Source organism: Bradyrhizobium sp. KZN70725, from assembly GCF_055264925.1.
Genome location: NZ_JBUYWT010000010.1, coordinates 57452 through 111037 on the forward strand (window position 1 = coordinate 57452; position 53586 = coordinate 111037).

Sequence of the window (53586 nt, forward strand, 5' to 3'; positions counted from 1 at the left end):
TTAGCCGCCATTGCCGCCGATCACGGCACGCACGGTGTTGTCGGGGCCGAAATCCTCGGCGCTGTCGACATAGAGCAGCGCGGAGAGCTTCGATCGCGCGCGGTTGACGCGGCTCTTGATGGTGCCGACCGCGCAGCCGCAGATTGCCGCGGCATCCTCGTAGGAGAAGCCGGACGCGCCGACCAAAATCAGCGCCTCGCGCTGGTCCTGCGGCAGCTTTTCAAGCGCGGCGCGGAATTCCTCGAATTCCAGATGCGCCGCCTGCGAAGGCTGGCTCTTCAGCGTCTTGGCATAATTGCCCTCGGCATCCTCCACCTCGCGGCGCCGCTTCCGGTAGTCGGAGCGAAACAGGTTGCGCAGGATGGTGAACAGCCACGCGGGGAGGTTCGAGCCGGGCTGGAACGAGTCGATGTTGGCGATCGCGCGCAGCAGGGTCTCCTGCACCAGATCGTCGGCGCGGTCACCATTACCGGACAGCGAGATCGCGAACGCGCGCAGGCTCGGGACCGACGCAAGGATATCGTCGCGAAGTTCATTCGTGAGAGGCATTAGTCCCCTCCATTGTTCTTGTCGGTATCGCCCCCGGCGACGGCCGCCGCCGCAGCCTCCGGCCCGTCGAGTTTGCGGATCAGCTCCGCAAAGCGGTCGGGTACGCCCTGTCGCACCACGTCATCGTACATGGCGCGAAGCTGGTGGCCGATTCTCGATTGAATCTCGGCGTTGAGACCGCCCTGCTTCTTTACTTCCTTCATGATGTGATCCACGCTTCCCCGGGAGTTAAGTCTCTGATTTCCAAGTCGTTTCCTCGAAAAAAGAGGCTGGCCGCGTTGCCTCGTCGGTCTGGAGCTAATGCAAAGTTGCGCAGAAAGTTCCGGAATGCTGGAACTATTTCGTGGAACTTTTTCGGCTTTCGCGCGTAGTCGGCGATGCAGGGGAACCGGGGTCGTCCCAGAACTGGATTCTGCCGCCCCCAGACAACGGGTTTCAGGCCGCCAGGCCTCACGAACAAGGATGGAGTGGGAATGTCCCGATCGCAGATCGTTGCCGAACACCTTCCGCTGTTGCGCCGTTACGCTCGCGCACTGACCGGAAATCAGGCGTCGGGGGACGCCTATGTCGGGGCCATGCTCGAGGCCCTGTTGCAGGATGGATCGTTGCTGGATCAGACCCACGGGCCGCGCGCCGGCCTGTTTCGGCTGTTCACCCAGATCTGGAATTCGGTGTCGGTGAACAACAACGAAAATGCCGACGTGGCGACGCTGTCGCTGCCGCCGGAGCGTCGGCTGTCCAACATCACGCCGCTGCCTCGCCAGGCCTTCCTGCTGCTGTCGCTCGAGGGCTTCTCGGAGGAGGAGGTCGGCTACATTCTCGGCACCGATATCGCCGAGACGCGCAAGCTCACCGATGCCGCCGGCCGCGAGATGGCCGCCGAGATCGCCACCGACGTCCTGATCATTGAGGACGAGACCTTCATCGCCATGGACCTCGAGAGCCTGGTGAAGAATCTCGGTCACAACGTCATCGGCGTTGCCCGCACGCATTCCGACGCCGTGGCGCTTGCCAAGAACAAGAAGCCCGGCCTGATCCTCGCCGATATCCAGCTCGCCGACGGCTCGTCGGGCCTCGATGCCGTGAACGAGTTGCTGCGGACCTTCGAGGTGCCGGTGGTGTTCATCACCGCCTATCCCGAGCGCTTCCTGACCGGCGAGCGGCCGGAGCCGGCATTCCTGATCTCAAAGCCGTTCCAGCCGGCGATGGTGTCGGCGGTGGCGAGCCAGGCGCTGTTCTTCCAGCGCAACTCGCGCAACCGCACGCCGCGCGCGGCGTCGGCATGATCTGAATTTACGCAAGGGAGCAAAATCCAGACCGGCGTGCCGAAAGGTACGCCGGTCTTTTTCAAGCCTTCGATAGCGACGTTACTTCGGCGTCACGCGGACCGGCATCGTGCTGAGTGCCCGCAGGCCCGAGCTGTCGCGGAAGGCTGTGGGGCCTGCAATCTCGAGCCGTTTGACGCGGCTGGCGAGCGCGGTGATCACGGCCTCGGCTTCCAGCCGCGCCACCATCTGCCCGACGCAGCCGTGGATGCCGACGCCGAAGCCCATGTGTCCGGAGAGCCGCCGTCTGACGTCGAATTGGTCGGCATGCTCCCAGCGCGTCTCGTCGCGGTTGGCGGAGGCGAGCAGCAGCAGCACCTTCTCGTGCTTGCCGATCCTGACGCCGGCGATCTCGGTGTCATGCGGCGTGGTGCGGAACACGAATGGCGCCGGTGAATCGAAGCGCAGCGTCTCGTCGAATGCCGCGCGCGACAACGACGGATCGGCTGCAACCAGCGACCATTGCTCGGGATGGCGCGCAAGCGTATACAGCGCCATGCCGATCGCGCTGATCGTGGTGTCGAGCCCGGCCGAGAGCAGCGAACGCACCAGCAATGGTGCTTCCTCCGCGCTGATCTCGCCGGCGTCGGCCGCCTCATAGACCTGCGCGCCAAAGCTGCCCGGGCGCAGCGCCTCGCGCTGGCAGCGCGCCGCGACCCAGGGCAGCACGCGGGGCGCCTGCTGCATCAGATCGCGGAAATAGTCGTTCTCGGGCCCGAAGCCGGCGAACACCATTGCGCCATAGGTCAGGAAGTTCTCGCGCCCCTCCTGGTCGATGCCGAGCGCGTCGGGAAACACGCTGACCGGAAACACCTCCGCGATGTCCTTGATGGCGTCAAACGATCCGCGCTCGACCAGCCCGTCGATCAGCCGCGTCGCCGTTGACTTGAAATCATCCGCAAGCCGCCGCATCGCACCGGGCGAGAGGATCCGCGCCAGCACCGCGCGGGTTCGGGTGTGCAGCGGCGGATCGGCTTCCAGCACGATGCTCGGCGGCCGCCACGGCTTCTCCTTGAAGTGGTTCGCAAGTCCCGCGCCGCCGGCGTTGCTGAAATTGACATGGTCCCCAAAGATCGTCTTGACCTCGGCAAAGCGCGGCACCGCCCAGATGTCATAACTGGTCAGGCGGATGACCGGCGCCGCGGCACGCAGCTCCGCATAGGTGCCGTAGGGATCGGCCCGCGTCGCCGCGCTGAACGGATCGAAATCGCTGCGGGCCATTTCGCCTGCAAGGGAGCTCGCTTGGCTGCTCATCGGATCCTCCCGTCTTGTCATGAGTTAATTGACCGTAGTCAATTAACTTGCATATTGCAAGGGCGGGGTTGCCATCGGGGCGGGTGCGCGGCATGGAGGCGCGAGGCAGATGGGGATGTCGATCGTGGAGCGAGCCAAAGACGCACGGCGCTTTCAGCGCAGGGCGCGCCAGGAGGCCGACAAGGAGGCGCTGAAGGCGCTGATCCTTAAGACCGCGCGCAAGGAGTTCGCCGCCGGCACGCTCGAGACCGTATCGATCCAGAAGATCGCCGACGCGATCGGCTACTCGAAGGGCACCGTTCTCAAATATTACCCGACCAAGCTGCTGCTGCTGCTCGCGGTGAAGCAGCAGAATCTCGAGGCGGTCGCCGAACGCCTCGAGCGGGTCCGCGCGGAGACGGCCGACAGCGATCTGCGGCTGCGGCGCGTGATGGAAACCTATCTCGATTACTGGGCCGACAATCCCGATCACTTCCGCTCACTGTTCTCGATGTCCGGTACGACCGAGGACCGCCGTTTTCCCGACGGCGTCTATTTCGGCGAGACCGAGATCGCGCGCCGCAGCTACGAATTGTTCGTGATCTCGGTGCGGGAATTTCTGGCGGCGCATGGCGCCGAGCCGGCGCCTGGCCTGCCGCAGCGGCTCGCGACCGCGCTGCTGGCGGCGACCCACGGCGTGGTCGCGCTCACGCTCGGCACCCCGACCATGAAACTGCCCGACATGCGCGGCACCGGCCGCCTGCTCATCGCAAGCCTGATCGATGCCTGGACGGCCAGGCTTGCCGCCGCTCGGAAAAACGACGGCTGGCCGCGGATCACGATCGGCACCTTCGCCTGACGGAGCGTGCCGCGCGTCCCCGCATACGCTACACGCCCCTCATACGCGAAGCGATGTGGAATCCCGTGCGTTCGCCTGCTAAGCGCCGCCCATGGATACGACGCAGCGCGATCGAACGGTGGGCTTTCTCTGCCTAGTGGTGTGACGGCGTTCGGCTGAGACGCTGCGCCGCCTGCCGCCGACATCGGCGTCAACGGGCATGCTGCTGGTGCCGGTCATCGGCGTGGTGTCGGCCGCGATCATTCTTGGTGAGCCGCTGGGCCTGCGCGAGATCGGCGCCATGGCACTGACGCTCGGCGGCGTGACGCTGGCGCTGCAGCGAGCCTGATGCAGGCGAGGGAACGGACATCGGTGCATCGCGTTCTCCCGAAAAGGGAGCTTGGCCATGCGCAAGGCGATCGCGCGGCTTGATGCGGAGCAGAGGGCGCAACTGCTTTATCTCGCAGATCTCGGCACGGCGATGTTCACGTCGGCCCTCGTGGTGTGCATCCTGAAGGCGATTGTCGACCTGTTCGCCGCAGGCTGAACCGCCACGTCTGCGCCAACGCGCCGTCAATCCTCTTCCGCCTCTAGCGGGGCATCGCTCTGGATATGTCCATCCGGCCCCCGGTTGAATACCCCGTAATCGCTCGATTTCACTCCTGCCGCCCCATCGGTGCCACCGCCGGCCAGACCGAGCTTGAGCAACTCGCGGACCGCCGCGGCGCGGGTCGGCATGCGGTGCTTGAAGCGGAAATCGTCGAGGGCTGCCAACTCCTCTGGTGACAGCATGACCTGAAGCCGTTCGGCGCGAAGCTCATTCATCGCAAAACACCCAAACTTAGCTTGTTGAGTGATTTGCTAAACCGCCAAACTCGCGTGGGGTTCCATCGGTTGAGTTAAAAACGTTGATTGAGTAAATTTTCCAAATGAAATCAATAGTTTAGATAAAAATAAAGGAACGGTCCGACCACCCATCTCGTTATGCTGCTGGAGAGATGCCATGACCAACCACGTCAAGCTTCCCCGCAAGCTATCCGAGGAGCCGGAAGCCCCGAAACCGCGGCGTCCGAGCCACGCGAAAGTCATCGAGCAACTGGACCGCTGGGCCAACAGCCCCGGTCTTCAACCGCCAAAGGTCGATAATGCAGAGGACGATTCAAAAGCGGAAGCGATCTGAACCCCACACATTCGAGCAGCGCCTCGAGGAACACCGCGTGCGACTTGAAAGCCGGCTCGCGCAATTGCCGCGCGGTGCCGAACGCGAGCAGATCGTCGCGCGCATCGAGCAACTGCGGACAGCCGTCGAATTGAACGCGATGCTGTCGACGGCCGGCTGAGTCGAGAAGCGAAACGGCGGAACGGCCCACTTGCTCCCGCCGCTCCGCCCGCCTACCATTCCCATGTTGATGGGGATGGAGTTCCCCGATAACCGCCGCAAGGCTGATGACTCCTACCGGGCGCGACAGCGTCGGTAGGAGCATGCGCCACCGCCGACCCGCCGTGTCCCGCGAATGAGAAGGGACAGCGCATGACGGGTCTTCCTGGTTCACTCTCAATCGCATTGTCGCTGGTCGGGTCGATCTGGCTCGTCGGTGTCGTCGCCCTGCTGGTCGGCGCGCCGGGCGAGCTGGTCGCGGCGACCTTCGTGCTTGGGTTGGTGGCGGGCTTTGTCGAATGGCGAGCCGGAAAGGTGGAGCATTGAACGTTCAGTTGTTGGCGGCGGTCGCGATCGGCGGTTCGCTGGGATCGGTCGCGCGCTATCTGGTGGCGATCGGCGCGGGGCGCCTGGTCGGCGCGGAATTTCCCTGGGGCACGCTGGTGATCAACATCGTGGGTTCATTCCTGATCGGCGTCTTCGCGGAAGCGTTCGCGCTGAGCTGGAATGCCAGCCAGGCGATGCGGGTGTTTCTCACCGTCGGCATTTGCGGCGGCTTCACCACCTTCTCGACCTTCTCGCTCGATGTGATCGTGCTGATGCAGCGCGGCGAGCTATGGTTGGCCGGCGCCTACATGGCAGCCTCCGTCGCGCTTTCGATTCTCGCGCTGTTCGGCGGCCTGCTGCTGGTGCGGGCGTTCACAGCCTAGTCAGTCGCGCGGCGGCCGGTGCGTGGATTGAGCGGTGCGGTCGGCGGCCGTCGCAGCGCTTCGGGCAGGAACGGCTCGCCGCGCTTCGGCGTGGCGTCGGCGCGCACATCGGCGGCCCATTGCGCACGTTCGTGCGGCGTCTGGTTGTCGTTGAAGGTTCGCTTCACATCGACGCCGTCGACGGGATCGTTGACGCCGTTCCGGCTGGCGGGATGGTCGACGCCGCTGTGGATGTCACTGGAGTTGCCCATCGCGGCCTCCGTGCTCGGCGGATCCGGATCAAGATTTGATCCTGGATCCAGGACTTCTGCACCAACGTGGCCGGCGCAAGCGCCGTTCCAAACATGAAAGTGAAGGGCGGGAGGTACCGTCCGCCGCCCGGAATCCTTGGCGCGTCCGGGACCAGCCGGTAGGATGGAACCCGGATGGCAGCCAGGAACCAAGGGAAAGACCGGGGAATGAAGCATATCGACGTCGCGGTGATTGCTGCCACGCTGTGGCTGCTGGCGTCGATGGTGCTGGACATCCTGACGCCGAAGTCGCTCACCGCGCTGATGATCGCCGCCGCGCTTGCGCCGCCGTTCCTGATCGGGATCGGCATCCATTTCGCACGTGAATATTTCAAGGCGAGGCGGCGCAGCTACCCGCCGCCGCAGTTGGACGAACACTTCAAGAACTAAAGCATGATCCGGAAAAGTGCGAAGCGGTTTTCCGAGAAGATCATGCTCAAACAAGGAGCTAAAACGCGATGATGATTCAACCTAATCTCATCGCGCTTTAGCGTGTTTTCGAGCGACGTGGGCACCGGTTCGCGTGAAGAAAACGCGTGTCAAAACTGAAATCCAGGCCCCCGTTTCGATTCAATCGGAGCGGGGCAGGGCTGCACGTGCTGCATTGAACGGCCCACATGGCTTGCTAAGCTTGCGCCATGACCGAGCATCTCCCGGAAACGATCAGTCGCCTCTACACCGACCCTGGCGAATATGTCGACAGCGACCATCCCGCCGTCGAGGCGTTCGCCCGCGCCGCCGTTCCGTCCGACGCCAACGCGCGCGACAAGGCGCGCCGGCTCTACACCGCGGTGCGCGACGGCATCCGCTACAACCCCTATGTCAGCATGCGCTCGCCCGAGAGCTACCGGGCCTCGAGCGTGCTCGCCGCCGGCGACGGCTACTGCGTCGGCAAGGCTGCGCTCTATGCCGCGGCCTGCCGGGTCCACGGCATCCCGGCGCGTGTCGGCTTCGCCGATGTGCGCAACCATCTCACCACCGAGAAGCTGCGCCAGAGCATGGGCTCGGACCTGTTCACCTGGCACGGCTTCACCGAAGTGTTCGTCGATGGCGCCTGGCGCAAGGCGACGCCGACCTTCAACGACACGCTGTGCGCCAAGCTCGGCGTCAAGCCGCTCGATTTCGACGGCCACGCCGACGCGCTGCTGCATCCCTTCGACGGCGAAGGGCGCGCCTACATGCAGTATGTCAACGACCACGGCAGCTATCACGACGTCCCCGCCAAATTCCTGATGCGCGAGATGGCGCGCGAATACGCCGACATGCAGGGCGAGGATCTCGCCGGCCGCGACATGGAGCGCGAGGCGGCCGAGCAGTAGCGGACGTGTGAGCCGATCGCGCGCCGGTTGAGGGGGCGGTGTCATGGATGCGGAGCTGCCGAAAGCGCAGGTCAGCCGCCCCGCCAAAGGCTGGGAGGACGCGGTCGCGCTGACCGGCTTCATCCTGGTCGCGGTCGGGCAGGCCTCCAACCAGGTTCTGGCGCGCGGGCTTGCCGGCTCGGTGCCGCCGTTTTCGCTGGCCTTCTTCCGCTGGAGCATCATCGCCATCGGCCTCGCGCCGTTTGCGATCGCAGCGATCCGCGACGGCAAGATCCCGCTGGCGCAGAACCTCTGGCCGATCTTCGCCGCCGGCTTCCTCGGCATGTTCCTGTGCGGCGGCCCGGTCTACATCGCCGGCATCACGACCACGGCGATCCACATCGCGCTGATCTTCGCGCTGTCGCCGATCATGGTGCTGCTGATCTCGGCGGCGCTCGGCATCGAGCATATTGGTCCGCTGCAATGGCTCGGCACGGCGCTGGCGCTTGGCGGCGCGCTCCTGATCGTCTCGGGCGGTCATCTGGAAACGCTGACGCAATCGAGCGCGGCCTGGGGCGATCTCCTGGTGGTGTGCGCGATGCTCGGCTGGTCCGGCTACACGCTGCTGCAGTCGCGCGTCGCGCCGCGCGCCTCGCTGCTGGCTCGGGTCAGCCTGTTCTCGGCGGCCGGCGCGCTGTGCTCGCTGCCGCCGGCGCTCCAGGAGATGTGGGCGACGCCCGCGGAGGTGTTCAACACCCGGGCGTTCGAGGCCTATGTCTTCGCCGGCCTCGTGCCCGGCCTGATCGCCTATGCCGGCTTCGCCTGGCTCGGCGCGAGATTCGGCTCGGTGCGGAGCTCGCTGGTGCTCTACGTCGCACCGATCGCGAGCGCGCTGCTGTCCTGGATCATCCTCGGCGAGCCGCCGAAGCCGATCCATCTGGTCGGCGGCCTTTTGATCCTCGGCGGCGTCTGGGCGAGCCTGCGCAAATAGATCCAGTTCCTTCCCAAGGTGCAACCTTTTCCGGCCTCATGCGTTGAATCCAGCGTTGATTCAAGAGCTTAGTCGGAGGTCGCATGAATCTTACTCCCCAGCAGCGCAAGGACCGTGATGCGCAGCGTCAGCAAGATGCATCGCAGGCGATGAAGGAGCATCGCGCCAACGAGAAGGCGTTCTACGACAACTTCCAGCGCCTCAAGGCCGAACGGCAGGCGCGCGAAGCCGCGGAGTTACGGAAGACGAAATCCGCTTCGAAATAAGCGCTTGGAGTCACACCCACCAATCCGGATGGCCCGGATCTGATCGACCGAGAAGGAGCGGAAGCGAGGGGGCGAGCACGGCGCAAACAAGCTCGCCCCGAAGACGAGAAATCTCCAGGCTTATGGAGGACGTCAGATGTACTTTGCCGATCAGAAAACGGTCACCTGCAAATGCGGTGAGCCCTTGAGCGAATTGATGCTCGTCGACGACCAGACAACCGGAATCAAGTTTCACGTCGGTCGTTGCCCGTCCTGCCGTGAAGTGACGGTTGTTCGATCCCAGGACATGCCATCGAACGACAATGCCTGACGCGGACGGTCCCCTCGCGAGTGGGAGGACCGGGCCATTGGTTTCAGATTGTTCGATTGCGACCGGTGAGCGACAGGCCGGCTGACGCATCGTTTGCGGCACAGAAAAGAGCAGGGCGCGACCGGCATCACCACGGTCGCGCCCTACGTCGCCGGTCAATGGGGCAGGGGGAATAACCGGCTCTTCCAAAGACTCGCAGACCCCCTGAGTCGTTCCGCACAAGCGAAAATATTTTCGTACACGGTTAAGTGATGGCCGGACGCGAGAACCCCGCGGGTTTCGTTCGCGTTGTGTCCGGGATCGCCAAGGGATCGTCGAGCGAATTTCCATGGGGCGAGGGACATCACCATGTCAAAGATTCAGATGGGAATTTTCGCTGCGCTGGCGGCTGGGCTGACGCTTGGCGCCGTCCAGCTGGCATCTGGCCACGATCTCATCGGCCGCCAGCAGGTCACCACCGCACTGGCGCCGGAGAGCGCCGTCAATCGCGCCGCCAAGACCGACCGTTCCACGGTTCCGGTCATCGGCCTGCCGAGCCGGACCGTTGCGCTGAAGGTCGAGCGGCTTCCCGATACGTCGGTGCTGGTCCGCGTCCCCGTGGCCAAGGAAGAGGCGCGCCATCGCCCCGCGGTGCCGGCTCGGGCACGGCCCGGCGACACCCGCAAGGTGGCCTGCGAGCCCGTGGTCAGCGTGCTGACCGAAGTGGCCAAGCTGCTGCAGCCCGGCCGCTGCGTGACCTGAAAAGGGCGCACAGTCGTCTAATGTCGACGGAGTCATCGCCCGGCTTGATGTTCAGTTGCGGTTTGCACCTTACCGGGCAACGCAGGCTATTCCTCCTCGTCCGCCTCGCCGCCGCTGGCAGCGCTGCGGCCTGCCATCAGGCCAAGTGCGAGGCCACCGATCGCCAGGATCGGGATGAGCCGCTTCGCCCCGATGGCCCGCACGATCTGCAGGCCGGTGGCGACCACCACCGGATCGGCAAACACATTGGCCGCGGCGGCCTTTGCCGCCTTCTCGGCGCGGCGGCGCATCTCGCGCTTGCGCACGATGTAGACGCTGGCGGTGATCAGCGTGACGACAAGGAACAGCGCGGCGCCGGCGAGGCACGCTTCCACCGGCCCGTAGTGCTGCAGCACGTAGACGAAGGCGGCCGCGCACAGAAAGCCGATGGTGATGAACAGCGCGATCGCGGCGGCCGCGGCCAGCGACGTCAGCCGCAGCGCGTTGCCGGTGGTATCCTTGACGTCATTGATCAGCCGCTGAAGCATCGACCAGCCCTGCCCTGAATCTTGTCCTGAATCTTGCCTCGAACCTTGCCCTGAAGAGCGCGTCGACAAACGCGGCGGCGGCGCGCCAGCGCCGCCATCGCATCCAGAGGGGTGGTTTCCGCGTGACCGCCACCATGGGGCTCATCCCCCGGAGACCGCAGATTGCCTAGCGGCGCCAGGTGACGCCGATCAGGAAGCCGAGACCGAGCGCAAGGCCGACCGTCGCCAGCGGCCGCTGCGTGATCATATCTTCCAGCGATTCCTCGATCGAGGATGCGGCATCCTGCGCCGCGCCCATCATCGCGCTGCCGCGCTCCGACATGTCGTCGAGTGTATCTTCCGCACTGGCGCGCGCATCCTTGTAGCGGCGGCGGGCCTGCTTGCCCGCGTTGTTGGCAAACGAGTTCAGCGCGTCGGTGATCTGTTCGGTGAGGGCGGCGATATCGTTCTTCACGGCGGTGACATCCTTTTCAAGGCGTTCGTAGGTCGCTTTGTCCGTCATGTTCTTGATCCCAAATGCGCTGTCCGTGCTCGACATCGAAAAGCTCCCGGAGAACTTGCGTGCTGGAGCAAAAACGCGCCGCGCGGTGCATGGTTCCAGCCGTGAAACCGGGCTTTCAAACGGTGCCGGCTTCGCTCGAGAACGCCTTGCTAGTGTGCTGAATGCGAAGTTCGTGCGATTTCGCGCCAGCCACTTTCACGAACTTCGCATTCATAAAGCACACTAGAATCATAAGTTTGCTAGTGTCCTTATCGAATCCGAAGTTCGCTCCGAAGGTACGGCAAATGATGCGAACTTCGGATTCGGGACACTAGTCCTCCGGCAGCTGCGGCGAATTGACCGGCATCAAATGCTCCTTGACGATCAGTGCCACGATCAGGAGCGGCGACGACAGGAAGGCGCCCATCGGGCCCCATAGCCAGGTCCAGAACGCCAGCGCCAGGAAGACTGCGAGCGCGTTCAGCGACAGTCTGCGGCCGACGATCGTCGGCGTGACGAAATGTCCTTCCATGAAGGTCACGACGGTAAAGCAGGCCGGCGCGATCAGCCCGGCGCCGATGGTCGGCGAGGCGATGATGCCGACCGCGACCAGCACGACAAACATCGCGATCGGCCCGATGATCGGAACGAAGTTCAGCGTGGCGGCGAGCGCACCGAGCCCAGCCGGATTTGGCATGCCCGTTGCTGCGCAGATCGCGCCGGTGACGATGCCCACGCCGACATTGATCATGGTCACCATCAGAAGATAATTGCCGAGATGGGTCTCGACCTCGTTGAGGATGCGCAGCGTACGCAGCCGCGCCGTGCGTTCGCTGAATGCCATCACCAGTGCGCGGCGCAGATCCTTCCAGCTTGCGATGAACAGGATCAGGGTCGCGATGAACAGCAGGAATTCGGCGAAGGTCGGCGACAGGAATTCCAGCGTCGGCTGCACCCATTCGAATTTCGGCAGCTGGAGCGTGGCCAGCGTATCGGAGCCGCCGACCATGGTCTGCAATTCCTGCCACAGCGCGAGCGGCCGGTCGAACACGTGCAGCTTCTCCTTCAGGATCGCGCCGAGCTCGGGCAGCCGCGAGCTCCACTCCATCACCGGCGAGGCAATCAGCCCGACCATGAAGCTGACGGCGGCGCCGACCGCGATCACGATGACGACCGCGCCGAGCGCGCGCGGAATCCGATAGCGCTCGAGCATGCTCGCCGCCGGCGACAGCATGGTGCCGACGATGAAGGCCATGGTAATCGGGAGGAAGAAGGCGCGTGCGAAATAGAGCACCGCGACAATGACAATAACCAGCAGGGCCATCAATGCGAAAGCGACGGCCTCGGCGCGGCTGACAACCGGCGGCAGTTCGATCTTGCTGTCGGGGACTGGCGTGCCTTCGGGCGCTTTGCCAAGCAGGTCTTCACTTGGAAAGGCGCGCACCGAACTCCTCCCGCGTGAGGACGAACAAACCCGCCGCGTGGTCGCCCCGCGCGTCGAATGGCGCGATGACAACGGTCCGCTCCTCGGAAAGTTCCGTCGCGCGTTCGTGAGACGTGACGGGTTGACAATCGCGGCTTCGCGACGACTCGCGGCGGAACCGACTCGCGGCCATGCGCGTTGGCCCGGCATCGCATCACCACGATGCGCATCCCGTCCAGGGGCAGCACATGACACAGCAGTCTGTTTCCAGCCGCCGGCTTGCGTCGCGCGCCGCGCGCACCTTTGCCTTCGCCAGCGTCCTGTTTGCGACGCCGTTTGTTGTCGCCACGTCGGCCAGCGCCCAGGTCCGTTCTTCCGCGCTCGGCTATGCGTCGACGCAGTCGGGCGCATTTCCCGCCGACGAGGTGATGAACGACCCCTCGAGTGGGGCCGGCGAGGACGGCGCGCTGCCGGAGCGGCTGCGCCGGACCACCGTCGCGCTCAACACGACTGAGGCGCCCGGCACCATCATCATCGATACCGGCAACACCGCACTCTATTACGTGCTCGGCGGCGGCCGGGCGATCCGCTACGGCGTCGGCGTCGGCCGCGAGGGCTTCACCTGGGCCGGCACACAGACCGTCAGCCGCAAGGCCGAATGGCCGGACTGGCATCCGCCCGCCGAGATGATCAGGCGCCAGCCCTATCTGCCGCGCTTCATGGCCGGCGGCCCGGGCAACCCGCTCGGTGCGCGCGCGATGTATCTCGGCTCCAGCGAATACCGCATCCACGGCACCAACGATCCCTCGACGATCGGCAAGTTCGTCTCGTCCGGCTGTATCCGCCTGACCAATGAAGACGTTTCCGACCTGTTCAGCCGGGTCGATGTCGGCACCAGGGTCGTGGTGCTGCCGAAGAACGCGCCGCACCTCGCCGCGCGCGAGATCGGCCCGACCACGACGCAGATCTCGGTCCGGCCGGCCGCGGCGCGGCCGCGCCCCGCGGCGGCGACGCTGCCGTCCGGGCGTCAGGCGATGAACATCCCGACGGCTTCCTCGTTGTACTGACGATCGATGTTGTACTGAGGGCCGGTGATGGTGACGCGATACTCCAGGCGGTGGGCGTTCGGGACCGCGGCAGTGCTTGGCCTGTCCCTTGCGCCTGCGGCGCAAGCCCAAGATTTCTTCTCGCAACTGTTCGGCGGCTTCATGCATGGCCGCCCGCCGATGATTCGGATGCCGTTCGACGATGGGCCGCCTATGATGCCGCGGGTCGAGCGCCGTCCACGCTATGACGTCGGCCAGGCCTATTGCGTGCGGACCTGCGACGGCCGCTATTTCCCGCTTGCGTCGACCGGCAACCAGAGCAAGGCGGAAAGCTGCAACAGCTTCTGTCCGGCGAGCGCGACCGAAGTGGTCTATGGCGGCAATATCGACAACGCCGCGACGGAAGACGGCAAGCCGTATTCCGAGCTGCCGAACGCGTTCCGCTATCGCGACGAGCTGGTCTCGGGCTGCACCTGCAACGGCAAGGACTCTGTCGGCCTCGCCGCGGTGAAAATCGAGGACGATCCGACCTTGCGCAAGGGCGACATCGTCGCCGGCAAGGACGGGCTGATGTCGGTGAGCCGTCCGGACCGGCGCGGCGCGCAGCTCAACTTCACGCCGGCGCCGGATCGCATCCGCGCCAAATATGGCCGGCCGGCGGTGGTGGCGCGCGAGTAGCGTCGATCACACGCGGGCGGCCGCCTTCGGTTCCTGGCGCGGAACCGGCCTGCCTCCTGCACGTTAGCAAAGGGCGAACAGCACATTCACCGATGCCATCAGGGGGCTCCGCATGCTCGTCGGCGTACTCGTCACCTTCCTTGTCGTTATTCTCGTTCTTTATCTCATCAACATGCTGCCGCTCGACGGCCGCGCCAAGCAGATCGCGCGCGCCGTCGTCATCATCATCGGCATCATCTCGCTGCTGAAGTATCTGGCGGTGTTCTAGATCCGTCATTGCGAGGAGCGAAGCGCGACCATCCTCATCGTCGTCCCTGCCTGGTGCGCAATTGCGCACTAGGCAAGGACGACAATGGCGGCGGTCGTGATTCAAGTTGTCAAACAAGCTTCTCGGTGTCGTCACCCGCGCATGCATGAGCGGGGGGTGACACGGCGAGGGCGTCTGCACGATTTCGGGATAATGGAAATGTAGAGCTGATTTGCCCGACGAGTCAAGTCGCCGTATCCGCCAAGTCGCCGTATCCGCCGGCACCTTTGCATGGGGTTGTTTTCGATAATTTGGCAGTGCGCCCTGCGACGGCAGGTGATCGCGTCCGGCTCTTCCCGGCGTTACTTGCGGCGCCAACAAAAAAGCCCCGGCTTATCGCCGGGGCTTTTGCTTGTCGTTGCGATCGCTTGCAGATCAGCCCGCGGCCTTGGCCTCGCGGCGGCGCGCGGTGAGGATGTATTCGGTATAGCCGTTCGGCTGCGTGCGGCCCTCGAAGATCAGGTCGCAGGCGGCCTTGAAGGCGGTGCCATCGAACGCGGGCGCCATCGGCTTGTAGAGCGAATCGCCGGCGTTCTGCTTGTCGACGACGACGGCCATGCGCTTCAGCGACTCCATCACCTGGTCCTTGGTGATGACGCCCTGATGCAGCCAGTTCGCGAGGTGCTGGCTCGAGATGCGCAGCGTGGCGCGGTCCTCCATCAGGCCGACATCGTGGATGTCGGGCACCTTGGAGCAGCCGACGCCCTGGTCGATCCAGCGCACGACGTAGCCCAGGATGCCCTGGCAGTTGTTGTCGATCTCCTGCTTCACATCGTCGGGCGCCCAGTTCGACTGCGACACCGGAATGGTGAGGATGTCGGAGAGCTTGGCACGCGGCCCACCCTTGGCGAGCTCCTGCTGGCGGGCGATCACATTGACCTGGTGATAGTGCAGCGCGTGCAGCGTGGCCGCGGTCGGCGACGGCACCCAGGCGGTGGTGGCACCGGCCTGCGGATGGCCGATCTTCTGCACCAGCATGTCGGCCATCTTGTCGGGGGCGGCCCACATGCCCTTGCCGATCTGGGCATGGCCGGGCAGGCCGTCGATCAGGCCGTTGTCGACGTTCCAATCCTCATAGGCCTTGATCCACGGCTGGGCCTTCATGTCGTTCTTGCGGATCATCGGACCCGCTTCCATCGAGGTGTGGATCTCGTCGCCGGTACGGTCGAGGAAGCCGGTGTTGATGAACATGATGCGCTTGGAGGCGCGCTGGATGCAGGCCTTGAGGTTGACCGTGGTGCGGCGCTCCTCGTCCATGATGCCGACCTTCAGCGTGTTCTCCGGCAGGCCGAGCATCTTTTCCACCTCGGCGAACAGGTCGCAGGTCAGCGTCACCTCGTCGGGCCCGTGCATCTTCGGCTTGACGATATAGGCCGAGCCGGTGCGGCTGTTCCTGACCTTGGAATTGCCCTTGAGGTCGTGGATCGCGAGCAGGCCGGCGACCGCGGCATCCAGGATGCCTTCCGGGATTTCCTCGCCCTTGGCGTCGAGCACGGCGTCGGTGAACATGTGGTGGCCAACATTGCGCATCAACAGCAGGCTGCGGCCGTGCAGCTTCAGCTCGCTGCCGTCGGGCTTCTTGTAGACGCGGTCGGCATTGAGCGAGCGGGTCAGCGTCTTGCCGCCCTTCTCGAAATCGGCCGACAGCGTGCCGTTCATCAGGCCGAGCGTGTTGCGATAGACCAGCACCTTGTCCTCGGCGTCGACGGCAGCGACCGAGTCCTCCATGTCGAGAATGGTGGAGACCGCCGATTCCAGGATCATGTCGGCGACGCCGGCCGGGTCATCCTTGCCGATCACGTTGTTGCGGTCGATCTTGACCTCGACATGCATGCCGTTGTTGACGAGCAGGATCGCGGAAGGCTGAGCGGCGTCGCCCTGATAGCCGGCGAACTGGGCGGCGTTCTTCAGCGCGGTCGAGTTGCCGCTCTTCAGCTTGACCGAGAGCTTGCCCGCGATCACGGCGTAGGAGGTGACGTCGGTGTGGCTTCCGGTCGCAAGCGGCACGGCGGCGTCGAGGAACGCCTTCGCCTTCGCGATCACCTTGTCGCCGCGGGCCTTGTTGTAGCCACGGCCAGCCTCGCTCGGATCGTGCGGGATCGCGTCGGTGCCGTAGAACGCGTCGTACAGCGAACCCCAGCGCGCGTTGGCGGCGTTCAGCGCGTAGCGGGCGTTGGTGAGCGGCACCACCAGCTGCGGGCCGCAGATCTTGCCGATTTCCTCATCGACATTTGATGTCTCGACCTTGTGGGTCGCGGGCTCGGGCAGCAGGTAGCCGATGTCCTTGAGGAACGCGGTGTAGGCGTTGATGTCGAACGCCTTGCCCCTGTTGGCGCGATGCCAGTCGTCGATCTTGGCCTGCAGCGTGTCGCGGACCGCGAGCAACTCGCGGTTCTTCGGTCCGAGCTTCTGGATGATGGCGGCAAGTCCGGCCCAGAACGCATCCGGGGCGATCCCGGTTTTCGGCGTCGCCTCCTTGGCGATGAAATCGAACAGGACAGGGGCAATCTTCAATCCATGGGCATCGACACGAGTCATGATGGGCTTTCTCAAAGAAATGGGGCGTTTAGGAGCTGTTTTCCAGAGAAATCAGCAAAAAACGCGCCAAAGGGCCGCGTTCACGGCCCTTTTAGCCCTAAAGTCCCGGTTCTGAGAAGGCCCCCTTTCCGGCCCCACGCTGCATCGTCACGCGGGCGGCCACCCTGAATCTTCCAAACGCCGGGGTCCGCTCCCGGAAATCCCGTCAGGGCGCCCCGGTGCGTACCTTGCTGGCGATCAGCAATGCAGCGAGCACCAGGGGAATTGCGCCCGCTACGAACACAGCGGCTGCGCCCATCAGATCAAGCACCAGCCCGCCGCCGGCCGCGCCCATGGTGATGCCGAGGAAGATCGAGGCCACGGTCAGTCCGGTCCCGCTCTCGGTCTCGTCGGGCACCATGCGGGTGATCCAGGTCGTGGTCGCGACCGGTACGCCGCTGAAGGCAAATCCCCAGAGTGCGACCAGCACCAGAGCTGGAATGACGTCCTTGCCAAAGACCGAGAGCAACAGACCGATCACGCTGATCGCCAGCGGCATCGCGATCAGCGTGAGCTTGAGTTTGCGCTCGGCCATCAGCCCGCTCGCGAACGAGCCGAGGTAGTTGGCGACGCCGAAGGCAAGCAAGGTCGCCGCAACTCCGGCGGCGCCCAGCCCCGTCACGCTCTCAAGGAATGGACGGATATAGCCGAAATAGCCGAAGTGTCCGGTGAAGACCAACGTTGCCGCCAAGATGCCGGCGCCGATCCCCGGCCGTGTCAGGATGTCGATCAGGGTGTCGAGCCCGGCTTCTCCCCTTGGAGCCAAACGCGGCAGAGCAAGTGCCTGGATGACGAATACCGCTGCGCCCAATGCCGTCGCGAGCAGGAACACGGAGCGCCAGCTCGCCACCTCGCCGAGATAGCTGCCGAGCGGAACGGCAATGATCATCGCGGCGGGAATGCCGCTCATCATGATCGACAAGGCCCGGGCAACCAGCGACGGCGGTACCAGCCTGATCGTCGTCGCTGCCGCCATCGCCCAAAACCCGCCGATGGCAAGGCCGAGCACGATCCGCGCCGCCAGCAGGAACGTGATGCTCGGCGCCAGCGCCACCAGCAGATTGGAGATCACCAGGAGAATCGAAAAGCTGAGCAGCACCGGCTTTCGATTGAACCTGCGCGTCAGTGTCGGCGTGAACAATGCTCCGACCAGCCCGGCCAGCGAGGTCGCGGTCACGGCCTGACCGGCGAGGCCCGGACTCACACCGAGATCGCGCGCCATCGGCGTCAACAGACCGGACGGCAGGAACTCGGCCGTCAGAAGTGCGGTGACGCCCAGCATCATGGCCGCGACGGCGCCCCAGGCGGGCCTTTCCGGTGAGGCCGGCTTGTCACCAACCTTGTGCGCGGCGTCGCCCGGCATCAGCGCAACGGCATCGGCGTGCGCCAGAGCGGGGTCCACTTCTTGATCCATTGGCCGAACCTTCCATCTATGTTGCACCGCCGCAGACATAGGCTGGAGGTTTTGGACGATCTATGCCATAAACGCTTCAATGTTTGATCATTCGTCCAGATCGTCCACCGCCGATACGACCGACGCCGCCGTCGATCTGGTGAGCGAGTTGCTGCTCGGCATGCGGCTTGAGGGCGTTCACTACCGTCGGATCGAGACGCGGGCGCCCTTCGGGTTTCGGTTCGAAACGCCGTACGGACGCGCGCAATTCCACTTCGTTGCACATGGCACGGCACTTCTGCGCTACGCTGATGCGACGCTGCTTCCCCTTGGATGCGGTGACGCGATTTTCCTGCCGCGCGGCGGCGCGCATGATCTTGTCTCGGCCCCGGATGAGCCGAGTTGCGACGTCGAGCGTTTCGAGACCGAGACGCTGTGCGGCAATGTCGATGTGACATCGGCCTGCCCTGAAGGATGCCCGCAGGACGAGTCGTCCTGGTCTTCAGCGCCTGCATGAATTTCGATCTTGGCGGCATGCGCCCGCTGATCGCGCTGATGCCGGAGGTGATGCAGGCCGACACCTTGCTTGCGCGCCAGCCGGAAATCGAACCGATGCTGAAGGCCATGGAGCGGGAGACCTGCACGCCGCGGGCCGGCTCCGTCGGCGTGATGGCGCGGCTCGCCGATGTGCTCGCCGCGTCGATCGTGCGTGGCTGGGTCGAATGCGGCGGCGACAACGCCATGGGCTGGTTCGAGGCCTTGCGTGATCCGCGTCTCGGCCGCGCGATCGGCGCGCTGCATCGCGCGCCCGGCCGCAACTGGACTGTTGCTGAATTGGCGGCGGAGGCGGGTTGCTCGCGTTCGCTGTTCGCCGAGCGCTTCCAGGCCATGACCGGGCAATCGCCGCTGCGCTATCTTGCCGAGCTGCGCATGCGTCTCGCGACACAGTGGATCAAGCATGAACGCCAGCCGATCGATGTGATCGCGCAGCGGCTTGGCTATGCGTCACAGGCGGCGTTCAGCCGCGCGTTCAAGCGTGTTACCGGGCAATCGCCTGGGATGGTACGGCACGGGGCCGCAAGCCGCGCGGCCGAATAGGCCTCAACACCGCCGTCATGCCCCGCTTCAAGCGGGGCATCCAGTACGCCGCGGCCTATCGGCTCAATAATTGCTGTCTCTGGAATACTGGATCGCCTGGACAACAAGCCGCGCGATGACAGCAAGAGAAGCTAAATATTCGCCGCGAGGTCGGTCAGTTCGTCGAACAGGATGCCAGTCGTGGCCAGCATCCGCTCGATCTCGTCGGTGGCATCGCTGACCGAGCGGTTCGAGGTGTCGATGGTCAGTTCGTTGCCGGTCGGCGGCTGGTAGTCATTGGTGATGCCGGTGAAAGACGGCAATCCGCCGGAGCGCGCCTTGGCGTAATGGCCCTTCGGATCGCGGGTCTCGCAGACCTCGGCAGGCGTTGCGACATAGATCTCGCGGAATGCGCTGTCGGCGATGCGGCGAGCTGCCGCACGGTCGGCGGTCGATGGCGACACCGCGGCGACGATGGCGATATGGCCGTTGCGCGCCAGATGGGTCGCGACTTCGGCGAGGCGGCGGATGTTTTCAGCGCGGTCCTGCGGCGAGAAGCCGAGATCGCCGTTCAGCCCGGCACGCAGCGTGTCGCCATCGAGCAGGATCGGCGAGCCGCCATTGCCGAACAGGCGCCGTTCCAGCGCCCGCGCCAGGGTCGACTTGCCCGAGCCGGGCAGGCCGGTCAGCCAGACCACCGCGCCGTTGTGGTGGTAGCGCGCCGAGCGCTCGTCCGGCCGCAGCGCGGACTCCACCGGCACGATATCGACCGGCACCGCCGGCCGGCCGGCGTCGACCGACAGCACGAGACCGCCGCCGGCGATACGGCCGTTGACCTCGATCACGAGGCGGCCGGTGCGCGGATTGTCGGTGTAGGGATCGGTTGCAACCGGCTGCGCCAGCGAGATGTCGATCTCGCCGACATGGTTGCGCGCGATCGCGGTGTTCTCTTCGTTGGACAGCGCGCCGGGATCGACCGCCTTCTCGATCGCGACCACGGTGGCGCGGCTTTCCTTGGTGCCGAGCCGGATCAGGATCTGCTCGCCCTTGGTCAGCGGCTTGTCATGCAGCCAGAAGATCCGGGCGCGGATGCGGCGGGTGTCGCGCGGGCTCTGCCCGGAATGTCCGATGATGTCGCCGCGCTCAAGGAACAGCTCGCGGTCGAGCGTGATGCCGACCGAGCGCCCAGCGCCCTGTGGGGCGTTCACCGGCGTCACCGGCCAGCTCTCGACGGTCTTGATCCGCGCGATCTTGCCGGTCGGCATGATCACGATCTCGTCGCCGGCCTTCAGGCTGCCGGACTCGATGCGGCCCGCCACGATGCGGCGGTCGTCGAACTTGTAGATCGCCTGCACCGGCAGCCGCAGCGGCAGTTCGGCCAGCGGGCGTGCCGGCTCGAGCGCATCGAGCGCCTCGACCACGGTCGCGCCCTTGTACCAGTCGATCCGCGGCGTGCGTTCGGCAACGCCGTCGCCGTCGCGCGCCGAGATCGGGATCACGGCTGTGGGGGTCACGCCGAGGCCGATCAGATGCGCGGAAATCTCGTCGCTGATCTCCTTGAAGCGGTCGGCGCTGAACTCGACGCGGTCCATCTTGTTGACCACGACCGCGACCTGCTTCACGCCGAGCAGATGCAGGAGATAGCCGTGCCGCCTGGTCTGGTCGCGCACGCCTTCCAGCGCATCGATGATCAGCACCGCGCCGTCGGCCTGCGAGGCGCCGGTGATCATGTTGCGCAAGAACTCTGCGTGGCCGGGCGCGTCGATCAGCACGACGTCGCGCGAGCGGGTGCGGAAGCGGATCTGGGTGGTGTCGATGGTGATGCCCTGGTCGCGCTCGGTCTGCAGCGCATCGAGCAGGAACGACCACTCGAACGGCATGCCGCGCCGCGCGCTCACCGCCTTCAGCATTTCCAGCTTGCCGTCGGGCAGGCTGCCGGTCTCGTGCAGCAGGCGCCCGACCAGCGTCGACTTGCCGTGATCGACATGGCCGACGATGACGATGCGCACCTGCGGCCGCGTCGTGCCGTTGGGCGTTGCCGAGATCGAGGCAGTGGGAAGGATCATGTTCATCGGAACGCTCGCACGAAGCTTGGTGTTGCTTGAAGTGTTGGTCAGAGATAGCCGGCGACGCGCAGCCGCTCGAACGCATCCTCGGTCTCGTGGTCGAGCGCGCGGCCGGCGCGCTCCGGGACCTTGGTGCCGTCGAGCTCGGTGAGGATCTCGTCGATGTTGGAGGCGGTGGAGGCGACCGGGAATGTGATGTCGGCATCACCCAGCGAGCGGTAGCGCTTGCCGTCCTTGGCGAGATAGAGCGGGATGATCGGAATATTCTCGCGCTTGGTGTAGGCCCAGATGTCGGCCTCGGTCCAATGCAGGATCGGATGGATGCGCAAGTGCGCGCCTTGCGGCGGCGAGGCGTTGAACTGGTCCCAGAACTCCGGCGGCTGGTCGCGGACGTCCCATTCGCCCTCGAGGCCGCGCGGCGAGAACACGCGCTCCTTGGCGCGGGTCGCCTCTTCGTCGCGGCGGATGCCGGCAATCAATCCGTCAAAGCCGAACTTGTTGAGCGCGAGCTTCAACCCCTCGGTCTTGCGCGCGGCAGAACGCGCGGCCGGCGGCAGGGTCGGGTCGACGCTGTCGATCGGCGGGCAGGGCTCGACGCGCAGGTCGAGATCCCATTCCTTTCCGAAGCGGTCGCGGAACGCGTACATCTCCGGAAATTTCTTGCCGGTGTCGACGTGCAATGCCGGGAACGGGACGCGGCCGAAGAACGCCTTGCGCGCCAGCCAGATCATCACGTTGGAATCCTTGCCGAGCGACCACAGCAACGCGAGCTTTTTCAGCCGGGCGAACGCTTCGCGCAGAATGTAGATGCTCTGCGCCTCCAGCTCGTCGAGATGATCCATCGACGGAGGCGCCTGATTGGCGGGAATCCCCGGCACGGAAGATGCATTGCTAAGCGCTGCGGACCGCGTCCTGGCGGCGACGGATTCGTTGTCGAGAAGATGCATCTCTTGGCCTTGGCCTGTGGAGTTGAAAATTCTAAAGTTGCGTTGCAATAGAGAAGAAATAATTTTCTCTTTGCTGGCCTTGATCGAGAGATAAATAGAAAATAATTTCAGTCAACCCCCAAGTTGGGGAAGCGAGTGTCTGATGCGATATCTGCCGGTGTTTCTGGATCTGCAAAGCGGCAAGGTGCTGCTCGTTGGAGCGGGCGACCTCGCGCGCGCCAAGTTGCGGCTGCTCGCAGCCGCCGGCGCCGCGGTGCGCTGGTACGCGACCGACGGTGATCATGACATTGCCGGTCTTGCGGCGGAGGACGCCGCGCGGATGGAGCGCGCCGAAGGCGATCCGCTCGCCGCCGATCTTTCCGATGTCATCGCCGTCCTCTGTGCCGGCGCAGGCGAGATCGGTGTTGCGATGTCGGTGCGCGCCAAAGCGATCGGCCTGCCGGTCAACGTGATGGACGACCTCGTACATTCCACCTTCATCATGCCGGCGATCGTCGATCGCGGCGATGTCGTGGTCGCGGTCGGCACCGGCGGCACGTCGCCGGTGGTGGCGCGCCGCATCCGCGAGAAGATCGAGGCGGTGCTGCCGGCGCGGATCGGCGATCTCGCCGGCTTCATCGGCGGCGTCCGCAAATCGATCCACGCCCGCATCGAGGAGTTTCCGCTGCGTCGCCGCTTCTGGGAGCGCATTGTCGACGGCCCGATCGGCGCGCTGGTGCTGGCCGGCCGCAAGGACGAGGCCGAGCAGGCGCTGAACGCGATCACCGATCCCGCCGCATTCGCCGGCGCGAGCGCGGAAGGCAAAGCCATCGGTCACGTGACGCTCGTCGGCGCCGGTCCCGGCGATCCGGATCTGCTCACGGTGAAAGCGTTGCGCGCGCTGCAGGATGCCGACGTCGTGTTCTATGACGAATTGGTGTCGTCCGAAATTCTCGACCGCATCCGGCGCGATGCGACGCGGATCCCGGTCGGCCGCCGTGTCGGCAAGCCCGGCATCGGCCAGGATGCCATCAATGCACTGATGATCGAGGCCGCGCAGTCGGGCCAGCGCGCGGTGCGGCTGAAGGGCGGCGATCCCTTTATCTTTGGCCGCGGCGGCGAGGAGATCGAGGCGCTGCGCGACGCCGGCGTCGCCTACTCCATCATTCCGGGCGTCTCCGCCGGTCTGGGCGCGGCCGCGCAATTCGAAGTGCCGTTGACCTTCAGGCACGAGGCGCTGCGCATCACCTTCCTCACCGCGCACAAGGCGCGCGATGCCGAGGTTGTCGACTGGTCGGTGCTGACGGACAAGAAGATGACCGTCGTCGTCTATATGGGCATGACCGCGGCGCCCTCGATCCGCGAAGGCATGCTTGCCGCGGGCCGCTCGCCGGAGACGCCGGTCGGCGTGTTCGCGCGCGTGACGCGGCCGGATGCCAAGGCCGCGGTCGGCACGCTGGCGCGGCTGCCCGAACTGGTCAAACAGGTCGACGGCGGTCCGGCCATTCTCATCATCGGCGACGTGGTCGCGCATTCCGCGCCGTGGTGCCGGTCCAACGTCACCCAACTCTTCTCCAACCAGATGTTCTCCGAACTGCTGAAAGCTGCCGAATGACCTCTCCGCTTGAACAGAAGAAAATCAGGATCACGGGCCCCTCGGTGGTGACCGCCAACCGCACCTGGGATGGTGCCGTGGTGTACCGGACCGCCAAGCAAGGCTGGTCCACCGAACTGTCCGATTCCGCCGTCGTCAGCACCTCCGACGACGCGCGCGCTCTCTTGGCCGAAGCCACCGCTGACGATGTCGGCGCGGTCGGCCCCTACATCGCGCCGGTCGAGCTCAAGGACGGCGGCAAGCTCAAGCCGGGCAATCTTCGCGAACACATCCGCGCCAAGGGCGTCACGATCGATCTTCAGGTGCCGGCGTAAGGCTCATCCATCATGTATGCATATGACGAACTCGACCGCACGCTGATCAACGAGCGTGTTTCGGAATTCCGCGACCAGGTGAAGCGCCGCCTTTCCGGCGAACTCACCGAGGACGAATTCAAGATCCTGCGCTTGCAGAACGGCGTGTACCTGCAGCTGCACGCCTACATGTTCCGCGTCGCGATCCCCTACGGCACGCTGTCGTCGAAGCAGTTGCGCCGGCTCGCCCATGTCGCGCGCCGCTACGATCGCGGCTACGGCCACTTCACCACGCGGCAGAACATCCAGTTCAACTGGATCAAGCTCGCCGAGCTGCCCGATGCGCTCGCCGATCTCGCCGAAGTCGGCATCCACGCGATGCAGACCTCCGGCAACAACATGCGCAACGTCACCTCGGACCAGTGGGCAGGGGTGGCGCCCGGCGAGATCGAGGATCCGCGGATCTGGTCGGAGATCCTGCGCCAGCACACCACGCTGCATCCGGAATTCTCGTTCCTGCCGCGCAAGTTCAAGATCGCGATCACCGCCTCCGAGCACGACCGCGCCGCGATCAAGATCCACGACATCGGCTTGCGGCTGCACAAGAACGCCGACGGCGAGACCGGTTTCGAGGTGCTGGTCGGCGGCGGCCTCGGCCGCACGCCGTTCATCGCCAAGACCATCAAGCCGTTCGTGCACGGCCGCGACATCCTGAGCTATGTCGAGGCGATCCTGCGCGTCTACAACCAGTACGGCCGCCGCGACAACATCTACAAGGCGCGCATCAAGATCCTGGTGCACGAGCTCGGCATCGAGAAGTTCGCCAAGGAAGTCGAGGAGGAGTGGAAGGCGATGGGCGATGTCGGGCTGACGCTCGATCACGCCGCCATCGAGGAGGTCCGCTCGCGCTTCTCCTATCCGCCTTACGAGAAGCTGCCGCACATGCCGGACGAGCTGAAGCAGGCCGCGCATGATCCGCTGTTCGAGCGCTGGCGCAAGAACTCGGTGGCGCCGCACAAGGTGCAGGGCTATTCGATCGTGACGCTGTCGCTGAAGCCGGTCGGTGGCCCTCCGGGCGACGCCACCGCGGAGCAGATGGACGCGGTCGCCGACCTCGCGGACAAATATTCGTTCGGCGAGATCCGTGTCGGCCACGAGCAGAATCTGGCGCTGCCGCACGTCGCCAAGCGCGACCTGCCGCAGCTGTTCAAGGCGCTCGACCGCCTCGGCCTCGCGACGCCGAACGTCAACCTCGTCACCGACATCATCGCTTGCCCCGGGCTGGATTACTGCTCGCTGGCCAACGCGCGCTCGATCCCGATCGCGCAGGAGCTGACGCGCCGGTTCGCCAACCACGACACCGCCGACCTGATCGGCCGGCTGCACATCAACATCTCCGGCTGCATCAATGCCTGCGGCCATCACCATGTCGGCCACATCGGCATTCTCGGCGTCGAGAAGAACGGCGAGGAATTCTACCAGATCACGATCGGCGGCCGCGCCGACGAGAACGCGCAGTTGGGCACGCTGATCGGCCCGGCCGTTCCCTATGCGGAAGTCGCCGACGTGATCGAAGACATTGTCGAAGCCTATCTCGCGCTGCGCGACCGTCCCGAGGAATTGTTCGTCGATACGGTGAAGCGTCTGGGCGTCGAGCCTATCAGGGAGCGGGTCTATGCCACTCGTTAAGCAGGGAAGAATCACCACCGATCTGTTCGTGCATGTCGCCGACGGCGCCGAGCTGCCGGGCGACGGCGCGGTGCTGGTGAGCGCCGAGCGTTTTCTCGCCGATCCGGAGGCGCTGCTGCGCCGTCCCGGCAAGCTAGGGGTGATCTGGCCGAACAACCGTAACCTCGACGATCTCGTGCCGCATCTCGATCGGCTGGCCTCGGTCGCGCTGGTGTTTCCGACCTTCCGCGACGGCCGCGCCTACAGCCAGGCGCGCCTGCTGCGCGAGCGTTACGGCTATGACGGCGAACTGCGCGCCACCGGCCAGATCCTGCGCGACCAGTTCGTGTTCATGACGCGCGCCGGCTTCGACGCCTTCGAGGTGAAGAAGGACGCCGACGCCGACGCGTTCGCCGCGACTATGAAGCGCTATTCGGTGTTCTACCAGCCGACCGGCGACGGCCGCGTCACCGCACTCAACCGCCGCATGCAGCTGCGTCACTCGGAGAGCGCCGGCCAGTGAGCACGCTCCCACCAGAGCTCGCAGTGGCGCCGGCCGCATTGCCAGCGGCCGATGCGCTCGATCGCGCGCTGCGCACGGCATCACCCGCCGAGGTGATCGCAGCCGCGGTCAAGACGCTCGGCCGCGAGAAGGTGGCGCTGGTGTCGTCGTTCGGCACCGAGTCCGCCGCGCTGCTCAAGGTGATGGCGGACGTCGATCCGGCGATCCCGGTGGTGTTCCTCGATACCGGCTGGCTGTTCGAGGAGACGCTGGCTTATCGTGACACGCTGGTCGAAACGCTCGGCCTCACCGACGTGCGTTCGATCAAGCCCGATGAGGAGGCGCTGTCGCGCCAGGATCCGGACCGCGAATTGTGGTTCACCGATCCCGACGCATGCTGCCGCATCCGCAAGGTCGAGCCGCTGGCGCGTGCGCTGAAGCCGTTCGCCGGCTGGATCAACGGCCGCAAGCGTTTCCAGGGCGGTGCCCGCGCCGACATCCCGGTTGTCGAGGATGACGGCGTCAGGCTGAAATTCAATCCGTTCGCCAACGTCTCGCGCGAGGAGATCGAGGCGATCTACACGCTCGGCAAGCTGCCGCCGCATCCACTTGTCGCATCGGGATATCAGTCGGTCGGGTGTATGCCTTGCAGCAGCCGGTCCGCTGCCGGCGAGGATGCGCGCGACGGCCGCTGGCGCGGCCGGGCCAAGACGGAATGCGGCATCCATACGATGAAGATGTCATAGGGTATGGAGCAGGGCGCTCGATCGCGATGAGCCTTCGTCGCGATTTGGCGACGCGACAAAGCCTTCGCAGTGCGGCAACTTCGTAGCACAAGCGCGCTGCGCCGCCGAAAACAAAGAAAACCGGTTTCGTTGACTTAAGACCACTTCGCCGTGAGTTATGTCTTGCGTGTTCCCTGACATTTCTCAGGTTGAATGGAGAGCGAAATGATCCGTCGTATCCTGCCGCTGGTCGCGGGACTGTTGTGGGCGAGCTCGGCCTTTGCGGCCGACTATTCGCTGCTGAACGTGTCGTATGATCCGACCCGCGAGCTCTATGTCGATTTCAACAAGGCGTTCGCCGCGGCCTATCAGAAGGAAACCGGCAAGAGCGTCGAGATCAAGCAGTCGCATGGCGGCTCCGGCTCGCAGGCGCGCTCGGTGATCGACGGATTGCAGGCCGATGTCGTCACGCTGGCGCTCGCCTATGACATCGATGCGATCGCGGGCAAGGGCCTGATCGCGGCCGACTGGCAGAAGCGGCTGCCGCTCAACGCCTCGCCCTACACCTCGACCATCGTGTTCCTGGTGCGCAAGGGCAATCCCAAAGGCATCAAGGATTGGGACGATTTGATTAAACCCGGCGTCAGCGTCATCACGCCGAACCCGAAGACCTCGGGCGGCGCGCGCTGGAACTATCTCGCCGCCTGGGGCTATGCGCAGAAGAAGTTCGGCTCCGCGGACAAGGCGAAGAAGTTCGTCGCCGATCTCTATCAGAACGTGCCGGTGCTCGACACCGGCGCGCGCGGCTCGACCGTGACTTTCGTCGAGCGCGGCGTCGGCGACGTGCTGCTGGCGTGGGAGAACGAAGCCTTTCTGGCGCTTCGCGAATTCGGCGCGGACAAGTTCGAGATCGTGGCCCCGGCGCAGTCGATCCTGGCCGAGCCGCCGGTCGCCGTGGTCGACAAGGTCGCCGACAAGAAGGGCACCCGCGCCGTCGCCGAGGCCTATCTGAAGTACTGGTACACCAAGGAAGGCCAGGAGATCGCCGCGCGCAACTCGTACCGACCGCGCGATCCCGAGATCGCCAAGGAGTACGAAAAATCCTTCGCCAAGGTTGAACTTTTCACCATCGACGACGTTTTTGGTGGTTGGACCAAGGCCCAGAAGGAGCACTTCGCCGAGGGCGGCATCTTCGATCAGATCTACAAGAACTGATCGGATTATCAGGGGGATATGTGAGCACAGCGGTTGCACGGCGCAGTACCCTGCCGGGGTTCGGTCTCACCATGGGACTGACCCTGACATGGCTGTCCGTTATCATCCTGATTCCGCTGGCCGCGCTGTTCCTCAAGACGTTCGAGCTGAGCCTCGACCAGTTCTGGGGCATCCTCACCAGCCGCCGCACCCTGAACGCCCTGAAGATTTCGTTTGGGCTTTCGTTTGCGGCCGCATGCGTCAACCTGGTGATGGGCACCGTCATCGTCTGGGCGCTGGTGCGTTATCGCTTTCCGGGCCGGCGGCTGTTCGACGCCATCGTCGATGTTCCGTTTGCCTTGCCGACGGCGGTCGCCGGCGTCGCGCTGACGCAGCTGTTCGCCCAGAAGGGCTGGCTCGGCGCGCCGCTCGCCGAGCTCGGCATCAAGGTCGCGTTCACGCCGATCGGCATCTTCATCGCGATGATCTTCATCGGCATTCCCTTCGTGGTGCGCACGGTGCAGCCGGTGCTGATCGATCTTGATCCCGAGATCGAGGAGGCGGCGGCGAGCCTGGGCGCCAATCGCTGGCACACCGTGTTTCGCGTCATCCTGCCGAGCTTGATTCCGGCGCTGCTCACCGGCTTCGCGCTCGCCTTCGCCCGCGCCATCGGTGAATACGGCTCGGTGATCTTCATCGCCGGCAATCTGCCCAATGTCTCCGAGATCGCGCCGCTGTTGATCGTGATCCGGCTGTCCGAATTCCGCTACGCCGATGCCACCGCGATCGCGGTCGTGATGCTGGTGGCCTCGTTCCTGATCATCTTCCTGATCAACCGGCTGCAGCGCTGGGCGCAAGCCCGCATCCCCGTGCATTGAGGTCTTGCGATGTCGATGCAGACGGGATTGGTGACCTCGACCACGCAACTGCGGACCTACGCACCCACGACCGATGTCAGCGTTGCGGCGCCGGCGCCGCGGCTCGAGATCGGTCGCGCGGAGCCGGGGACGGCGCAGCGCAATTTGCGCACCGAACCCGGCCCGATCCGCTTCATCATCATCGCGCTCGCGATCGCCTTCCTCAGCGTCTTCGTCGTGCTGCCGCTGGTCGTGGTGTTCGCGTCGGCGTTCTCGAAGGGGATCGGCGCGTATCTCGCGGCGCTGGCGGAGCCTGAGGCACTCGCCGCCATCAAGCTGACGCTCTTGATCGCCGCGATCTCGGTCACGCTCAACCTCGTGTTCGGGGTGATCGCGGCCTGGGCGATCTCGAAGTTCGAATTCACCGGCAAGACCTTCCTGATCACGCTGATCGACCTGCCGTTCTCGGTGTCGCCGGTGATTTCGGGCCTGGTCTACGTGCTGCTGTTCGGCGCGCAGGGCTATTTCGGGCCGTGGCTGCAGGCGCATAACGTCCACATCCTGTTCGCGGTGCCCGGCATCGCGCTGGCGACGATCTTCGTCACTTTCCCCTTCGTGGCGCGCGCGCTGATCCCGCTGATGCAGGAGCAGGGCACCCAGGAAGAGGAGGCGGCGATCTCGCTCGGCGCCTCCGGCCTGCAGACCTTCTTCCGCGTCACGCTGCCCAACATCAAATGGGGCCTGCTGTACGGCGTCCTGCTCTGCAACGCGCGCGCGATGGGCGAGTTCGGCGCGGTGTCGGTCGTCTCCGGCCACATCCGCGGCGAGACCAACACGATGCCGCTGCTGGTCGAAATTCTTTACAACGAATACCAGTTCGTCGCCTCGTTCGCGATCGCATCGCTGCTCGCGATGCTGGCGCTGATCACCCTGGTGGCGAAAACCGTTCTCGAACGGCGGCTCGACGAGGCAGAGGTGCCCGATGGCGATTGAAGTCAAGAATATCGTAAAGACGTTCGGCAGCTTTGCCGCGCTCGATAATGTCGACCTCAAGGTCGCCGACGGCGAGTTGCTGGCGCTGCTCGGTCCGTCCGGTTCCGGCAAGACGACGCTGCTGCGCATCATCGCGGGCCTGGACTGGCCCGACTCGGGCGAGGTCGCGATCGACGGCGAGAATGCGCTCTCGCGCGGCGCCAGCGAGCGCCAGGTCGGCTTCGTGTTCCAGCACTACGCGCTGTTCCGCCACATGACGGTGTTCGAGAACGTCGCCTTCGGCCTGCGCGTGCAGCCGCGCGCCATCCGCAAGGACGAGGCGACGATCCGTGCCCGCGTCAAGGAGTTGCTCGACCTGGTGCAGCTCGATTGGCTGGCCAATCGCTATCCCAGCCAATTGTCCGGCGGCCAGCGCCAGCGCATCGCGCTGGCGCGCGCGCTCGCGATCGAGCCGCGGATCCTCCTGCTCGACGAGCCGTTCGGCGCGCTCGATGCCAAGGTGCGCAAGGAGCTCAGGCAATGGCTGCGCTCGCTGCACAACGAGATCCACGTCACCTCGATCTTCGTCACCCATGACCAGGAAGAAGCGCTCGAAGTCGCCAACCGCGTCGTGGTGATGGACAAGGGCAAGATCGAGCAGATCGGCTCGCCCGGCGAGGTCTATGACAATCCGGCGACCGCCTTCGTGCATGGCTTCATCGGCGAATCCATCGTGCTGCCGGTCGACGTCGCCGGCGATGCGGTGCGGCTGGATGGTCGTCCCCTGAACATTCCGGCGCTCGGCGCGGCATCGGGCGCGGCCAAACTGTTCGTCCGTCGCCACGACATGGCGGTCGGCCCGGCTGGAACCGGCGCCCTGGACGGCGCCATCCGGCATGTCCGCTCGTTCGGTCCGATCCAGCGCGCCGAGGTGGCCCTGTCGGGGAGCGAGGGCAAGACCGTGATCGAGATCGACGCCCCCCGCGACCGCGAGCTCCAGGCTGGCGAAATCGTCTCGCTGCAGCCCCGCCGCTACCGGATCTTTGCCGCCCAGGAGTAGGCATCCGGGCGACGGTTCCTGACCACATCCACGGTCATTCCGGGGCGGTCCGTAGGACCGAGCCCGGAATCTCGAGATTCCGGGCTCGCTTCGTGCCCCGGAATGACGGCATTTCGCAGCCAAAAGTTAGCCCCTGTTCACCATTCAGCCACGGTTGGTATGCAACAACGGCGGGCCAATCTTTGGGGGTTTTCTTACAGTGAAACGGACGACGGTCGCCCTGTTCGGGCTTCTGCTGCTTGCCGGCTGCGGCACGGACACCAAAATCCCGGAAGAGCCGACCATGTATCTCAACATGGCCCAACCCGGCGCTGTCCTGGATAGCCAGGCGGCCGCGATCATGTTTTCGCAGTATCGCCAGAACAATGGTCTTGGCACCGTGGTGGTCGATCCGGACCTGACCAAGCTCGCCGAGCAGCAATCGCAGGCGATGGCTGCCCGCAACAAGATGGACCACGACGTAAAGGCCCCGCTCGGCAAGCGGCTGCAGGCCGGAGGCTATCCCGCCACCGTCGCGGTCGAGAACATCTCGGCCGGCTATCACACGCTGGCGGAAGCCTTTTCGGGCTGGCGTGATTCACCGCCGCACAAGGCCAATATGCTGAAGAGCGGTGTCACAAAAATGGGCATCGCGGCGGTCTATGCTCCCAACACCAAGTACAAAGTGTTCTGGACGCTCATTTTGGCGGCAACCTGATCTCGATAAATTCCGCGTGATCTAACCCCATAATCTCGCTGATTGACGCCGCGGCGAACTGTCGCCACGGTTGCGGCCCAAGTCGTTTTTGAGCGAACGGTTACGAATGGATACTTCCGACACCGCGCCTGCCTCGACGCCGGCGCAAGCGCAGCGCGTGCTGGTTCTTCAGGGCGGCGGCGCGCTCGGCTCCTATCAGGCCGGCGCCTTTCAGGCCCTCTGCCACGCAGGCTTCGAGCCGGAATGGATCGCCGGCATCTCGATCGGCGCCATCAACGCCGCGATCATCGCCGGCAACGAGCCGGCCGAGCGCGTGCCGCGGCTGAAGGAATTCTGGGAGATGGTGTCGGCGCCGGTGCCGTGGAATCCGGTCTCCAACCATGAGCGCGCCCGCTCGCTGTTCAACGAGACCAGTGCCGCCATCATCGCGACCTTCGGCGTGCCCGGCTTCTTCACGCCGCGGATTCCGCCGGCGCCGCTGTGGCCGCCTGGCAGCTCGCAATCGCTGAGCTATTACGACACCGGGCCCTTGAAGAAGACGTTGGAGCGCCTCGTTGATTTCGACCGCATCAACGATCTGAAGACGCGCCTGTCGGTCGGCGCGGTGAGCGTCACCTCGGGCAATTTCCGCTATTTCGACAATTACGAGTTCAGGAAGCTCGGCAAGAAGATAGGCCCCGAGCACATCATGGCCTCGGGCGCGCTGCCGCCGGGCTTTCCGTCCGTCGTCATCGAGGGCGAGCATTACTGGGACGGCGGCATCGCTTCCAACACCCCGCTCGACTTCGTGCTCGACGAGGAGACCAGCCGCGATCTCCTGATCTTCCAGGTCGATCTGTTCAGCGCGCGCGGGCCGTTGCCGGAGACGCTGCTGGAGGCCGCCGAGCGCGAGAAGGACATCCGCTATTCCAGCCGGACGCGGATGAACACCGACAAGAACCGGCAGATCCACAACGCCCGCATGGCGGTACGCGACCTGATCGGCAAGCTGCCCGATTACCTGAAGAACGATCCGTCGGTCGAGCTGCTGCGCAAGGCGTCCAAGGAGAACACCGTCACGGTGGTTCACCTGATCTACAAGAGCAAGAACTACGAGAGCTCCTCGAAGGACTACGACTTCTCCCATGTTGCGATGGTCGAGCACTGGGGCGCGGGCGTCCGCGACGTGCATTTGTCGATGCGTCACAAAGAATGGCTAGAACGGCCGCAGTCCGGGGAGACCATGGTGACTTACGACCTCACGGGGGATGAACCCACACCCCCCGCAAGCAAATAGGAGCGACCGACAATGGGTACGTTGACAGGCAAGACCGCCGTTGTGACCGGCTCGACCAGCGGCATCGGATTGGCGATCGCGCGCGCCTTCGCCGGTGCCGGCGCCAATATCGTTCTCAACGGCATGGGCGTTCCGGCCGATATCGAGAAGGAGCGTTCCGGCATCGAGACCGACTTCAAGGTCAAGGCCGTGCATTCGCCGGCCGACATGACCAAGCCGGCCGAGATCGCCGAGATGGTTGCGCTCGGCGAGAAGACCTTCGGTTCGGTCGATATCCTGGTCAACAATGCCGGCATTCAGTTCGTTGCGCCGATCGAGGAATTCCCGCCGGAGAAGTGGGAAGCGATCATCGCGATCAATCTGTCGTCCGCGTTCTACGGCATCCGCGCCGCGGTGCCCGGCATGAAGAAGCGCGGCTGGGGCCGCATCATCAACACCGCCTCGGCGCACTCGCTGGTCGCTTCGCCGTTCAAGTCGGCCTATGTCTCGGCCAAGCACGGCATCGCCGGCCTCACCAAGACGGTGGCGCTGGAGCTCGCGCAGCACAAGATTACCTGCAACTGCATCAGCCCGGGCTATGTCTGGACCCCGCTGGTCGAGCACCAGATCCCGGAGACCATGAAGGCGCGCAACATGACCAAGGAGCAGGTCATCAAGGACGTGCTGCTCGCCGCGCAGCCGACCAAGGAGTTCGTGACCTCCGATCAGGTTGCGGCGCTTGCGCTGTTCCTGTGCAGCGACGATGCCGCGCAGATCACCGGCTCCAACTACTCGATCGACGGCGGCTGGACCGCGGAGTAATTTTTCCGGCGGGATTTGGCGGCCTCAGAACAAGCCGGCCCTGATTGGATCAGGGCCGGCTTTTGTTTTGGGGCTGCAAGCGTCGCCATCGCCTGGAGCCATCGCTTTTGGCGAAATTTTGCAACTTTTTCCGATCGGATTCAGGACGATTTGGCACGCCGTGGGATGATGGCATGGGCATTCCTGACGAGGAGCAAATCGGATGGAGCAGCGGCAGGCAAATAACGAGGTGATGGGCGAGCCGCATTCCGAGCTTCGGCCCAGCTCCCAGCTACGGCTCAAGGGCCAAGTGGTCCTCGACGGGAGCGCCGGTTACGACGAGGCGCGCAAGGTCTGGAACGGCGCCGTCGACAGGCGGCCGGCCATGATCGCCTACTGCGCGGATACCCGGGACGTGGTCGAGGCTGTGACATTCGCGAGGTCCCGCACGTTCCCGGTGGCCGTTCGCAGCGGAGGCCACAATGTCGCTGGCCTCTCGGTCTGTGACGGCGGCATGGTCATCGACCTGTCCCGGATGAAGCGCATCGATGTCGATCCGGTCCGGCGCACCGCGCGCGCGGAAGCCGGCCTCGATCTCGGCGAATTCGATCGTGCCACGCAGGCGCACGGCCTGGCGACCACCATGGGGGTCAATAGCGACACCGGCATCGCCGGGCTCACGCTTGGCGGCGGCTTCGGCAAGCTCGGGCGAAAATACGGGTTGACCTGCGACAACCTGATTGCCGCCGAAGTGGTGACAGCCGAGGGACGGGTTTTAAGGGCCAGCGCGACCGAACACCCCGACCTGCTCTGGGGCTTGAGAGGAGGCGGCGGCAATTTCGGCATCGTGACTGCGTTCGAATACCAGTTGCATGCGATCGGCACGTCGTTGCCCGTCGCGTCAACGCTTTATCCTTACGATCAGGCGCGCGAGGCCATGCAGTTCTACGATGAATTCGCCCGCAACGCTGCCGATGAGGTCAACGTCGATGCGGCCCTTGTGATGCTGCCGTCGGGCGAGCGGTTCTTCAACATCTCCGGTTGTTATGTCGGCTCGCATCATGACGGTGAGCGCGCCCTTTCGCCGATCGTCAAGTTCGGCTCGCCCGTCGAGACGCGCCTCGCAACCGTTCCCTATCTCGAGATTCAGTCAGGCGGCGATGCCCTGTTTCCGCGGGGACGTCGCTATTACTGGAAGGCGCAATTCCTGCGCGAGATCGGTGCCGGCGCGATCGACGCGCTGCTCAACGCCTATGCGAGAGCCCCCAACACCTCGTCCTTGCTGGTTCTCCAGCATGTCGGCGGCGCAATTGCACGGGTTCCGGTATCGAGCTCGCCTTACGCAAACCGCGATGCGGCGTTCGACTGCTTTCCGGTCGCGATCTGGGACGATCCGGCCGGTGACGAGGCGAACATGCGTTGGGCGCGCGAGCTGTGGAGTGCCGTCAGGCCCTATTCGACCGGCGGCGTCTATGCCAACAACCTGGGGGATGAGGGCGAAGACCGCGTGCGCGATGCCTATGGTGAAAATTACGCACGTCTTGTCGCGCTCAAGAACAAATACGATCCGACGAATTTCTTCCGCCTGAACCAGAACATCAAGCCGACGACATAGTTCTGGGCATCGGAGAAAATCCAAATGCGAAGCCGCTGGACCATTCTTGCTGCTCTGTTCGTCGCTCGTGCCACCATCGCCTTTCAGTTTCAGAGCGTCGCGGCCATCGCGCCACAGCTCAGCCAGGGTCTGGGCGCGAGCCTGGCCGATATCGGCGTTCTGATCGGGCTCTACTTTGCGCCGGGCGCCTTGCTTGCCTTGCCTGGCGGCGCGATCGGCCGCCGTTATGGCGACAAGGTGGTGGTCCTTGCCGGTCTCCTGATGATGCTGGCAGGCGAACTGCTGATGACCACGTCGACGTCGTGGAGCGTGCAGATCGCGGGCCGACTGACTGCCGGCATCGGCGGCGTGCTCCTGAACGTTCTGATGACCAAGATGGTCGCGGACTGGTTTGCCGGCCGGGAAATCGCCACCGCGATGGCCATTTTCATCAACTCGTGGCCGGCCGGCATCGCAGTCGCTCTCATGCTGTTGCCGGCAATCGGAGCCACGCTCGGACTCCATGCCGTCAATCTTGCCGTCGCCGGGGTGATCCTGATCGGTCTCGGCCTCATCGCTCTGGTTTATCGCGCGCCGGATGCGGCCGTCGCGGTTGAAGGCAAGCACGGCAGCCTGACCGCCGACACGATCTGCGCCGTGATTGCCGCTGGGCTGATCTGGTGTCTCTACAACATCGGTTTTGCGATGATCTTCAGTTTCGGTCCATCGATGCTGGTCGAGCAAGGCTGGTCCGGCGCCGCAGCCGGATCAACCATCAGTATCGTGCTCTGGCTCGCCGCCCTTTCGGTGCCGTTGGGCGGCTTCCTCGCCGATCGGACCAGGCGCGGCGATGTCATCCTGATCACGGGCTGCATCGCCTTCGCGCTCCTGACACTGCTCTTGTCGCGCAGCGGCACGGTGCTTCCCGTCGTCATTGCTCTTGGAATCCTCTGCGGCCTGCCTGCCGGTCCGATCATGAGCCTGCCTGCGCGCGTGCTCGAGCAGAGGACGCGGCCGATCGGAATGGGAATATTCTACACCGTCTTTTACGCCGGCATGCTGGCTGGACCTGCGATCGGAGGAAAGCTCTCCACCGCGGTCGGCTCCGCGAGCGCGGCGCTCGACTTCGGCGCCGCCGTGCTGCTGGCTTGCCCAGCCGTTCTGTGGTTCTTCCGACGCATGGTTGCCGGCCACTCTTGGAAGCAGGCGGACATCAGGCGCGCCTGACCGGCGCAAGGCTGAACGCCGTTAGGCGGGTTTTCCAGTCCGGCCGCGCTCATGCATCGCATGATGCCGCGCCGGCCGAATGCTACGGCGCCGTCCGCCGCTTGCCGAACGCCAGCACGTGCAGCCCGAGGCGCGAGCGCACGACATAGAACAAGAGGATCGTCTCGAAGGTCAGCGACAGCGAGGTCGAGGCGGCGGCGCCCATCCCGCCGTAGCGGGGGACGAGGGCGATGCAGAGCCCGACATTCATCAGGAACGACACCGCATAGGCGGTCGCGCAGATGCTCTGGTGGCCGAGCATGTTCAACAGCCGCTCCACCGGCCCGATCGCCGAGCGGACCACGAGGCCGATCGCGGCGACGAACATGATGCTGTAGCCGTCGACGAATTTCGGGCCGAACAGCCACAGCAGCGGCTTGCCGAACACCAGCAGGGCGACGGTCGCGAGCAGCGAGGGCCAGAACGTCCAGCTGATGGCGTGCGCGACATAGGCCGACAGCCGCTCCTTGTCGCCGAGCGCGTTGTATTCGGCGAAGCGGTGCGCCGTGGTCGCCGCCATCGCGTAGTGCACGAACGACACCAGCGCCAGCGTCTTCACCACGGCGAAATAGATGCCGACCTCCTCGGACGAGCGGAACTGCTGCAGCATCAGCACGTCGGTGTAGCCGAGCAGCAGATAGAAGCTCTCGACCAGCATGATCGGCAGCGAGATCGCGAACCAGCCCTTGACGTCGTAGCTCTTCTCGCCCACCCCGAGATGGGCGGTGAGGCGGCGGTTGAGCACGACCATCTGGCAGATCGCCGCGATGTATACCGCGGCGGCGCTCGCGATCATCGCCGCGGTGGCGCCGAGATTGAGGCCGAGCGCCAGCGCGCCGGCGGTCAGCGCGATGATCAGCCCCTGCCGAACGATGAACTGCGGCATCAGGCCGAGCTGCATCCAGTCATGCGCGCGGGAGATGCCGTCCTGGGTGTTGGCGACGACGAAGGGCGGCAAGGTCAGGCAGCCGATATAGAGCGGCAGCACCGCGTTGGGATCGATCCAGGGCGAGGCGAGGTGGATCACGCCGGCGAGCAGCAGCGCGACGATGCTGGACGTCGCAAGCACCACCCAGCGGCCGCCGGAGAGGAAGCCGCGCAGCGCCGCAAGGTCGCCGCGCGCGCGGTATTCCGGAATGATCTTCTGCGCGGAGGGAGCGATGCCGAAATCCATGGTGCTGCCGAGCAGCAGCACCCAGGTCCAGACATAGACATAGATGCCGTAATCCGAGCCGCTCATCCAGCGCGCCAGCAGGATCTGCGCGAGATAGGCGATGCCGGCGCTGATGACGCGGATGGCGAAGATCATGCCGGCGAGGCGCTTGGTGACCGACGCCTCGTTGGTGCCGTCGAGCGCGCGCGCTGCGAGGCCGCGCAGGCGTGCGGCCCGGCCCAATGGCGCAGAGGTTGCCGATTGTGTCTCCATCACAGCCAAGGCGGAAAATTCCTAAAGCGCCGCGTGGCGGCAATGGCCTCCGATCTATCAACGAAACGTTAAGATTGGGTTCGGTGACGCACCTCTTCGGGGGCGTCCCGGGGCAGTGCGAAGCACTGAACCCGGGAGCTCGAGATTCCGGGTTCGATGCGCTGCTTCACCCCGGAATGACCCCACGGCTCAATTCAAATTGATATTGAATTCGTAGCTTTTGTCGCCGCCGACCAGCGTCAGCTTCAGCGCGGCGCCGTCGGCCTTGGCGCCGGGCGGCAGGCCGTCGAGCTCGAAAGAGAAACGCTTCACGCCCGGCGGCGCCTGCGCAACGAGCTTGGGCACCGGCAGCGCCCAGTCGGGCGTCGGCCCCTCGACGAACAGGCTGAGGTCGCGGCTCTCGGGCGCGCTGACATCGACCAGCACGTTGTTCTTGCCGTCGCGCTTGACGTCGCGGATCGAAAACGGGATCGGGTCGCCGATATTGGCGGGCTTCGGCACCGCGTTGAGCGCTTCCGAAAGCGCGGCGTCCTCGGTCGAGGCGACGCTCGCGAACGCCAGCTCGGCCTTCGCCTCCACCGGTACGCACAGCTTCTCGCACACCGCGTAGTTGATGTCGGCGCGCAGCACCAGCGGCTTGTCGGGATTCTTCGCCACGATGCGCAGCGGCAGCACCACCTGGTGCTTGTAGCCGAGCGAGGTGCCACCGGCGCCGTCGTCGAATTGCCGCGGCGCCGGCCACATCACGGTGACCGCCTCGACGTTATCCGACCTGGAGAAATCGAACCGCGGCGGCACGCCGGAATCGCCGGGCGTCCGCCAATAGGTCTTCCAGCCGTCCTGCAATTGGAACGCAATGCCGCCAAGCAGCACCGCGCCGCTGCGCGATCCGGCGAGCAGCCGCACCGCCGAATGCGTGTCCTGTTGCCACGGCGAGGCGTCGTCGGCGCGGACCTCCGTTGCCATACATGCGAAGGAAAACAGGGCGGCAACGCCAAATGCGGCACGCAAGGGAACTATGACGATCATGAGACGTCTTTACCCGCAACTTTCGGTGCAAACCATTGAATTGCTTGTGATGCATCGCCGCACGGCGGTCGATGGTTGATTGACAGAACCGCCACCCGATATCAGGATGCCAAATCAGCAGGAAAGGCCTTTGCGGATGCGCCCTGAAGGCAAAACAGGCAAGACTCGCAAAACCGCCGCCGGCAGAAGCCCGGCCGTCGGTGCCCATGCCGCCGAAGGTGGCTATCTCGACGGCCAGATGCTGATCGCGATGCCTGTCATGAACGACCCCCGCTTCGAACGCTCCGTGATCTACATGTGCGCGCATTCCTCCGAGGGCGCGATGGGCATCATCGTCAACCGTCCCGCCGGCAGCATCGATTTCCCCGGGCTACTGGTGCAGCTCGACATCATCGAGAAGTCGGACCAGATCCAGCTGCCCGAGAATGCCGAGATGATGAAGGTGATGAAGGGCGGCCCGGTCGATACCGGCCGCGGCTTCGTGCTGCATTCCAGCGACTTCTACATTCAGGATGCGACGCTGAACATCGACGACGGCATCTCGCTCACCGCGACCGTCGATATCCTGAAGGCGATCGCAAAGGGCGCCGGGCCGAAGCACGCGATCCTCGCGCTCGGCTATGCCGGCTGGGCGCCGGGCCAGCTCGAGAACGAGATCCAGCACAATGGCTGGCTGCATTGCGACGCCGATCCGGAATTGATCTTCGGTACCGACGTCGACGAGAAATACGCGCGCGCCTTGCGCAAGATCGGCATCGAGGCCGGCATGCTGTCGAACGACGCGGGCCACGCGTAGGCTGTCGCTGAGGTCGTCGACGATCCCAACGCATTCTCAGTGTCGTCCCGGCGAAAGCCGGGACCCATAACCACCGCATGCAGTTGTGACGCCGCGCTGGGGCCACAGCGTCGTGCAATAACAGCGCTCTGTGGTTATGGGTCCCGGCTTTCGCCGGGACGACACCAGTAGTACTGCCTACTCCGCCGCTTCCTGCGCGACCGTCGGCTGGGTGCCGGCCACCGTGGCGCGGCGCATGTCGCGGGGCTGCGACTGGTCGTAGCGGCGGACGCGGTGCACGGTCTGGCGGTTGTCCCACATCACGAGGTCATGCACCGTCCATTTGTGCACATAGACGAATTCGGGCTGCGTCGCGTGCTCGGTCAGATCGCGCAGCAGCAGCCGCGCCTCCGGCATGCTCATGCCCCTGATGGCGCCGGCGTGAGAGGACAGATACAGCGACTTGCGGCCGTGCACCGGATGCGTCCGCACCAGGCGCTGCAGCACCGGCTTGAACATCTGCTTCTCCTCGTCGGTGTAGTCGAGGAAGCCGAGCGAGCCGCGCGAATACATCAGCGAGTGCTCGCAGATCATGTCCTCGATCTCGGCCTTGGTCTCGGCGTCGAGCGCGTCATAGGCGGCGCGCATGTCGGCGAATTCGGTGTTGCCGCCCTTCGGGTTCACCACGCGCGCCGACAGCAGCGAGAATTTCGCCGGGATCGGCCGGAACGAGCTGTCGGAATGCCACAGGCAGTTGCCGAGGTTGAACAGATGGGTGCGGTGGTCCTTCGGCAGCGGCTTGCCGTCCTTGCCGAGATTGCTGACGTCGTTCAGCCCGGAGGCGAGGCGGTAGTCCTGCTTCTTCGTCACCGTGCCGCCGCGCGCATCTTCGCGCTCGCCGAAATTCAGCGCGAATGCCATCTGCTGCTCGTCGGAGATGTCCTGGCCGTGGAACACAAGCACGGCGTATTTGTCCATGCCGGCCTCAATGTCGATCGCTTCCTGCTTCGTCAGCGGCTTGCGCAGATCGACGCCGGAAACCTCGCCGACGAAATGCTTGTGAAGCTGCCGGATCAGGACCGTCATTGGCGTATCTCCCCGTCTATCGCGGGCGATTTTCCCGCTTCATTGACGGGAAGGCTACTCGACGCGCGCGCGCTGTCAACGCTCGCGGGCCGTGCGCGGGTCAGGCATTCCGCGCCATCAACCCGCCGTCGACCGGAATCACGGCGCCGGTCAGGAACGATGCGGCGGGCAGGCACAGGCTCAGCGTCATGTGCGCGACCTCTTCCGGATCGCCGTAACGGGCGAGCGCGGTGCGGCGCTTGGCGTAGAGCGTCTTGTGCTCCTCGGAGATGCGGTCGGTGATGGCGGTGCGGATCGGGCCCGGGCAGATGCAGTTCACGGTGATGCCCTCGCGTCCCAGTTCCACCGCGAGCGAGCGGGTCAGGCTGGTGACGCCGCCCTTGGCCGCGGAGTAGGGGCTGTGCAGCGCGGTCGCGCCGAGCGCCTCGGTCGAGGCGATGTTGACGATGCGCGGCGAGCGCGACTTGCGCAGGTATGGCAGTGCCGCGCGGATGATGCGCGGATGCGCCGTCAGCATCACCGCGATGCCCTTGGCCCAAGCGTCCTCGTACGCGGGATCGTCGATCGGCACCCGCACCGAGATGCCGGCATTGTTGACGATGATGTCGAGCCCGCCGAAATGTGCGGCGACGTCGTTGACGACTTTGGTGATGGCGTCGCGATCGCCGACGTCGAGCGTCCAGGCCTTCGCCGAGCCGCCGCTTGCCGAAATCTCCTTCGTCACCGCCTGCGTGCCTTCTTCGGTCAGGTCGGTGACCGCGACATTGGCGCCTTCATCGGCAAACACCCGCGCGGTGGCGCGGCCCATGCCGCTGGCGGCGCCGGTGACGAGAACGGTGAGGCCCTTCACCGAACGGCTGAGCTGCTTGTATTCGGACATGACGGACCCCCGTTGATTTTCTGCGTTGTGAGAGACGGCAACGCTGGCACCGATCGCAAGATACGTCAAACCACTGATCCCATATCGGCATGCGCGCAGCGCGTTAACGCAAGTTTCCCGGTTGGCTTTCCGAGAAGGATCATGCTCAATCAAGACAACAGCACGAGAGAGGAACGCGCGATGAACGAGCTCGATTTCGGCGGCAAGCAAGTATTGGTGGTCGGCGGCTCCAGCGGCATCGGCAACGGCATCGCGCAGGCGTTCCGCGCCAAGGGCGCGCGCGTCGCGATCTGCGGCACCCGCGCGCAGGCGAGCGACTATTCCGCCGAGGAAGGCTCGCATCTCGAGGGCCTCGCCTACGCGCAGCTCGATGTCAGCAACCCGCAGGCGATCGAGGCCTTCAGGCCGTCGTTCGACCGGCTCGACGTGCTGGTGCTGGCGCAGGGCGCGGTGATTTACCGCCGCGGGGAATTCGAGATGGAGGGTTTTCGCAAGGTGCTCGAGGTCAACCTGATGAGCCTGATGGCCTGCGCGACCAAATTCCAGGCGATGCTGAGCGCAGCCAAGGGCTCGCTGATCATCGTGAGCTCGACCGCGGCCTATCATTCGACCATGGGCAATCCGGCCTACAACGCCTCGAAGACCGGTGCCGTCGGGCTGACGCGCACGCTCGGCGAGGCCTGGGCGGAGAACGGCATCCGGGTCAACGGCATCGCGCCCGGCCTCGTCGACACCAAGATGACCAAGGCGACGACGGCCAATCCGAAGCGTCTCGAAGGCGCGCTCGAGCGCATTCCGCTGAAGCGTCTCGGCACGCCCGCCGACATGGCCGGCGCCGCGCTGTTCCTGGCCTCGCCGCTTGCCTCCTACATCGTCGGCCAGACCATCGTCGTCGACGGCGGGCTGATCCTGTAACCGCAGGAACCTGCGCGCCGTTTCCCGGTTAGCTTCCGGACAGATCAGGGAGCGTGACGATGGACAAGGATCGGATTTTCGGAACGGCGAAGGAGTTCGCGGGCAAGGCCGAAGGCGCGGTGGGCGACGCGACCGGAGATGCGCAGACCCAGGCCTCGGGCCGCGCGCGCGAAGCCGCGGGCTCCGTGCAGGATCTCTACGGCCAGGCCAAGGACGCCGCGCGCGACGCCGCCGACACCGCGGTCAACTACGCCAAGGACGCCTATGAGCATCGCGGCGAGACCGTTCGCAGCGGACAAAAGGCGGTGGCGCATGCGGTGCAGGAGAACCCGCTGGGATCGCTGCTGATCGCCGGCGGCATCGGCTTTGCGCTCGCGCTCCTGATGACGCGCCAGCCGCGCCGCCCGCCGCCGTCGCGCTGGCGCTACTACGGTTGATACCATCTCGCCCACCGTCATTGCGAGGAGCTCGCGACAAAATTGCAAAGCAATTTTGCGCTGAAGCGCCAGCCGTCCGCGCGTGCGGATCGATGGATTGCTTTGCGGAGCCTGTCATCGGGCGCGCGTTCGCGCGACCCGTTGGCTCGCAATGACGTGGATGTAGCGTCAATTCTATCGGAAGACGCGCGGCCTACTGCCACGGACTCCCCGGCACTGCGGCCCGCTGTCCGACACCGCGCGGCGGGCGCGGCGGCGGAGCGACCAACGGGCGCTGCTGCGGCGCGCCGAACCCGAACAGATCGCGCAGCCAAGGCTGTGTCTGCGGCTGCTGTTGCGGCTGGGCCTGGGTCTGGGCCGGACGGAACACGCGCCTTGGCGGCTTCGGTGCGGTGATGATCGAGCCGTCGGGCGCGATCGCCGTGGTCGAGGGCGGCGGATTGGCCGGTCCGCCCGCCGGCGCGGCGGGCGTGGTCGCGGCAACCGGCACATCGCCCTTGGCTTGCTCGCGGCCCATCTCGCGGCGCGGCCAGACGAAATCATCGGCGCGGCCGGCGGGTGGCGCCAGCGCCTCCCCCTTCACCAGCGTGCGCGCGGCGAGCGCATCGACGGCGGCGGGCCGCGAGCCCGGTCCGCCGAGCAATTGATCGGTGCCGACGGTGGAGGCGACCAGCGGCAGCACCGGGCCCGCCAGCGGCCGCGGCGCGGGCTTGCCGGGCTCCGCGCTGGTATCCGGCGTCGCGGGTTCGCTCGGCAGCGCGATCGGCCCGGAGCGCACCGCGAGCAGGCGCGTCACCTCGCGCTCGACATAATGCGCGAGCTTGCGCGCGCCGGCCTTGGTGAAGAACACGCCGTCATCGGTACGCAGCTTGCGGGGCTGGCCTTCGAAGTCCGGGCCCTTCTGCATGAAGCGGCCGGCCTCGTCGACAAAGCCGTCCCAGACGTCAACATAGGTGATGCCGGCCTTGCCGGCGCCATCGCGATAGAGCGCGTCGAGGAACAGCATGTCCGACGTGCCCTTCTGGCCGCGGATCGCGGGCAGGCCGACCCACAGCACCGGCACGCCCTTGCTCTTCAGCACGTTGATCAACTCCTCGATCTTCTTGCCGTAGAGCTCGACCCAGCGGTCGTCGCGGAATTCATAGAGGCCGTTCGGCGAACGCGCAGTCTTTTCCGGCGCGGCCTGCGAGTCATTGTCGGCGTCGTCGGCCGGCGGCTCGGCCTCGACCGGCTTGCCATCAGTTTTGGCGGCGGCATCGGGCTTGTCGCCCGGCTTGGCTTCGGGCTTGCCGCGCGCGTCCTTTTTCTCGTCCTTCTTGTCGACCTTCTTCTCCACGACAGATTCTCGGATCGCGGTGCGGTCGTTGAGGCCGAGCATCACGACGATGGCGTCGGGGTTCTCGGTGGCGAGAATGCCCTTCGCGGCCGCGGCCCAATCCGCCGGATCGCCCTTGGGCTGATAGCGGATCAGGCCGGAGACCGTCTTGTGCTTGCGGATCACGCCCATGTCGGGCTGGTCGGAATAGGCATCTTCCAGGCCATAGCCGAGCCAGTCGGCCATGGCGTCGCCGATGACGAGCACGTTGCGCTCGGCGGCCACCTCGCGCTTGGCCGGTGCCGGAGCGCGCGAGAAATCCTCGCGTGGCCGCTGCGGCTGCGATGATTGCGGTTGCTGCTGCTGGAACGGCGCGAAGAAATCGCCGCCGAACCAGCCGCCGCCGCCGTGCTGCGGCGGAGCGCGGCGCTGTGGTTGCGGCGGTCCGCCACCAAAGCCGGGGAAGCCGAAGAATTGCGCCGAGGCGGGCTGGGCGATGCCGATCAACAGCGCAAGCGCTACCGTCAGCGCGACCAGCGGACCGGCTTCGGTGAATATGCGCAAAAAGGACTTTGGCTCTCGCATCGCGTTCGGTCGCAAATGATCTGGAAGTACGTGAGCATACTAGCGGAATCGGGCCGCAAGCGGGCAGCTTTTCCACCATAAATCGGGTGCCTCCGGCCGCCGTCAAGGCAGGCGGCAAATATCGGATTTCACGGTTACTTTAGGGGTGGAGGGCCCAGCCGTCGCGGCGACGGAACCGTGCCTCCTCTCCCGTTTGCGGGAGGGGCAAGAGCCGTAGCCCGGATGGAGCGAAGCGCAATCCGGGACCAGACCAGTCGCACGGCGAGAACCCCGGATTTCGCTGCGCTGCATCCGGGCTACGGGGCAGCCTCCGGTTTCAGCCCTACCGCCCCCTGAGCCGCTCCAGCACCTCGGCGGTGGCAAAACCGTCGGCCGGTGCCCCGATCGACACCTGGAAGCCACGCAGCGCCTCGCGGGTCTGGCCGCCGAACTGGCCGTCGGGCGTACCCTTGTAGAAGCCGCGCTGGGCCAGCAGCTGCTGTAGTTCCAGCCGCTCGGCGCGCGACAGCACCCGCTCCTGGCGCGGCCAGGGCTGCGCGAAGGGCTGGCCGCCGCGCAGGCGGTCGGCGAAATGGCCGATGGCGAGCGCATAGGCCTCGGCCGGGTTGTACTTCATGATCACCCGGAAATTCTGCAGCATCAGGAAGCCCGGCCCCTCGGCGCCGGCCGGCGCCAGCAGATAGGCCTTGTCGGACGGCCGCAGGAATGGCTGGCCGTTCGGCCGCTTGAGGCCGAGATGCTCCCATTGCGACAGCGGCATGGCCTTGGCGCGGTCGGCCAGCGTGTAATTGAGGCCTTGCGGCAGCACGACCTCGTAGCCCCAGTTCGCGCCGGTCTGCCAGCCGTCCTTCTTCAGATTGTTGGCGGTCGAGGCGATCAGGTCGCTCGGATTGTCGACGACGTCGCGGCGGCCGTCGCCGTCGCCATCGACGGCATAGCGCTTGAACGCGGTCGGCATGAACTGGGTCGGGCCGAAGGCGCCGGCCCAGGAGCCGCGCATCTGCTCGGGCCTGAGGTCGCCGCGGTTGAGGATTTCCAGCGCCGACAGGAACTCGTCCTTGAAATAGGCCTGACGGCGGCCGATGCAGGCGAGCGTCGCGGTCGACTGCACCACGTTGCGATCGCCCATCTGGGTCGAGTAGTTCGACTCGATGCCCCAGATCGCCGCAATGATGTAGCGGTCGACGCCATAGGCCTTCTCGGTGGCATCGAACTGCGGCTTGTATTTCGCAAGGATCTCGCGGCCCTTGGCGAGCCTGGTGTCGCTGACCAGGATGTCGAGATAATCCCAGATCGCCTTGGTGAACTCCGGCTGCGAATCCATCAGATCCATGATGCGCAGATCGGGCGTCAGGCCGGCGGTGAAGCGCTCGAAATTCTCTTGGGTGATGTTGCGCCGTGCGGCATCTGGCCACATCGCTGCGACGCAGTTCGGGAAGTCCGACGCGGCCTGGCGGATCGCCGCTGCGGTCATCAGCGGATGGCCGGAGGCGCCGTCTTCACCGCTCCACGGCGGTGCCGCGCCGTCCTGTCCGGTTGCGGCCTGTGGCGGCGTCGCGTTCGGTCCGGAAAAGATGCTGTCGATCAGGTTGGTCAGGCCGTTGCCCGCCGACTGGGCTTGCGTGCTGCCGGGCAGCAGCAGGGCCAGCGCGATCAGGCTCGCGCCGAAAAGCTTGGTCCTTGATGTTCCCATCGCGCGCATTTGTCGTGTGCCTGTCAAAATCGTGCTGTTCCAGAAGGCCCCGGCACGGTTTCCAATAACTTAACAAGGGCGAGATTTTGTTGCGGCCCGCATTTGGCTGACGGGAACGGCGGAATTAAGCCGCACCACACATCCGCCTTTGTTGGCGGCTGCAAAACGGGGTACCAAAGGCATGATTCATTTCGTGCCGCCGTCCCACCCATTTCAAGGCTTCCGATAATCCCATGAAGATCCGCAAAGCCGTATTCCCCGTCGCCGGTCTCGGTACCCGCGTGCTGCCCGCCACCAAGGCGATGCCGAAGGAGATGCTGACGATCGTCGACAAGCCCCTGATCCAGTACGTGGTCGACGAGGCCCGGGAAGCCGGCATCGAGCATTTCGTGTTCGTCACCGGCCGCAACAAGGGTGTCATCGAGGATCACTTCGACCGCATGTTCGAGCTCGACACCACGCTGGCGCAGCGCGGCAAGAAGACCGAGCAGGATATCCTGGCGCAGAACCAGCCGGAGGCCGGCGCGATGAGCTTCACCCGGCAGCAGGCGCCGCTCGGGCTCGGCCACGCGGTGTGGTGCGCCCGCGATATCATCGGCAACGAGCCGTTCGCGGTGGTGCTGCCGGACGAGCTGGTGCTGAACACGCCGGGCTGCCTCAAGCAGATGATCGATGCCGCGAGCAGGCTTGGTGACAAGTCGAACCTGATCGCGGTCGAGGCGGTGCCCGACGAACTCACCCATCAATACGGCATCTGCAGCGTCGGCAAACGCACCGGCAACATCTTCGAGGTCGACCGCATGGTCGAGAAGCCGCCGCAGGGCACCGCGCCGTCCAACCTGTCGATCACCGGCCGCTACATCCTGCAGCCCGAGATCTTCAACATCTTGGCCACGCAGGAGCGCGGCGCCGGCGGCGAGATCCAGCTCACCGATGCGATGATCGGTCTTGCGAAGACGCAGAAGTTCTACGGCGTGGAGTTCGAGGGTGAGCGCCACGATTGCGGCTCCAAGCCCGGCTTCCTCCGCGCCAACATCGCCTTCGGCCTCAAGCGCCCCGAACTGCGCGACGGCCTGATCGCCGAGATGAAGAAGTATCTGGAGAAGTAGGGGCGCCGCCTCATCTCGTCATTCGCCGCGAGAATGCGGACGTATGATTCCCGGACCGCGCAACATATTCGATGTCGTCCTGGCGAAAGCCAGGACCCATTACCCCGACCATCAGTTGTTGAGCGAAGCTGGAGCCACGATCCCGTTCACAATCAAACGCGGTGGTTATGGGTCCTGGCTTTCGCCAGGACGACGGTTGTGGGGGTGGCGAGACGTGTGCGTCAAACGAGAACTACATCTTCGCCGCAGCGTCTCGGCAATCACGCCACCTTCCTTCGCCCCGCGCGCTTCGCCGGCTCCTTGGCGCCGTCCTGTTTCGGCGCACGCAGGGCGCGGGCGGCGAGGCTGACGACCTCGGAGATCTGCTGGAGCTGCGCGGCGAGCGGAGAGGTCTTGCGCCAGACCATGCCGATGGTGCGCGACGGCTGCGGATGCTTGAAGCGCGAGACCGTGACCGGCGCCGAGCGCGTCTCCACCGTCACCGCCATCTCGGGAATCAGGGTGACGCCGATACCGGCGCCGACCATCTGCACCAGCGTCGACAGCGAACTCGCGTCCAGCACCTCGCGCGGCGGCGAGGACTGCATGTTGCAGAACGACAGCGCCTGGTCGCGGAAGCAGTGGCCCTCCTCGAGCAGCAACAGCCGCATCTCGCGCAGCATCTCGGCGCTCGGCACCGGCGTCTTGGCATCCTCGCCCGGCCGCACCAGCAGGAAGTTTTCCGAGAACAGCGCGACCTCGGTCAGCGACGGTTCCGATACCGGCAGCGCCACGATCGCGGTGTCGAGCCGGCCCTCGGCGACTTCCTTGATCAGCTTCGGCGTCAGCGTCTCGCGGACATGGATGTCGAGCTCGGGATGCAGCCGCGCCAGGTTCTCGATCACCTTCGGCAGCAGATACGGCGCGACGGTCGGGATCATGCCGACCCGCAGCCGCCCGGCAAGCTTGTCGCGCGAGGCGCGCGCGAAGTCGCCGAGCTCATCGACCGAGCGCAGGATGTCGCGCACGCGGCGCAGCAGGTCCTCGCCGAAGGTCGTCAGCGTCACCTGCCGCGCATTGCGTTCGATCAGCACGCCGCCGACCGCCTGTTCCATTTCGCGGATCTGCATCGACAGCGCCGGCTGCGACACCGCGCAGGCATCCGCGGCGCGCCCGAAATGGCGGTGGTGGGCCAGAGCATCAAAATACCTGAGTTGCCGGAGTGTGACATTTATCATCAGATAATCTTATCGACGCGATCACTAAAGTCAATTTCCTCTGATGGATTGGGTTGCGTAGAATCGTTTTTGGAAGAGCTCCAGCGCATTCCAGAATCCATCACCTCGGAGAAGAAACATGGACGCAAAAACCGACGAAGGCGCGGGCAAATGCCCATTCACAGGCGGGCCTCGCGGGCACTCGAATCGTGACTGGTGGCCGGAGACGCTCGACGTTCAGGTGCTGCATCGCAACTCCAGCCTGTCCGATCCGATGGGCAAGGGCTTCGACTACGCCAAGGAATTCAAGAGCCTCGATCTCAACGCCGTGATCAAGGACCTCACGGCCCTGATGACGACGTCGCAAGAATGGTGGCCGGCCGACTTCGGCCATTACGGCGGCCTGATGATCCGCATGGCCTGGCACTCGGCGGGCACCTATCGCATCACCGACGGCCGCGGCGGCGCCGGTGCCGGTCAGCAGCGTTTCGCCCCGCTCAACAGCTGGCCTGACAACGCCAACCTCGACAAGGCGCGCCGGCTGCTGTGGCCGATCAAGCAGAAGTACGGCCGCAAGATCTCGTGGGCCGACCTGATGGTCCTCGCCGGCAACGTCGCGCTGGAATCGATGGGCTTCAAGACGTTTGGTTTTGCAGGTGGGCGCGCCGACGTGTGGGAGCCGGAAGAGCTGTACTGGGGTCCGGAAGGCACCTGGCTCGGTGACGAGCGCTATAGCGGCGAGCGCCAGCTCTCCGAGCCGCTCGGCGCGGTGCAGATGGGCCTGATCTACGTCAACCCGGAAGGTCCGAATGGCAATCCGGACCCGGTCGCCGCCGCGAAGGACATCCGCGAGACGTTCTTCCGCATGGCGATGAACGACGAGGAGACCGTCGCGCTGATTGCTGGTGGCCACACCTTCGGCAAGACCCACGGTGCGGGCGATCCATCGTTGATCGGTCCGGAGCCGGAAGGTGGCGCGATCGAGGATCAGGGTCTCGGCTGGAAGAGCAAGTTCGGCACCGGCGTCGGCGCTGACGCGATCACCGGCGGTCCCGAGGTCACCTGGACCCAGACCCCGACCAAGTGGAGCAACCACTTCTTCGAGAACCTGTTCAAGTACGAATGGGAGCTGACGAAGAGCCCGGCGGGTGCGAAGCAGTGGAAGGCAAAGGGCGCGGACGCCGTCATTCCGGACGCGTTCGATCCGTCGAAGAAGCATGTCCCGACGATGCTGACCACCGACCTGTCGCTGCGCTTCGATCCGGCCTATGAGAAGATCTCGCGCCGGTTCTATGAGCATCCGGATCAGTTCGCGGACGCCTTCGCCCGCGCCTGGTTCAAGCTCACGCACCGCGACATGGGTCCGATCCAGCGCTACCTCGGCCCGCTGGTGCCGAAGGAAACGCTGATCTGGCAGGACCCGGTGCCGGCGCTCGATCACGCCGTGATCGACGACAAGGATATCGAGGTGCTCAAGGCGAAGATCCTCGCCTCGGGTCTGTCGGTGTCCGAACTGGTGTCGACCGCCTGGGCCTCGGCCTCGACGTTCCGCGGCTCCGACAAGCGCGGCGGTGCCAATGGTGCACGCATCCGCCTTGCGCCGCAGAAGGACTGGGATGTCAACGAGCCGGCGCAGCTCAAGGGTGTTCTGAGCAAGCTCGAAGCCATCCAGAAGGAGTTCGGCAAGAAGGTCTCGCTGGCCGATTTGATCGTGCTCGGCGGCGCCGCTGCGATCGAGAAGGCGGCCAAGGACGGCGGCACCAATGTGAAGGTGCCCTTCACGCCGGGCCGCACCGATGCGACGCAGGACCAGACCGACGTCGAGTCCTTCGCTCCGCTCGAGCCGCGGGCTGACGGCTTCCGCAACTATATCGGCGGCAAGCATCAGTTCCTGCAGCCCGAGGAGGCGTTGGTCGACCGTGCGCAACTCCTGCGGCTGACCGGACCGGAACTGACGGTCCTCGTCGGCGGCCTGCGCGTGCTCGGCGCCAATGCCAAGAAGTCGAAGCACGGCGTTTTCACCGGCAAGCCGGGGACGCTCACCAACGACTTCTTCCTCAACTTGCTCGACATGGGCACGGTGTGGAGCGATGCCGGCCAGGGCGTCTATGAGGGCCGCGACCGCAAGACCAAGGCGGTGAGGTGGACCGGCACCCGCGTCGATCTGATCTTCGGCTCGCACTCGCAGCTGCGGGCGTTCGCCGAGGTCTACGGCCAGTCCGACTCCAAGGAGCAGTTCGTGAAGGACTTCGTCGCGGCCTGGACCAAGGTGATGAACGCCGACCGCTTCGACCTCGTGAAGTAAGCGGCAAGCAAACGGCAATCAGGGCAGGGCGGCGCTTCGGCGCCGCCCTGTTTCATTTGGGGACGATGCGGAAGGATTTTCGCGGTTTGCCGATCCCGTTCAATCATGCAGCTTCATGTCGCGGATCATCTCCTCGAACTCCGCCTGCGTCGGGGTCGCCAGTGAGGCCTGCGGCGCGCTGCTCGTCGCGGTGGATACGTCGCACTGCGAGGCACCGCGCCGAGGCTCGAAGATTGCGGTCAGGCTCGCCCAGCAGACGAGGAGGGCCACGATCCAGTCCAGTACATTGGATGCCGTCATTGCAGCACCAGCATCAGCATTTCCATGCCCTGATGCTGCAGCCGACTCGGGCTTCGCGCAATTCGGAAGCTACGAAACGTAACTTCGGCGTTGCCGAGCGGGTTATCCGTACCACGCGAATGCAAGACGCCGTCATTGCGAGCGAAGCGAAGCAATCCATCGTGCCGCTTGCGGAGACGTGGATTGCTTCGTCGCTATTGCTCCTCGCAATGACGGCGGATGGGATTGAGGGCCAGCCCGCACGGTTGCCGTTACAGCTGCTATCCGCTCCGCGCGCGGCGCCCCTCGATCGGATAGGCGGGGTCGTTGAAGCCCGGCGTCGAGGGATGGCCGGTGACGACGAGGCGGTCGATCAGGGCTTCGTCCTCGGCGGTGAAGCGATAGTCGAGCGCGCGGATGTAGTCGTCCCATTGCGCTTCGGTGCGCGGCCCCGCGATCACGGCGCTGACGAACGACGAGTTCAGTACCCAGGACACCGCGAACTGCCCGGCGGTGATGCCTTTGCTCTCGGCGTGGCGCTTGATTTCCTGCGCGAGCTCGAGCGATTCCGGCCGCCACTCGGTCTGCATCATGCGCTTGTCGTTGCGCCCCGCACGCGTGTCCGCGGGTGGCGCCGCGTCGGGCGCGTATTTGCCGGTAAGCACGCCGCGCGCCAGCGGGCTATAGGGCACGATGCCGAGCCCGTAATAGGCGCAGGCCGGGAAATGCTCGACCTCCGGCATCCGGTTCATCGCATTGTAATAGGGCTGGCTCGCGACCGGACGGTCGATGCCGAGCCGGTCGCAGATGTTGCAGATCTCGGCGACGCGCCAGGCGCGGTAGTTGGAGACGCCGAAATAGCGCACCTTGCCGGCGCGGATCAGGTCGCCCATCGCGCGCACCGTCTCGTCGAGCGGCGTCGCGTGGTCTTCCTTGTGCAGATAGTAGACGTCGATGTAGTCGGTGCCGAGCCGCTTCAGGCTCTCGTCGGCGGCCTGGAACACCCAGCGACGCGACAGCCCGCCGTGGTTAGGATCGTCGCCGATTGGATTGGCGAGTTTTGTCGCGAGCACCCAGTTCGACCGGCTGTTCGAGATCGCGCGTCCGACGACCTCCTCGGACTTGCCGCCATTATAGGCGTCGGCGCTGTCGATGAAGTTGATGCCGGCCTCGCGCGCCTTCGCCACGATCCGCGCCGAGGTCGCCTCGTCGGTCGGTCCGCCGAACATCATGGTGCCGAGGCAAATCGGCGAGACCTTCAGGCCGCTGCGGCCGAGCTGGCGATATTGCATCGGACTTTCCTTTCCTGCGGTCATTCCGGGGCGATGCGCAAGCATCGAGCCCGGAATCTCGAGATTCCTGGTCTGGTCCTTCGGACCATCCCGGAATGACAAAGGATCAACTCTCGTTCTTCAAAATCTTGAACACGCCGTTGGCCATCGCGATACAGCGCTTGTCGACGGTTACCTCGGCCGTGATGAAGATCAGGCTGCGGGTCGAGCGTACCACGCGCGGCCGCGTCGTCAGGATCTCGCCGATCTTGCCGGCCTCGACGAAATGGGTGTCGAGCTGCACGGTTGCAAGCGTCGGCTTGCCCGAGACGTAGCGTGCGGCCATGCCGCAGGCG

General features: G+C 65.2%; 60 protein-coding genes, 1 pseudogene and 1 riboswitch (1 of these 62 running past the window's edge). Of the genes and pseudogenes, 39 read left to right on the top strand and 22 right to left on the bottom strand.

Translation table 11 applies throughout. The features are described from left to right. Together ACZBJS_RS12080 and ACZBJS_RS12085 are read right to left on the bottom strand one after the other, a co-directional pair. Entirely contained in the window at positions 1 to 549 is a 549-nt protein-coding gene (locus ACZBJS_RS12080; protein WP_016847265.1) for a sigma-70 family RNA polymerase sigma factor, read from the bottom strand. Then, on the bottom strand, positions 549 to 752 hold the full coding sequence (locus tag ACZBJS_RS12085) for a NepR family anti-sigma factor (RefSeq protein WP_018269610.1): 204 nt from the start codon (positions 750 to 752) through the stop codon (positions 549 to 551). The genes ACZBJS_RS12080 and ACZBJS_RS12085 overlap by 1 nt, the downstream gene beginning before the upstream one ends. 270 nt (positions 753 to 1022) lie before the next feature. On the opposite strand from ACZBJS_RS12085, the gene ACZBJS_RS12090 reads away from it, so the two are divergent. Then, entirely contained in the window at positions 1023 to 1835 is an 813-nt protein-coding gene (locus ACZBJS_RS12090) for a response regulator (RefSeq protein ID WP_057016134.1), read from the top strand. Positions 1836 to 1916: 81 nt separating this feature from the next. Here ACZBJS_RS12090 and ACZBJS_RS12095 read toward each other — a convergent pair whose 3' ends face one another. Then, positions 1917 to 3128 (bottom strand): cytochrome P450, encoded by a 1212-nt coding sequence (locus tag ACZBJS_RS12095; protein ID WP_463438728.1) that lies wholly within the window; start codon positions 3126 to 3128, stop codon positions 1917 to 1919. A 115-nt stretch (positions 3129 to 3243) separates the two neighbouring features. Here ACZBJS_RS12095 and ACZBJS_RS12100 point away from each other — a divergent pair, with 115 nt between their 5' ends. The 3 genes and pseudogenes from ACZBJS_RS12100 to ACZBJS_RS12110 all read left to right on the top strand — a co-directional run bounded on the left by ACZBJS_RS12100 (position 3244) and on the right by ACZBJS_RS12110 (position 4492). Next, complete coding sequence (locus ACZBJS_RS12100; RefSeq protein ID WP_229191703.1) at positions 3244 to 3966, top strand: TetR/AcrR family transcriptional regulator; 723 nt, start codon at positions 3244 to 3246, stop codon at positions 3964 to 3966. Between the two features lie 157 nt (positions 3967 to 4123). Further along, positions 4124 to 4294 (top strand): annotated as a pseudogene (locus ACZBJS_RS12105) (EamA family transporter); the annotation flags it as partial. Between the two features lie 57 nt (positions 4295 to 4351). Beyond that, positions 4352 to 4492: a hypothetical protein gene (locus ACZBJS_RS12110; RefSeq protein WP_155258615.1), complete on the top strand. Its 141-nt coding sequence runs from the start codon at positions 4352 to 4354 to the stop codon at positions 4490 to 4492. A 26-nt stretch (positions 4493 to 4518) separates the two neighbouring features. Here ACZBJS_RS12110 and ACZBJS_RS12115 read toward each other — a convergent pair whose 3' ends face one another. Continuing rightward, entirely contained in the window at positions 4519 to 4770 is a 252-nt protein-coding gene (locus ACZBJS_RS12115; RefSeq protein WP_057016136.1) for a hypothetical protein, read from the bottom strand. A 178-nt stretch (positions 4771 to 4948) separates the two neighbouring features. On the opposite strand from ACZBJS_RS12115, the gene ACZBJS_RS12120 reads away from it, so the two are divergent. The 4 genes from ACZBJS_RS12120 to crcB all read left to right on the top strand — a co-directional run bounded on the left by ACZBJS_RS12120 (position 4949) and on the right by crcB (position 6033). Continuing rightward, positions 4949 to 5125, top strand: coding sequence for a hypothetical protein (locus ACZBJS_RS12120; RefSeq protein WP_194295308.1), 177 nt, complete (start codon positions 4949 to 4951; stop codon positions 5123 to 5125). Between the two features lie 37 nt (positions 5126 to 5162). Next, positions 5163 to 5285, top strand: coding sequence for a hypothetical protein (locus tag ACZBJS_RS12125; protein WP_256521238.1), 123 nt, complete (start codon positions 5163 to 5165; stop codon positions 5283 to 5285). A gap of 62 nt (positions 5286 to 5347) precedes the next feature. Then, a riboswitch (Fluoride riboswitch) is annotated at positions 5348 to 5408 on the top strand. A 68-nt stretch (positions 5409 to 5476) separates the two neighbouring features. Continuing rightward, positions 5477 to 5650, top strand: a complete 174-nt coding sequence (locus tag ACZBJS_RS12130) for a hypothetical protein (RefSeq protein WP_225161321.1) — start codon at positions 5477 to 5479, stop codon at positions 5648 to 5650. Beyond that, on the top strand, positions 5647 to 6033 hold the full coding sequence (gene crcB, locus ACZBJS_RS12135; protein ID WP_057016137.1) for a fluoride efflux transporter CrcB: 387 nt from the start codon (positions 5647 to 5649) through the stop codon (positions 6031 to 6033). The genes ACZBJS_RS12130 and crcB overlap by 4 nt, the downstream gene beginning before the upstream one ends. Here crcB and ACZBJS_RS12140 read toward each other — a convergent pair. Next, complete coding sequence (locus ACZBJS_RS12140) at positions 6030 to 6284, bottom strand: hypothetical protein (RefSeq protein ID WP_057016138.1); 255 nt, start codon at positions 6282 to 6284, stop codon at positions 6030 to 6032. The genes crcB and ACZBJS_RS12140 overlap by 4 nt on opposite strands. 207 nt (positions 6285 to 6491) lie before the next feature. On the opposite strand from ACZBJS_RS12140, the gene ACZBJS_RS12145 reads away from it, so the two are divergent. From ACZBJS_RS12145 to ACZBJS_RS12170, 6 genes are all read left to right on the top strand, one after another. After that, entirely contained in the window at positions 6492 to 6713 is a 222-nt protein-coding gene (locus ACZBJS_RS12145; RefSeq protein WP_057016139.1) for a hypothetical protein, read from the top strand. 248 nt (positions 6714 to 6961) lie between these two features. Next, a complete protein-coding gene (locus tag ACZBJS_RS12150; RefSeq protein ID WP_057016140.1) occupies positions 6962 to 7642 on the top strand; it encodes a transglutaminase-like domain-containing protein in 681 nt (226 codons plus the stop codon). A gap of 43 nt (positions 7643 to 7685) precedes the next feature. Beyond that, complete coding sequence (locus tag ACZBJS_RS12155; RefSeq protein ID WP_168857995.1) at positions 7686 to 8612, top strand: DMT family transporter; 927 nt, start codon at positions 7686 to 7688, stop codon at positions 8610 to 8612. 83 nt (positions 8613 to 8695) lie between these two features. Continuing rightward, positions 8696 to 8878: a hypothetical protein gene (locus tag ACZBJS_RS12160; protein ID WP_057016142.1), complete on the top strand. Its 183-nt coding sequence runs from the start codon at positions 8696 to 8698 to the stop codon at positions 8876 to 8878. Between the two features lie 136 nt (positions 8879 to 9014). Further along, positions 9015 to 9188, top strand: a complete 174-nt coding sequence (locus ACZBJS_RS12165; RefSeq protein ID WP_168857994.1) for a hypothetical protein — start codon at positions 9015 to 9017, stop codon at positions 9186 to 9188. Between the two features lie 348 nt (positions 9189 to 9536). Continuing rightward, positions 9537 to 9929 (top strand): hypothetical protein, encoded by a 393-nt coding sequence (locus ACZBJS_RS12170; RefSeq protein ID WP_076824921.1) that lies wholly within the window; start codon positions 9537 to 9539, stop codon positions 9927 to 9929. A gap of 86 nt (positions 9930 to 10015) precedes the next feature. Here ACZBJS_RS12170 and ACZBJS_RS12175 read toward each other — a convergent pair whose 3' ends face one another. Together ACZBJS_RS12175 and ACZBJS_RS12180 are read right to left on the bottom strand one after the other, a co-directional pair. Then, positions 10016 to 10456, bottom strand: coding sequence for a hypothetical protein (locus ACZBJS_RS12175; RefSeq protein ID WP_076824923.1), 441 nt, complete (start codon positions 10454 to 10456; stop codon positions 10016 to 10018). A gap of 166 nt (positions 10457 to 10622) precedes the next feature. Next, entirely contained in the window at positions 10623 to 10994 is a 372-nt protein-coding gene (locus ACZBJS_RS12180) for an ElaB/YgaM/YqjD family protein (RefSeq protein ID WP_016842979.1), read from the bottom strand. Here ACZBJS_RS12180 and ACZBJS_RS12185 point away from each other — a divergent pair. Further along, a complete protein-coding gene (locus tag ACZBJS_RS12185; protein ID WP_141342503.1) occupies positions 10984 to 11184 on the top strand; it encodes a hypothetical protein in 201 nt (66 codons plus the stop codon). The genes ACZBJS_RS12180 and ACZBJS_RS12185 overlap by 11 nt on opposite strands. An 84-nt stretch (positions 11185 to 11268) precedes the next feature. On the opposite strand, the gene ACZBJS_RS12190 is transcribed toward ACZBJS_RS12185, so the two are convergent. After that, entirely contained in the window at positions 11269 to 12381 is a 1113-nt protein-coding gene (locus ACZBJS_RS12190) for an AI-2E family transporter (RefSeq protein WP_057016145.1), read from the bottom strand. Positions 12382 to 12608: 227 nt separating this feature from the next. On the opposite strand from ACZBJS_RS12190, the gene ACZBJS_RS12195 reads away from it, so the two are divergent. From ACZBJS_RS12195 to ACZBJS_RS12205, 3 genes are all read left to right on the top strand, one after another. Then, positions 12609 to 13427, top strand: coding sequence for a L,D-transpeptidase (locus ACZBJS_RS12195; RefSeq protein ID WP_316395946.1), 819 nt, complete (start codon positions 12609 to 12611; stop codon positions 13425 to 13427). A gap of 27 nt (positions 13428 to 13454) precedes the next feature. Further along, entirely contained in the window at positions 13455 to 14084 is a 630-nt protein-coding gene (locus tag ACZBJS_RS12200) for a DUF2865 domain-containing protein (protein ID WP_057016146.1), read from the top strand. Between the two features lie 112 nt (positions 14085 to 14196). After that, positions 14197 to 14352, top strand: coding sequence for a Thivi_2564 family membrane protein (locus ACZBJS_RS12205; protein ID WP_085970696.1), 156 nt, complete (start codon positions 14197 to 14199; stop codon positions 14350 to 14352). Between the two features lie 414 nt (positions 14353 to 14766). Here ACZBJS_RS12205 and ACZBJS_RS12210 read toward each other — a convergent pair whose 3' ends face one another. Together ACZBJS_RS12210 and ACZBJS_RS12215 are read right to left on the bottom strand one after the other, a co-directional pair. Beyond that, a complete protein-coding gene (locus tag ACZBJS_RS12210) occupies positions 14767 to 16929 on the bottom strand; it encodes a malate synthase G (protein WP_229191036.1) in 2163 nt (720 codons plus the stop codon). Positions 16930 to 17134: 205 nt separating this feature from the next. Then, positions 17135 to 18382, bottom strand: a complete 1248-nt coding sequence (locus tag ACZBJS_RS12215; RefSeq protein WP_463438729.1) for an MFS transporter — start codon at positions 18380 to 18382, stop codon at positions 17135 to 17137. A 139-nt stretch (positions 18383 to 18521) separates the two neighbouring features. Here ACZBJS_RS12215 and ACZBJS_RS12220 point away from each other — a divergent pair, with 139 nt between their 5' ends. Next, complete coding sequence (locus ACZBJS_RS12220; protein WP_463438730.1) at positions 18522 to 18878, top strand: cupin domain-containing protein; 357 nt, start codon at positions 18522 to 18524, stop codon at positions 18876 to 18878. A 17-nt stretch (positions 18879 to 18895) separates the two neighbouring features. Beyond that, positions 18896 to 19459: a helix-turn-helix transcriptional regulator gene (locus ACZBJS_RS12225; RefSeq protein WP_463438731.1), complete on the top strand. Its 564-nt coding sequence runs from the start codon at positions 18896 to 18898 to the stop codon at positions 19457 to 19459. A 131-nt stretch (positions 19460 to 19590) separates the two neighbouring features. On the opposite strand, the gene cysC is transcribed toward ACZBJS_RS12225, so the two are convergent. Both cysC and cysD read right to left on the bottom strand, forming a co-directional pair. Further along, positions 19591 to 21510 carry an adenylyl-sulfate kinase gene (gene cysC, locus ACZBJS_RS12230; protein WP_168858367.1) on the bottom strand — a complete coding sequence of 640 codons (1920 nt, stop codon included), beginning with the start codon at positions 21508 to 21510 and terminating at the stop codon, positions 19591 to 19593. 41 nt (positions 21511 to 21551) lie between these two features. Next, positions 21552 to 22346, bottom strand: a complete 795-nt coding sequence (gene cysD / locus ACZBJS_RS12235; RefSeq protein ID WP_057016181.1) for a sulfate adenylyltransferase subunit CysD — start codon at positions 22344 to 22346, stop codon at positions 21552 to 21554. Between the two features lie 247 nt (positions 22347 to 22593). Between cysD and cysG the strand changes: the two genes are divergently transcribed. From cysG to ACZBJS_RS12305, 14 genes are all read left to right on the top strand, one after another. After that, positions 22594 to 24045, top strand: coding sequence for a siroheme synthase CysG (gene cysG, locus ACZBJS_RS12240; RefSeq protein WP_463438732.1), 1452 nt, complete (start codon positions 22594 to 22596; stop codon positions 24043 to 24045). Beyond that, the gene (locus ACZBJS_RS12245) at positions 24042 to 24359 is read left to right on the top strand and encodes a DUF2849 domain-containing protein (protein WP_028334721.1); all 318 of its coding nucleotides are present in this window, start codon (positions 24042 to 24044) and stop codon (positions 24357 to 24359) included. Before cysG ends, ACZBJS_RS12245 begins: the two co-directional genes overlap by 4 nt. 12 nt (positions 24360 to 24371) lie before the next feature. Then, positions 24372 to 26027, top strand: coding sequence for a nitrite/sulfite reductase (locus tag ACZBJS_RS12250; RefSeq protein ID WP_057016151.1), 1656 nt, complete (start codon positions 24372 to 24374; stop codon positions 26025 to 26027). Then, positions 26014 to 26529: a DUF934 domain-containing protein gene (locus tag ACZBJS_RS12255; protein WP_016845212.1), complete on the top strand. Its 516-nt coding sequence runs from the start codon at positions 26014 to 26016 to the stop codon at positions 26527 to 26529. The genes ACZBJS_RS12250 and ACZBJS_RS12255 overlap by 14 nt, the downstream gene beginning before the upstream one ends. Then, a complete protein-coding gene (locus ACZBJS_RS12260) occupies positions 26526 to 27254 on the top strand; it encodes a phosphoadenylyl-sulfate reductase (RefSeq protein ID WP_463438733.1) in 729 nt (242 codons plus the stop codon). Before ACZBJS_RS12255 ends, ACZBJS_RS12260 begins: the two co-directional genes overlap by 4 nt. 204 nt (positions 27255 to 27458) lie before the next feature. Continuing rightward, positions 27459 to 28448 carry a sulfate ABC transporter substrate-binding protein gene (locus ACZBJS_RS12265; RefSeq protein ID WP_050387293.1) on the top strand — a complete coding sequence of 330 codons (990 nt, stop codon included), beginning with the start codon at positions 27459 to 27461 and terminating at the stop codon, positions 28446 to 28448. Between the two features lie 50 nt (positions 28449 to 28498). Beyond that, positions 28499 to 29305 carry a sulfate ABC transporter permease subunit CysT gene (gene cysT / locus ACZBJS_RS12270; protein ID WP_076824967.1) on the top strand — a complete coding sequence of 269 codons (807 nt, stop codon included), beginning with the start codon at positions 28499 to 28501 and terminating at the stop codon, positions 29303 to 29305. A gap of 9 nt (positions 29306 to 29314) precedes the next feature. Then, a complete protein-coding gene (cysW, locus tag ACZBJS_RS12275; RefSeq protein ID WP_233475723.1) occupies positions 29315 to 30277 on the top strand; it encodes a sulfate ABC transporter permease subunit CysW in 963 nt (320 codons plus the stop codon). Next, complete coding sequence (locus ACZBJS_RS12280) at positions 30267 to 31316, top strand: sulfate/molybdate ABC transporter ATP-binding protein (protein ID WP_463438734.1); 1050 nt, start codon at positions 30267 to 30269, stop codon at positions 31314 to 31316. Before cysW ends, ACZBJS_RS12280 begins: the two co-directional genes overlap by 11 nt. Positions 31317 to 31515: 199 nt before the next feature. Beyond that, complete coding sequence (locus ACZBJS_RS12285; protein ID WP_028334729.1) at positions 31516 to 32013, top strand: CAP domain-containing protein; 498 nt, start codon at positions 31516 to 31518, stop codon at positions 32011 to 32013. A 106-nt stretch (positions 32014 to 32119) separates the two neighbouring features. Next, the gene (locus tag ACZBJS_RS12290) at positions 32120 to 33289 is read left to right on the top strand and encodes a DUF3734 domain-containing protein (RefSeq protein WP_456783385.1); all 1170 of its coding nucleotides are present in this window, start codon (positions 32120 to 32122) and stop codon (positions 33287 to 33289) included. A gap of 12 nt (positions 33290 to 33301) precedes the next feature. After that, the gene (locus ACZBJS_RS12295) at positions 33302 to 34090 is read left to right on the top strand and encodes a 3-hydroxybutyrate dehydrogenase (RefSeq protein WP_057016155.1); all 789 of its coding nucleotides are present in this window, start codon (positions 33302 to 33304) and stop codon (positions 34088 to 34090) included. A 202-nt stretch (positions 34091 to 34292) separates the two neighbouring features. Next, on the top strand, positions 34293 to 35684 hold the full coding sequence (locus tag ACZBJS_RS12300) for an FAD-binding oxidoreductase (protein ID WP_463438735.1): 1392 nt from the start codon (positions 34293 to 34295) through the stop codon (positions 35682 to 35684). Positions 35685 to 35708: 24 nt separating this feature from the next. Beyond that, entirely contained in the window at positions 35709 to 36890 is a 1182-nt protein-coding gene (locus ACZBJS_RS12305) for an MFS transporter (RefSeq protein WP_316395941.1), read from the top strand. 82 nt (positions 36891 to 36972) lie between these two features. Here ACZBJS_RS12305 and ACZBJS_RS12310 read toward each other — a convergent pair whose 3' ends face one another. Next, positions 36973 to 38364 carry an oligosaccharide flippase family protein gene (locus ACZBJS_RS12310; RefSeq protein ID WP_463438736.1) on the bottom strand — a complete coding sequence of 464 codons (1392 nt, stop codon included), beginning with the start codon at positions 38362 to 38364 and terminating at the stop codon, positions 36973 to 36975. 180 nt (positions 38365 to 38544) lie between these two features. Next, entirely contained in the window at positions 38545 to 39384 is an 840-nt protein-coding gene (locus ACZBJS_RS12315; RefSeq protein WP_057016158.1) for a protein-disulfide reductase DsbD domain-containing protein, read from the bottom strand. A gap of 136 nt (positions 39385 to 39520) precedes the next feature. Between ACZBJS_RS12315 and ACZBJS_RS12320 the strand changes: the two genes are divergently transcribed. Continuing rightward, entirely contained in the window at positions 39521 to 40180 is a 660-nt protein-coding gene (locus tag ACZBJS_RS12320) for a YqgE/AlgH family protein (protein ID WP_076824945.1), read from the top strand. Positions 40181 to 40357: 177 nt separating this feature from the next. On the opposite strand, the gene ACZBJS_RS12325 is transcribed toward ACZBJS_RS12320, so the two are convergent. Then, positions 40358 to 41245 carry a TauD/TfdA dioxygenase family protein gene (locus tag ACZBJS_RS12325; protein WP_057016160.1) on the bottom strand — a complete coding sequence of 296 codons (888 nt, stop codon included), beginning with the start codon at positions 41243 to 41245 and terminating at the stop codon, positions 40358 to 40360. A 100-nt stretch (positions 41246 to 41345) separates the two neighbouring features. Beyond that, the gene (locus ACZBJS_RS12330; protein WP_076825229.1) at positions 41346 to 42125 is read right to left on the bottom strand and encodes an SDR family NAD(P)-dependent oxidoreductase; all 780 of its coding nucleotides are present in this window, start codon (positions 42123 to 42125) and stop codon (positions 41346 to 41348) included. A 180-nt stretch (positions 42126 to 42305) separates the two neighbouring features. Here ACZBJS_RS12330 and ACZBJS_RS12335 point away from each other — a divergent pair, with 180 nt between their 5' ends. Then, positions 42306 to 43040, top strand: a complete 735-nt coding sequence (locus ACZBJS_RS12335; protein WP_168858375.1) for an SDR family NAD(P)-dependent oxidoreductase — start codon at positions 42306 to 42308, stop codon at positions 43038 to 43040. Positions 43041 to 43099: 59 nt separating this feature from the next. After that, positions 43100 to 43477 carry a CsbD family protein gene (locus tag ACZBJS_RS12340; RefSeq protein WP_057016161.1) on the top strand — a complete coding sequence of 126 codons (378 nt, stop codon included), beginning with the start codon at positions 43100 to 43102 and terminating at the stop codon, positions 43475 to 43477. Between the two features lie 193 nt (positions 43478 to 43670). Here ACZBJS_RS12340 and ACZBJS_RS12345 read toward each other — a convergent pair whose 3' ends face one another. Together ACZBJS_RS12345 and ACZBJS_RS12350 are read right to left on the bottom strand one after the other, a co-directional pair. Beyond that, a complete protein-coding gene (locus ACZBJS_RS12345) occupies positions 43671 to 45377 on the bottom strand; it encodes an SGNH/GDSL hydrolase family protein (protein ID WP_456783390.1) in 1707 nt (568 codons plus the stop codon). A gap of 322 nt (positions 45378 to 45699) precedes the next feature. Then, entirely contained in the window at positions 45700 to 47079 is a 1380-nt protein-coding gene (locus ACZBJS_RS12350) for a lytic murein transglycosylase (protein ID WP_463438737.1), read from the bottom strand. A gap of 224 nt (positions 47080 to 47303) precedes the next feature. Between ACZBJS_RS12350 and galU the strand changes: the two genes are divergently transcribed. Beyond that, positions 47304 to 48179, top strand: a complete 876-nt coding sequence (gene galU / locus ACZBJS_RS12355; RefSeq protein ID WP_028334743.1) for a UTP--glucose-1-phosphate uridylyltransferase GalU — start codon at positions 47304 to 47306, stop codon at positions 48177 to 48179. 260 nt (positions 48180 to 48439) lie between these two features. Here galU and ACZBJS_RS12360 read toward each other — a convergent pair whose 3' ends face one another. Beyond that, positions 48440 to 49396, bottom strand: a complete 957-nt coding sequence (locus tag ACZBJS_RS12360) for a hydrogen peroxide-inducible genes activator (RefSeq protein ID WP_076825224.1) — start codon at positions 49394 to 49396, stop codon at positions 48440 to 48442. A 118-nt stretch (positions 49397 to 49514) separates the two neighbouring features. On the opposite strand from ACZBJS_RS12360, the gene katG reads away from it, so the two are divergent. After that, positions 49515 to 51680: a catalase/peroxidase HPI gene (katG, locus tag ACZBJS_RS12365; RefSeq protein WP_463438738.1), complete on the top strand. Its 2166-nt coding sequence runs from the start codon at positions 49515 to 49517 to the stop codon at positions 51678 to 51680. A gap of 99 nt (positions 51681 to 51779) precedes the next feature. On the opposite strand, the gene ACZBJS_RS12370 is transcribed toward katG, so the two are convergent. The 3 genes from ACZBJS_RS12370 to ACZBJS_RS12380 form a co-directional block, all read right to left on the bottom strand. After that, the gene (locus ACZBJS_RS12370) at positions 51780 to 51980 is read right to left on the bottom strand and encodes a hypothetical protein (RefSeq protein WP_283064931.1); all 201 of its coding nucleotides are present in this window, start codon (positions 51978 to 51980) and stop codon (positions 51780 to 51782) included. A gap of 260 nt (positions 51981 to 52240) precedes the next feature. Then, positions 52241 to 53251, bottom strand: a complete 1011-nt coding sequence (locus tag ACZBJS_RS12375; protein ID WP_229192909.1) for an aldo/keto reductase — start codon at positions 53249 to 53251, stop codon at positions 52241 to 52243. Between the two features lie 106 nt (positions 53252 to 53357). After that, positions 53358 to 53586, bottom strand: the 3' portion of a protein-coding gene (locus ACZBJS_RS12380; protein WP_057016414.1) for a PaaI family thioesterase. 197 nt of this gene lie beyond the right edge of the window; the window shows 229 of its 426 coding nt (coding positions 198-426); its start codon lies off the right edge, out of view; its stop codon occupies positions 53358 to 53360.

Bases quoted from the DNA above. Each gene is read 5' to 3' on its own strand.
- ACZBJS_RS12120 (WP_194295308.1), top strand. From the start codon at position 4,949: ATGACCAACCACGTCAAGCTTCCCCGCAAGCTATCCGAGGAGCCGGAA.
- ACZBJS_RS12200 (WP_057016146.1), top strand. From the start codon at position 13,455: ATGGTGACGCGATACTCCAGGCGGTGGGCGTTCGGGACCGCGGCAGTG.
- ACZBJS_RS12140 (WP_057016138.1), bottom strand. From the start codon at position 6,284: ATGGGCAACTCCAGTGACATCCACAGCGGCGTCGACCATCCCGCCAGC.
- cysD (WP_057016181.1), bottom strand. From the start codon at position 22,346: ATGGATCATCTCGACGAGCTGGAGGCGCAGAGCATCTACATTCTGCGC.
- ACZBJS_RS12100 (WP_229191703.1), top strand. From the start codon at position 3,244: ATGTCGATCGTGGAGCGAGCCAAAGACGCACGGCGCTTTCAGCGCAGG.
- ACZBJS_RS12315 (WP_057016158.1), bottom strand. From the start codon at position 39,384: ATGATCGTCATAGTTCCCTTGCGTGCCGCATTTGGCGTTGCCGCCCTG.
- ACZBJS_RS12250 (WP_057016151.1), top strand. From the start codon at position 24,372: ATGTATGCATATGACGAACTCGACCGCACGCTGATCAACGAGCGTGTT.
- ACZBJS_RS12225 (WP_463438731.1), top strand. From the start codon at position 18,896: ATGCGCCCGCTGATCGCGCTGATGCCGGAGGTGATGCAGGCCGACACC.
- ACZBJS_RS12150 (WP_057016140.1), top strand. From the start codon at position 6,962: ATGACCGAGCATCTCCCGGAAACGATCAGTCGCCTCTACACCGACCCT.
- ACZBJS_RS12305 (WP_316395941.1), top strand. From the start codon at position 35,709: ATGCGAAGCCGCTGGACCATTCTTGCTGCTCTGTTCGTCGCTCGTGCC.
- cysG (WP_463438732.1), top strand. From the start codon at position 22,594: ATGCGATATCTGCCGGTGTTTCTGGATCTGCAAAGCGGCAAGGTGCTG.
- ACZBJS_RS12080 (WP_016847265.1), bottom strand. From the start codon at position 549: ATGCCTCTCACGAATGAACTTCGCGACGATATCCTTGCGTCGGTCCCG.
- ACZBJS_RS12370 (WP_283064931.1), bottom strand. From the start codon at position 51,980: ATGACGGCATCCAATGTACTGGACTGGATCGTGGCCCTCCTCGTCTGC.
- ACZBJS_RS12325 (WP_057016160.1), bottom strand. From the start codon at position 41,245: ATGACGGTCCTGATCCGGCAGCTTCACAAGCATTTCGTCGGCGAGGTT.
- ACZBJS_RS12345 (WP_456783390.1), bottom strand. From the start codon at position 45,377: ATGCGAGAGCCAAAGTCCTTTTTGCGCATATTCACCGAAGCCGGTCCG.
- ACZBJS_RS12215 (WP_463438729.1), bottom strand. From the start codon at position 18,382: ATGGATCAAGAAGTGGACCCCGCTCTGGCGCACGCCGATGCCGTTGCG.
- ACZBJS_RS12340 (WP_057016161.1), top strand. From the start codon at position 43,100: ATGGACAAGGATCGGATTTTCGGAACGGCGAAGGAGTTCGCGGGCAAG.
- ACZBJS_RS12330 (WP_076825229.1), bottom strand. From the start codon at position 42,125: ATGTCCGAATACAAGCAGCTCAGCCGTTCGGTGAAGGGCCTCACCGTT.
- ACZBJS_RS12265 (WP_050387293.1), top strand. From the start codon at position 27,459: ATGATCCGTCGTATCCTGCCGCTGGTCGCGGGACTGTTGTGGGCGAGC.
- ACZBJS_RS12155 (WP_168857995.1), top strand. From the start codon at position 7,686: ATGGATGCGGAGCTGCCGAAAGCGCAGGTCAGCCGCCCCGCCAAAGGC.
- ACZBJS_RS12320 (WP_076824945.1), top strand. From the start codon at position 39,521: ATGCGCCCTGAAGGCAAAACAGGCAAGACTCGCAAAACCGCCGCCGGC.
- cysC (WP_168858367.1), bottom strand. From the start codon at position 21,510: ATGAACATGATCCTTCCCACTGCCTCGATCTCGGCAACGCCCAACGGC.
- ACZBJS_RS12160 (WP_057016142.1), top strand. From the start codon at position 8,696: ATGAATCTTACTCCCCAGCAGCGCAAGGACCGTGATGCGCAGCGTCAG.
- ACZBJS_RS12110 (WP_155258615.1), top strand. From the start codon at position 4,352: ATGCGCAAGGCGATCGCGCGGCTTGATGCGGAGCAGAGGGCGCAACTG.
- ACZBJS_RS12095 (WP_463438728.1), bottom strand. From the start codon at position 3,128: ATGAGCAGCCAAGCGAGCTCCCTTGCAGGCGAAATGGCCCGCAGCGAT.
- ACZBJS_RS12175 (WP_076824923.1), bottom strand. From the start codon at position 10,456: ATGCTTCAGCGGCTGATCAATGACGTCAAGGATACCACCGGCAACGCG.
- ACZBJS_RS12205 (WP_085970696.1), top strand. From the start codon at position 14,197: ATGCTCGTCGGCGTACTCGTCACCTTCCTTGTCGTTATTCTCGTTCTT.
- ACZBJS_RS12360 (WP_076825224.1), bottom strand. From the start codon at position 49,396: ATGATAAATGTCACACTCCGGCAACTCAGGTATTTTGATGCTCTGGCC.
- ACZBJS_RS12245 (WP_028334721.1), top strand. From the start codon at position 24,042: ATGACCTCTCCGCTTGAACAGAAGAAAATCAGGATCACGGGCCCCTCG.
- ACZBJS_RS12375 (WP_229192909.1), bottom strand. From the start codon at position 53,251: ATGCAATATCGCCAGCTCGGCCGCAGCGGCCTGAAGGTCTCGCCGATT.
- ACZBJS_RS12300 (WP_463438735.1), top strand. From the start codon at position 34,293: ATGGAGCAGCGGCAGGCAAATAACGAGGTGATGGGCGAGCCGCATTCC.
- ACZBJS_RS12090 (WP_057016134.1), top strand. From the start codon at position 1,023: ATGTCCCGATCGCAGATCGTTGCCGAACACCTTCCGCTGTTGCGCCGT.
- galU (WP_028334743.1), top strand. From the start codon at position 47,304: ATGAAGATCCGCAAAGCCGTATTCCCCGTCGCCGGTCTCGGTACCCGC.
- ACZBJS_RS12085 (WP_018269610.1), bottom strand. From the start codon at position 752: ATGAAGGAAGTAAAGAAGCAGGGCGGTCTCAACGCCGAGATTCAATCG.
- ACZBJS_RS12165 (WP_168857994.1), top strand. From the start codon at position 9,015: ATGTACTTTGCCGATCAGAAAACGGTCACCTGCAAATGCGGTGAGCCC.
- ACZBJS_RS12290 (WP_456783385.1), top strand. From the start codon at position 32,120: ATGGATACTTCCGACACCGCGCCTGCCTCGACGCCGGCGCAAGCGCAG.
- ACZBJS_RS12130 (WP_225161321.1), top strand. From the start codon at position 5,477: ATGACGGGTCTTCCTGGTTCACTCTCAATCGCATTGTCGCTGGTCGGG.
- ACZBJS_RS12280 (WP_463438734.1), top strand. From the start codon at position 30,267: ATGGCGATTGAAGTCAAGAATATCGTAAAGACGTTCGGCAGCTTTGCC.
- ACZBJS_RS12335 (WP_168858375.1), top strand. From the start codon at position 42,306: ATGAACGAGCTCGATTTCGGCGGCAAGCAAGTATTGGTGGTCGGCGGC.
- katG (WP_463438738.1), top strand. From the start codon at position 49,515: ATGGACGCAAAAACCGACGAAGGCGCGGGCAAATGCCCATTCACAGGC.
- ACZBJS_RS12145 (WP_057016139.1), top strand. From the start codon at position 6,492: ATGAAGCATATCGACGTCGCGGTGATTGCTGCCACGCTGTGGCTGCTG.
- ACZBJS_RS12115 (WP_057016136.1), bottom strand. From the start codon at position 4,770: ATGAATGAGCTTCGCGCCGAACGGCTTCAGGTCATGCTGTCACCAGAG.
- ACZBJS_RS12295 (WP_057016155.1), top strand. From the start codon at position 33,302: ATGGGTACGTTGACAGGCAAGACCGCCGTTGTGACCGGCTCGACCAGC.
- cysW (WP_233475723.1), top strand. From the start codon at position 29,315: ATGTCGATGCAGACGGGATTGGTGACCTCGACCACGCAACTGCGGACC.
- ACZBJS_RS12180 (WP_016842979.1), bottom strand. From the start codon at position 10,994: ATGTCGAGCACGGACAGCGCATTTGGGATCAAGAACATGACGGACAAA.
- ACZBJS_RS12195 (WP_316395946.1), top strand. From the start codon at position 12,609: ATGACACAGCAGTCTGTTTCCAGCCGCCGGCTTGCGTCGCGCGCCGCG.
- ACZBJS_RS12350 (WP_463438737.1), bottom strand. From the start codon at position 47,079: ATGCGCGCGATGGGAACATCAAGGACCAAGCTTTTCGGCGCGAGCCTG.
- ACZBJS_RS12255 (WP_016845212.1), top strand. From the start codon at position 26,014: ATGCCACTCGTTAAGCAGGGAAGAATCACCACCGATCTGTTCGTGCAT.
- ACZBJS_RS12210 (WP_229191036.1), bottom strand. From the start codon at position 16,929: ATGACTCGTGTCGATGCCCATGGATTGAAGATTGCCCCTGTCCTGTTC.
- ACZBJS_RS12170 (WP_076824921.1), top strand. From the start codon at position 9,537: ATGTCAAAGATTCAGATGGGAATTTTCGCTGCGCTGGCGGCTGGGCTG.